This window comes from Tissierella praeacuta (assembly GCF_040396155.1).
In the GTDB taxonomy this organism is placed as follows: domain Bacteria; phylum Bacillota; class Clostridia; order Tissierellales; family Tissierellaceae; genus Tissierella; species Tissierella praeacuta_A.
Window position 1 is genome coordinate 1 of the sequence record NZ_JBEBOY010000016.1, and the last position, 57671, is coordinate 57671.

Annotated in this window: 56 protein-coding genes and 1 other annotated feature (1 of these 57 running past the window's edge); of the genes, 4 read left to right on the top strand and 52 right to left on the bottom strand. The window is 31.7% G+C overall.

Annotation, left to right across the window (positions count from 1 at the left end):
* Nucleotides 1-88 precede the first annotated feature (88 nt).
* The 20 genes from ABWP20_RS09365 to ABWP20_RS09460 all read right to left on the bottom strand — a co-directional run bounded on the left by ABWP20_RS09365 (nt 89) and on the right by ABWP20_RS09460 (nt 23302).
* The gene (locus ABWP20_RS09365) at nt 89-211 is read right to left on the bottom strand and encodes a hypothetical protein (protein ID WP_353095536.1); all 123 of its coding nucleotides are present in this window, start codon (nt 209-211) and stop codon (nt 89-91) included.
* A 28-nt stretch (nt 212-239) separates the two neighbouring features.
* Nucleotides 240-1862, bottom strand: coding sequence for a lysine 5,6-aminomutase reactivase ATPase KamC (gene kamC, locus ABWP20_RS09370; protein WP_353095537.1), 1623 nt, complete (start codon nt 1860-1862; stop codon nt 240-242).
* A 1-nt stretch (nt 1863) separates the two neighbouring features.
* Nucleotides 1864-2892, bottom strand: coding sequence for a lysine 5,6-aminomutase reactivase subunit KamB (gene kamB / locus ABWP20_RS09375; RefSeq protein WP_353095538.1), 1029 nt, complete (start codon nt 2890-2892; stop codon nt 1864-1866).
* 21 nt (nt 2893-2913) lie between these two features.
* Nucleotides 2914-4167 (bottom strand): lysine 2,3-aminomutase, encoded by a 1254-nt coding sequence (kamA, locus tag ABWP20_RS09380; RefSeq protein ID WP_353095539.1) that lies wholly within the window; start codon nt 4165-4167, stop codon nt 2914-2916.
* A gap of 92 nt (nt 4168-4259) precedes the next feature.
* On the bottom strand, nt 4260-5297 hold the full coding sequence (gene kdd / locus ABWP20_RS09385) for an L-erythro-3,5-diaminohexanoate dehydrogenase (RefSeq protein ID WP_353095540.1): 1038 nt from the start codon (nt 5295-5297) through the stop codon (nt 4260-4262).
* A gap of 279 nt (nt 5298-5576) precedes the next feature.
* On the bottom strand, nt 5577-6965 hold the full coding sequence (locus ABWP20_RS09390) for a sigma-54 interaction domain-containing protein (RefSeq protein ID WP_353095541.1): 1389 nt from the start codon (nt 6963-6965) through the stop codon (nt 5577-5579).
* A gap of 80 nt (nt 6966-7045) precedes the next feature.
* Nucleotides 7046-8227, bottom strand: a complete 1182-nt coding sequence (locus tag ABWP20_RS09395) for a hypothetical protein (protein WP_353095542.1) — start codon at nt 8225-8227, stop codon at nt 7046-7048.
* A 140-nt stretch (nt 8228-8367) separates the two neighbouring features.
* On the bottom strand, nt 8368-9735 hold the full coding sequence (ypeB, locus tag ABWP20_RS09400) for a germination protein YpeB (RefSeq protein ID WP_353095543.1): 1368 nt from the start codon (nt 9733-9735) through the stop codon (nt 8368-8370).
* 9 nt (nt 9736-9744) lie between these two features.
* Nucleotides 9745-10440, bottom strand: a complete 696-nt coding sequence (gene sleB / locus ABWP20_RS09405; RefSeq protein WP_353095544.1) for a spore cortex-lytic enzyme — start codon at nt 10438-10440, stop codon at nt 9745-9747.
* An 89-nt stretch (nt 10441-10529) separates the two neighbouring features.
* Nucleotides 10530-11249 carry a stage II sporulation protein R gene (spoIIR, locus tag ABWP20_RS09410; protein WP_353095545.1) on the bottom strand — a complete coding sequence of 240 codons (720 nt, stop codon included), beginning with the start codon at nt 11247-11249 and terminating at the stop codon, nt 10530-10532.
* Between the two features lie 113 nt (nt 11250-11362).
* Nucleotides 11363-11947 (bottom strand): TetR/AcrR family transcriptional regulator, encoded by a 585-nt coding sequence (locus tag ABWP20_RS09415; RefSeq protein WP_353095546.1) that lies wholly within the window; start codon nt 11945-11947, stop codon nt 11363-11365.
* A gap of 14 nt (nt 11948-11961) precedes the next feature.
* Nucleotides 11962-15075 carry an efflux RND transporter permease subunit gene (locus tag ABWP20_RS09420; RefSeq protein WP_353095547.1) on the bottom strand — a complete coding sequence of 1038 codons (3114 nt, stop codon included), beginning with the start codon at nt 15073-15075 and terminating at the stop codon, nt 11962-11964.
* A 2-nt stretch (nt 15076-15077) separates the two neighbouring features.
* Nucleotides 15078-16298, bottom strand: a complete 1221-nt coding sequence (locus ABWP20_RS09425) for an efflux RND transporter periplasmic adaptor subunit (RefSeq protein WP_353095548.1) — start codon at nt 16296-16298, stop codon at nt 15078-15080.
* A gap of 154 nt (nt 16299-16452) precedes the next feature.
* Complete coding sequence (locus ABWP20_RS09430) at nt 16453-17577, bottom strand: Ger(x)C family spore germination protein (protein WP_353095549.1); 1125 nt, start codon at nt 17575-17577, stop codon at nt 16453-16455.
* Complete coding sequence (locus ABWP20_RS09435; protein ID WP_353095550.1) at nt 17574-18668, bottom strand: GerAB/ArcD/ProY family transporter; 1095 nt, start codon at nt 18666-18668, stop codon at nt 17574-17576. Before ABWP20_RS09435 ends, ABWP20_RS09430 begins: the two co-directional genes overlap by 4 nt.
* On the bottom strand, nt 18655-20169 hold the full coding sequence (locus ABWP20_RS09440) for a spore germination protein (RefSeq protein WP_353095551.1): 1515 nt from the start codon (nt 20167-20169) through the stop codon (nt 18655-18657). Before ABWP20_RS09440 ends, ABWP20_RS09435 begins: the two co-directional genes overlap by 14 nt.
* A 10-nt stretch (nt 20170-20179) precedes the next feature.
* Entirely contained in the window at nt 20180-20389 is a 210-nt protein-coding gene (locus ABWP20_RS09445; RefSeq protein ID WP_353095552.1) for a CLC_0170 family protein, read from the bottom strand.
* A gap of 58 nt (nt 20390-20447) precedes the next feature.
* Entirely contained in the window at nt 20448-21302 is an 855-nt protein-coding gene (gene ispE / locus ABWP20_RS09450; RefSeq protein WP_353095553.1) for a 4-(cytidine 5'-diphospho)-2-C-methyl-D-erythritol kinase, read from the bottom strand.
* 71 nt (nt 21303-21373) lie between these two features.
* Complete coding sequence (locus ABWP20_RS09455) at nt 21374-22921, bottom strand: DUF3794 and LysM peptidoglycan-binding domain-containing protein (RefSeq protein WP_353095554.1); 1548 nt, start codon at nt 22919-22921, stop codon at nt 21374-21376.
* A gap of 114 nt (nt 22922-23035) precedes the next feature.
* A complete protein-coding gene (locus tag ABWP20_RS09460) occupies nt 23036-23302 on the bottom strand; it encodes a Veg family protein (RefSeq protein ID WP_353095555.1) in 267 nt (88 codons plus the stop codon).
* Nucleotides 23303-23570: 268 nt separating this feature from the next.
* Here ABWP20_RS09460 and ABWP20_RS09465 point away from each other — a divergent pair, with 268 nt between their 5' ends.
* Nucleotides 23571-25373, top strand: coding sequence for a heme NO-binding domain-containing protein (locus ABWP20_RS09465; protein ID WP_353095556.1), 1803 nt, complete (start codon nt 23571-23573; stop codon nt 25371-25373).
* Between the two features lie 70 nt (nt 25374-25443).
* On the opposite strand, the gene ABWP20_RS09470 is transcribed toward ABWP20_RS09465, so the two are convergent.
* The 5 genes from ABWP20_RS09470 to ABWP20_RS09490 form a co-directional block, all read right to left on the bottom strand.
* Entirely contained in the window at nt 25444-25986 is a 543-nt protein-coding gene (locus ABWP20_RS09470) for a spore maturation protein (protein ID WP_353095557.1), read from the bottom strand.
* A gap of 10 nt (nt 25987-25996) precedes the next feature.
* Nucleotides 25997-26599 carry a nucleoside recognition domain-containing protein gene (locus ABWP20_RS09475; RefSeq protein ID WP_353095558.1) on the bottom strand — a complete coding sequence of 201 codons (603 nt, stop codon included), beginning with the start codon at nt 26597-26599 and terminating at the stop codon, nt 25997-25999.
* A 200-nt stretch (nt 26600-26799) separates the two neighbouring features.
* Entirely contained in the window at nt 26800-28137 is a 1338-nt protein-coding gene (mgtE, locus tag ABWP20_RS09480) for a magnesium transporter (protein WP_353095559.1), read from the bottom strand.
* Nucleotides 28138-28463: 326 nt separating this feature from the next.
* On the bottom strand, nt 28464-28760 hold the full coding sequence (locus ABWP20_RS09485) for an iron-sulfur cluster biosynthesis family protein (RefSeq protein WP_353095560.1): 297 nt from the start codon (nt 28758-28760) through the stop codon (nt 28464-28466).
* A 280-nt stretch (nt 28761-29040) separates the two neighbouring features.
* Entirely contained in the window at nt 29041-29421 is a 381-nt protein-coding gene (locus ABWP20_RS09490) for a phage holin family protein (protein ID WP_353095561.1), read from the bottom strand.
* A gap of 157 nt (nt 29422-29578) precedes the next feature.
* Between ABWP20_RS09490 and ABWP20_RS09495 the strand changes: the two genes are divergently transcribed.
* Complete coding sequence (locus ABWP20_RS09495) at nt 29579-29764, top strand: DUF1858 domain-containing protein (protein WP_353095562.1); 186 nt, start codon at nt 29579-29581, stop codon at nt 29762-29764.
* A 50-nt stretch (nt 29765-29814) separates the two neighbouring features.
* Here ABWP20_RS09495 and ABWP20_RS09500 read toward each other — a convergent pair whose 3' ends face one another.
* Complete coding sequence (locus ABWP20_RS09500) at nt 29815-30045, bottom strand: glutaredoxin family protein (protein WP_353095563.1); 231 nt, start codon at nt 30043-30045, stop codon at nt 29815-29817.
* 221 nt (nt 30046-30266) lie between these two features.
* Between ABWP20_RS09500 and ABWP20_RS09505 the strand changes: the two genes are divergently transcribed.
* A complete protein-coding gene (locus ABWP20_RS09505) occupies nt 30267-30533 on the top strand; it encodes a late competence development ComFB family protein (RefSeq protein ID WP_353095564.1) in 267 nt (88 codons plus the stop codon).
* 22 nt (nt 30534-30555) lie between these two features.
* On the opposite strand, the gene ABWP20_RS09510 is transcribed toward ABWP20_RS09505, so the two are convergent.
* From ABWP20_RS09510 to metG, 7 genes are all read right to left on the bottom strand, one after another.
* Nucleotides 30556-30921, bottom strand: a complete 366-nt coding sequence (locus ABWP20_RS09510) for an ArsR/SmtB family transcription factor (protein ID WP_353095565.1) — start codon at nt 30919-30921, stop codon at nt 30556-30558.
* A 23-nt stretch (nt 30922-30944) separates the two neighbouring features.
* Nucleotides 30945-32441: a hypothetical protein gene (locus ABWP20_RS09515; RefSeq protein ID WP_353095566.1), complete on the bottom strand. Its 1497-nt coding sequence runs from the start codon at nt 32439-32441 to the stop codon at nt 30945-30947.
* Between the two features lie 30 nt (nt 32442-32471).
* Nucleotides 32472-33338, bottom strand: coding sequence for a 16S rRNA (adenine(1518)-N(6)/adenine(1519)-N(6))-dimethyltransferase RsmA (gene rsmA, locus ABWP20_RS09520; protein WP_353095567.1), 867 nt, complete (start codon nt 33336-33338; stop codon nt 32472-32474).
* On the bottom strand, nt 33328-33876 hold the full coding sequence (gene rnmV / locus ABWP20_RS09525) for a ribonuclease M5 (RefSeq protein ID WP_353095568.1): 549 nt from the start codon (nt 33874-33876) through the stop codon (nt 33328-33330). The genes rsmA and rnmV overlap by 11 nt, the downstream gene beginning before the upstream one ends.
* 120 nt (nt 33877-33996) lie before the next feature.
* Entirely contained in the window at nt 33997-34764 is a 768-nt protein-coding gene (locus ABWP20_RS09530) for a TatD family hydrolase (protein ID WP_353095569.1), read from the bottom strand.
* 20 nt (nt 34765-34784) lie between these two features.
* Complete coding sequence (locus tag ABWP20_RS09535; RefSeq protein WP_353095570.1) at nt 34785-36137, bottom strand: phenylacetate--CoA ligase family protein; 1353 nt, start codon at nt 36135-36137, stop codon at nt 34785-34787.
* A gap of 36 nt (nt 36138-36173) precedes the next feature.
* On the bottom strand, nt 36174-38135 hold the full coding sequence (gene metG, locus ABWP20_RS09540; protein ID WP_353095571.1) for a methionine--tRNA ligase: 1962 nt from the start codon (nt 38133-38135) through the stop codon (nt 36174-36176).
* A gap of 157 nt (nt 38136-38292) precedes the next feature.
* Nucleotides 38293-38528: a binding site (T-box leader), on the bottom strand.
* Between the two features lie 265 nt (nt 38529-38793).
* On the opposite strand from metG, the gene ABWP20_RS09545 reads away from it, so the two are divergent.
* Entirely contained in the window at nt 38794-39825 is a 1032-nt protein-coding gene (locus ABWP20_RS09545; RefSeq protein ID WP_353095572.1) for a resuscitation-promoting factor, read from the top strand.
* A 34-nt stretch (nt 39826-39859) separates the two neighbouring features.
* On the opposite strand, the gene ABWP20_RS09550 is transcribed toward ABWP20_RS09545, so the two are convergent.
* From ABWP20_RS09550 to ABWP20_RS09640, 19 genes are all read right to left on the bottom strand, one after another.
* Nucleotides 39860-41698 carry an ATP-binding protein gene (locus tag ABWP20_RS09550; protein WP_353095573.1) on the bottom strand — a complete coding sequence of 613 codons (1839 nt, stop codon included), beginning with the start codon at nt 41696-41698 and terminating at the stop codon, nt 39860-39862.
* Between the two features lie 107 nt (nt 41699-41805).
* The gene (locus tag ABWP20_RS09555; protein WP_353095574.1) at nt 41806-42804 is read right to left on the bottom strand and encodes a DNA double-strand break repair nuclease NurA; all 999 of its coding nucleotides are present in this window, start codon (nt 42802-42804) and stop codon (nt 41806-41808) included.
* Nucleotides 42805-42968: 164 nt separating this feature from the next.
* Nucleotides 42969-43796, bottom strand: coding sequence for a 16S rRNA (cytidine(1402)-2'-O)-methyltransferase (gene rsmI / locus ABWP20_RS09560; RefSeq protein WP_353095575.1), 828 nt, complete (start codon nt 43794-43796; stop codon nt 42969-42971).
* 1 nt (nt 43797) lies between these two features.
* The gene (locus ABWP20_RS09565) at nt 43798-44526 is read right to left on the bottom strand and encodes a tRNA1(Val) (adenine(37)-N6)-methyltransferase (protein WP_353095576.1); all 729 of its coding nucleotides are present in this window, start codon (nt 44524-44526) and stop codon (nt 43798-43800) included.
* Nucleotides 44527-44651: 125 nt separating this feature from the next.
* The gene (fdxA, locus tag ABWP20_RS09570) at nt 44652-44819 is read right to left on the bottom strand and encodes a 4Fe-4S ferredoxin (RefSeq protein ID WP_353095577.1); all 168 of its coding nucleotides are present in this window, start codon (nt 44817-44819) and stop codon (nt 44652-44654) included.
* A 97-nt stretch (nt 44820-44916) separates the two neighbouring features.
* Nucleotides 44917-45816: a PSP1 domain-containing protein gene (locus tag ABWP20_RS09575; RefSeq protein WP_353095578.1), complete on the bottom strand. Its 900-nt coding sequence runs from the start codon at nt 45814-45816 to the stop codon at nt 44917-44919.
* 13 nt (nt 45817-45829) lie between these two features.
* Nucleotides 45830-46798, bottom strand: a complete 969-nt coding sequence (holB, locus tag ABWP20_RS09580; RefSeq protein ID WP_353095579.1) for a DNA polymerase III subunit delta' — start codon at nt 46796-46798, stop codon at nt 45830-45832.
* 11 nt (nt 46799-46809) lie between these two features.
* Nucleotides 46810-47103 carry a cyclic-di-AMP receptor gene (locus ABWP20_RS09585; protein WP_503012525.1) on the bottom strand — a complete coding sequence of 98 codons (294 nt, stop codon included), beginning with the start codon at nt 47101-47103 and terminating at the stop codon, nt 46810-46812.
* A 3-nt stretch (nt 47104-47106) separates the two neighbouring features.
* Nucleotides 47107-47433, bottom strand: a complete 327-nt coding sequence (locus ABWP20_RS09590; RefSeq protein ID WP_353095581.1) for a cyclic-di-AMP receptor — start codon at nt 47431-47433, stop codon at nt 47107-47109.
* On the bottom strand, nt 47430-48068 hold the full coding sequence (tmk, locus tag ABWP20_RS09595; RefSeq protein WP_353095582.1) for a dTMP kinase: 639 nt from the start codon (nt 48066-48068) through the stop codon (nt 47430-47432). Before tmk ends, ABWP20_RS09590 begins: the two co-directional genes overlap by 4 nt.
* Nucleotides 48069-48096: 28 nt before the next feature.
* A complete protein-coding gene (locus ABWP20_RS09600) occupies nt 48097-49512 on the bottom strand; it encodes an aminotransferase class I/II-fold pyridoxal phosphate-dependent enzyme (RefSeq protein ID WP_353095607.1) in 1416 nt (471 codons plus the stop codon).
* Between the two features lie 95 nt (nt 49513-49607).
* Nucleotides 49608-49799 (bottom strand): sigma factor G inhibitor Gin, encoded by a 192-nt coding sequence (locus ABWP20_RS09605; RefSeq protein ID WP_353095583.1) that lies wholly within the window; start codon nt 49797-49799, stop codon nt 49608-49610.
* A gap of 289 nt (nt 49800-50088) precedes the next feature.
* Nucleotides 50089-52056 carry a sodium:solute symporter family protein gene (locus ABWP20_RS09610; protein ID WP_353095584.1) on the bottom strand — a complete coding sequence of 656 codons (1968 nt, stop codon included), beginning with the start codon at nt 52054-52056 and terminating at the stop codon, nt 50089-50091.
* A 61-nt stretch (nt 52057-52117) separates the two neighbouring features.
* Nucleotides 52118-52891 (bottom strand): cyclase family protein, encoded by a 774-nt coding sequence (locus tag ABWP20_RS09615; RefSeq protein ID WP_353095585.1) that lies wholly within the window; start codon nt 52889-52891, stop codon nt 52118-52120.
* 28 nt (nt 52892-52919) lie between these two features.
* Nucleotides 52920-53741 carry a beta-keto acid cleavage family enzyme gene (locus ABWP20_RS09620; protein WP_353095586.1) on the bottom strand — a complete coding sequence of 274 codons (822 nt, stop codon included), beginning with the start codon at nt 53739-53741 and terminating at the stop codon, nt 52920-52922.
* 21 nt (nt 53742-53762) lie between these two features.
* Nucleotides 53763-54935 (bottom strand): thiolase family protein, encoded by a 1173-nt coding sequence (locus ABWP20_RS09625; protein WP_353095587.1) that lies wholly within the window; start codon nt 54933-54935, stop codon nt 53763-53765.
* 226 nt (nt 54936-55161) lie between these two features.
* A complete protein-coding gene (locus tag ABWP20_RS09630) occupies nt 55162-56577 on the bottom strand; it encodes a sigma-54 interaction domain-containing protein (protein WP_353095588.1) in 1416 nt (471 codons plus the stop codon).
* A 164-nt stretch (nt 56578-56741) separates the two neighbouring features.
* Entirely contained in the window at nt 56742-57371 is a 630-nt protein-coding gene (locus tag ABWP20_RS09635) for a 50S ribosomal protein L25 (protein ID WP_353095589.1), read from the bottom strand.
* Between the two features lie 86 nt (nt 57372-57457).
* Nucleotides 57458-57671: the 3' portion of a pro-sigmaK processing inhibitor BofA family protein gene (locus ABWP20_RS09640; RefSeq protein ID WP_353095590.1), read on the bottom strand. The gene runs 47 nt beyond the window's last position; only the last 214 of its 261 coding nucleotides appear in the window; its start codon lies beyond the right edge, outside the window; it ends in the stop codon at nt 57458-57460.

The window sequence follows — 57671 nt, forward strand, 5'->3', positions numbered from 1 at the left end:
TGTACATTCTATTAAATAATTTAAAATCTTTTATTGACAATTCTTAGCTGGACTTTGTCATTTCAATTCACAATTAACAGATAACAATTTAAAAGGTTTTGTTTGGTTGTTTAGACATTATAAATTCATTATTTCCTGATAAATATTTATATATATTTACAGTATCAATTGCAAACTTAAATGTTTTATCATCAATTAGATTATTATTCACTAGACCACCTCTTTTAATTGTTCTTCTCTTAATTATCTAAATATTTTTCCGCCAATTTAAGTATTTCTTCATCTAATCCCATTATTCTAGCAATATTTAATGCATCTTTAGGGACTAATGTGTCCTTTTCCACTACCCTTAACCGATAGTCCATATATTTATTGATTATCTCCATTTTTTCCTCAGTATCTATTTTATCTGCTAATTCAAAAATATTTACCTTGGATAGTCCTACTACTTGCAGATGCACTACATTATCTAAATTTACTACATTGTCATAATGTGTAGTTAATAAAGTTATGGAATTTTTATCCTTTAGATAGGTAACTATTGCCTTGGATATAGCATATCCTTCTTCTGGGTTAGTACCCCTTGCTAATTCATCTATTAAGATTAGTCCTTCTTCATTGGCTTTTAACATGGCTTCACTAACTATTTTGATTTCTCCTCCAAAGGTAGATAGTCCTGAATCTGTTGACTGCATATCTCCAATTGAAGATTTTATAAATCTGTTTAAACCGATTCTCATATTTTTCGCTGGTACAAATAGACCATATTGCGCCATTGCTGACAATAATCCCACTAGTTTTAAACTAATGGTCTTTCCTCCCATATTTGCCCCTGTGATACAGGCAACTCCTTCTTTTAGTGATAAGGATATTGGAGTAAAATCTAATTTTTTATCTTTTAAAAAATCTGCTACTTTTGGATGTATTCCATCTTGGATTTCTACTATATGTTCTTTTATTATTTCTGGCTTTATTCCATTTATATCTAAAGCATATTTTGCTTTTCCTATTATTAAATCCAGTCTTCCTATATTTGCCATATTTCTAAATATTACTCTTCTTCTCTTTCCAACTTCCTTAGACAGCATTTCTCTTATTCTAATTTCTTCTCGTTCTTCTTTATCCTTTAAAATAAGAATCTCTCGTTCTAATTTATTCATATTTTCTGTTGGTCTTATGGCAAATTTTATATTCATATATGTTTCTGAAATATAGGTTAGATATGGATAGTTTTGGATTTTTTCTACTAGTTCCTTTTTGTCCTTTGACACCACTACAGACGAATCAGGTCTAAGGTCTAAATTCAGCTCTTCTTTTACCTTATCCTTGATAAATTTTTTCTCTAATTTTATTTTCTTATCTGCATTTCTTTTTCTTTCTCTAATATCCCTTAATTCTTCTGAATAAGCATCATATATATAAAATGTTGATATTCCTGTATTCTCAGGGTCTAGAGCTTTTTCTAAAGATTCTATAGGTTCTAGCTTTGTATCATTAAAAATTGGGATATTATTCTTCTTTATTAATTCATCTAAATCTCTGATTAAAAAAAGGAAGTTTTTTATTTCAAATAACTCTACTTCTGTAAGGATAAACCCCTCCATTGTACGTCTTACTGAGGTTCTTAAATCCTTTATATGAGCAAAGATATTGTTAAACTCCCTTCTGATTTCTTTATTTTTAACTGAAGGTAAGAAAGCTTCTATTTTATCTAGTTCTTTTATCAACTTTTCTTCTTCCCCTAATTCAAACGCTTTCATTCTTCCTTTATACATCATTCCATAGGGCGTAAGTGTGGAAATCTTATTTAATATATATTGAAAATCTAAAGACTCCTTGGTACTTTCATCCATGAATAACATACTATTCACCACCTAATATTAAATCCATTACTGGTATTTGACTTATATGGGATTTCATTTTTGATAAGAATTCTACCGGCTCAAAGTAATATCCTGCTGGTGCATATGGATTTAATGTTATTCCTACTAAATTTATCTTATCTAATACTTTGACTACTACACCTTGTCTCATGAATTTTAGCCAATCTTTTGGTCCTATAAATATTTTCGTACCATCTGTAATTACTATTTCTATGTTTTTATATTTTCTTGTGGATCTAGTTAAATCTTCTATTGTATTTTTTACTAAAGATCCTGGTATAACTAAGTATTTTGAATTATCCTTTAGATGGTCTCCTATTATTACTCCTCCGTTTAATGCTGTTTTCAGTGGTATAATGTCTACTTGATTATTTTCATCTATTACTGCTATTTGATTGTTATATATAAGTTTTCGTATAATTTCTCTTACTTCATTATCTTCAATAGCTGGAAGCCCCAAGGTTTTCGCTACATGTATTGTTTCCTCCATTACCTTATTCATATCTCTAGACAATACAGCACCTGTAGATAAAACAGTAGCCTCTGATATAGCTGGAGCTGCTTGGGATAGCCTGTCTAACGCTCCATCTATGATGACAAATTTAGCACCTAGATTTAACATAATATCAGAGACTGCTTTTATTTCAGAAAGGAGCTGGGGACCTGCTATTTGAACATAGCCCCCATCCCTTACTCTGCCTATGATTATTTCACCTAAGGGTGTTCTGTATTCTGTTACTTTTAATATTTCTATATTGGCGTCTCCTAATTCTAGCATTCCTGTTGCTGTAGCAATAAGAGCTCCTTCCTCTAGAAATATGCGTGGCTTTTCTGTTTCGGTCACAATATCTAATGATTCTCCATCACGACCTATGGAGGTTATACCAATGGGAATTCCCTCATCAATGGCTTCACCTATTAAATGGTTTAAAGCTACTGTCTTTCCACTATTTTTAGACATTCCTACTATGGATATTGTTTTGTACTTACCATTTATTAGTTCAAGCATAAAAAACCTCCAATAGTTTAACTATTTATCTCCTCTGTGTCTTCTTTCCAAATAACTTGGCTCTAAGGCTCTTACTTCTGGACCTTGAAGCAATTCTGCCACTCCTGTAATTCTTGCTTCTCTCTCACCTCTACATACTGGGCAATTACATGGTTCTTCTACCATTTGCGGCTCTGTATATGTTGTGATTATACCTTCATAGTTTCTTAGAACTACCTTAGTTGGAGATTGTGATATTACATATTGAGGCATTACTGGAGTTTTTCCTCCTCCACCAGGAGCGTCAACTACAAATGTTGGTACTGCATATCCTGATGTATGTCCTCTTAATGCTTCTATTATCTCAATGCCCTTAGATACTTTTGTTCTAAAATGCTCAATTCCCATGGATAGGTCACATTGATAGATGTAATAAGGTCTTACTCTCATCTTAACTAATCCATGTACTAAATCCTTCATTATATGTGGGCAATCGTTGATTCCTCTTAAAAGTACTGACTGATTTCCTAATGGAATACCAGCATCTGCTAATTTTGCACAAGCTGCTGCTGATTCTTTAGTTATTTCCTTTGGATGATTAAAGTGAGTATTTAACCAAATTGGATGATATTTCTTTAGCATATTTACTAAATCATCTGTAATTCTTTGTGGCAATACTACTGGTGTACGACTTCCAATTCTAACTATTTCTACATGTGGGATTTCACGAAGTTTCTTAATGATATATTCTAATACATCATCGCCTACTAATAGAGCGTCACCGCCTGAAAGCAATACGTCTCTTACTTGTGGTGTATTTCTAATATACTCTATACATGCGTCTATTCTATCCCTTGGTACACCCATATCATTTTGCCCTGCAAATCTTCTTCTGGTGCAATGTCTACAATACATTGAACATTGGTCTGTAATAAGGAATAATACTCTATCTGGGTATCTGTGAGTTAGTCCTGGTACTGGTGAATCCTCATCTTCATCTAATGGATCTTCTAAATCAGATGAACTAATATGTGTCTCCATTAATGTAGGTACTGCTTGCATTCTAACTGGACAATTTGGATCATCTGGATCCATTAAAGAAGCATAATATGGTGTAATACCTACTCTAAATTTTTCCATTACCTTACTGATATTGTTTTCTTCTTCTTCTGTTAGGTTTATTATCTGTCTTAGTGTCTCAACATCTGTAACTCTGTTTCTAACTTGCCACTTCCAGTCATTCCATTCTTCTTCACTAACATCTTTCCAAAGTTCAATTTCGCTGTAATGTCTCACTTATACTTCCTCCCTTTATTTAAATATTAATAATATTAAACAACAGAATTATTCTAATGTCTTAAGTGAATTCCCTATATTTGTTTCCTTAATTATGCATATAGTTTTTCGTAGATTTCTCTCATCTTTTTTGATTCTCTCATTATATCTAGAGTTATTTCTGCATGCCCTTTTGTATATCCATTTCCCATTACCATGGTTACATCTTTACCTACACCTTCAGCTCCTAGTGCTGCTTTTGTAAAGCTTGTAGCCATACTGAAGAAATAAACTATTCCTTCATCTTTTGTGATTAGTATAGATGACATTTCTGTATTTGGAACGTTTACTATGTTGATTACTATATCAGCCATTTTACCATCTGTAGCTTCACCAACTTTTTGCATCATTTCTACTGCATCTTGAGCATTTGCTTTTATTGTTATGTCGGTTAAACCAGCATCTTTTACTCTCTTTAATGCTTCGTCATTAATATCTACAGTAATAACCTTACCTGTTATTCCTGCTCTTTTCTTTGCTTCATATAGACAAAGCATACCTGCCTTACCAGTTCCACCTATCATTACTACTGTATCACCAGGTTTAACTAATTTAGCTGTCTGAGCTGGTGCTCCTGCTACGTCTAATAGTGATAATACTAAGTTTTCTGGCATATCTGATGGAATTACTGCATATAGACCTGATTCAAATAATATAGCCTTCCCTACTATATCCACTTGGTCTTTTTCTACTCTTACTTCTTTAATTTCGTCTATACGAAGTGGAGTTAATGATAAAGATACTAATGTAGCTATTTTATCTCCAACTTTAAGGTCAGTTTTTCCTTCTAATGCTGATCCGATCTTTTCTACTGTACCTATTAACATACCACCTGAACCTGTAACTGGATTTTGATGCTTACCTCTTTCTGCTACGATACCCTTCATTATCTTCTTGATTTCTTCTATGTCACCCTGAGCTTGCTCTTTAATTTGTGTAAAACTTGCTGAATCCACGTTTAAAGTTTTAACATCTATAAGTATTTCGTTGTCGTAAATTTCCATGTCGTTGTCAATTTTAAGTGCTGGTTGTGGTAAAACTCCTTTTGGTTCGATAACCCTATGTGTACCATATGGACATCCTTTTTTCATATAACATTCCTCCCCAGTATTTTAATTAATTTTTCATTAAACTTTCACTAAACTATTAATGCAAGTCTTATGCCAATCTAAATTTAATAATATAATTTGTGAATTAAAAGACGATGTTATGAGGTTTCTTATGATATTTTTATTTATTAATAGGATATTAGATTAGTAAAATAGGCTTCTTTATAGCCTTAACAGTGAGAATTATGCCGAAATTTAGGCGATAAGTTCAGAATTTGCGGACAAGTCTTAATTAATCTGTATATTAAATAAGTTGAAGATTTAAATCTTCAACTTATTTAATCGATATTGTAAGGTTTGCCTTGGTATTTTCAATAGCTCTGCTGTTCTTGTTATATTGTTATTTGTTTGTCTTAGTGCTTCCTCTATTATATTCCTTTCTGTTTCCTCTAATATTTCTGAAAGAGATACCTCATATATATCATAGTTCTTCTCAAGTTTCTTAAACTTATATGGTAGGTCATCTATATCTATTATCTCTTCGTCTGATATACTCATTATCCCTTCTATTAGATGTTCCAATTCCCTTACATTTCCGTCCCATTTATAGTCATTAAATATATCTAATACAGATTTTGAAATACCCTTTACCTTTTTTCCCAATTTATTATTGAATTTATTAATAAAATGATTCACAAGTACGGGGATATCATCTTTTCTATCTCTAAGTAATGGTACTTCAAAAGACACTACATTTAATCTATAGTATAAATCCCTTCTAATCTGTTTCTTTTCTACCGCTTCTTCCGGTGATGTATTTGTTGCAGCTATTATTCTAACATCTACCTTAATAGTATTGGTAGCACCTACTCTTCTTATAGTGCCATCCTGCAGAACCCTAAGGAGCTTAGATTGAAGTTCTAATGGCATGGAGTTGATTTCATCCAAGAATAATGTACCTTCATTGGCTAATTCAAATAATCCAGGTCTATCCTCTGCTCCAGTGAATCCTCCCTTTATTGTTCCAAATAGAATACCCTCTAATAGGTTTTCTGGTAAAGCTGCACAATTTTGTGTAATAAAAGGCTTATATCTTCTTGAACTTGCATTGTGAATGGAGTGGACAAATAATTCCTTTCCCGTTCCCGTATCTCCAGATATAAGTACAGAAACATCAGACTCTGCAGCCTTTAATACTAGAGATTTCAATCTTTTTATTTCCTTATTTTCACCTACAATATCTAATAAGGTGAAATAAGCAGATTCCTCATTTTTACCTGTAGAATTCTTTTCCATTTTGTTATTGTATAGCTTGTTTTGAAGATCTACTATTTTTTCGGACATTTCTCTTACATCCGTTATATCCTTTGAAATTTCCAACGCTCCTAAAATTTTTCCCTTTGATGTTATGGGAATGGAGCTATTTATAGTTGTAATCTTTTCACCTTTATAATTGAGAAATGTCTGCTCCTTTTTATGCATTGATTCTCCTGCACGAATTACTGTAAGGAGGGTGCTTGTTTCTTCTGTTAGTGATGGATATACCTCAAGTAAATGTCTACCTACGACTTTTTCCCTTTCTATACCATCTATACCTTGAGCAAATTTATTATAGTATACAATTATTCCATTTTTATCAATAATATGTATACCTTCTTCTAAATAATCAAGAATTTCCAGTACATTCTCCCTAAAGAATAAGTCCTTCACAGTATCTCCCCTTTAGCTGCTTAATTTTAGGCAGTTATAGCCAAAAATTAGGCACCTAAGTGCCTAATTTTAATTAATATTTAGTTTGTCTTCTCCATTTGCATTTTCATCATTTCCATATAATCCACTGAATTTTTTTCATCTACTTTAGGCATTTCTATCTTTATATCTTTACTATTTATATTACTATGATTTGTACTATAGTTAATACCTAATTTAATTATCCCTTTAACTTGTGGTATAGATTTTTCTTTATCATCATTAGATTTATTTGCAACTTCAGCAAATTTTTCTAAGTCAATTCTTAAATCAATGTTTCCAGACTCATGAACTATATATCCATCTTCATTGATTCCATATTCCATTACTATACCTTTATCTCCTAAAATCTTAACATCTTTATATTTTTCCATAAATTTACTGAATTCTGCTTTAAATTCTGGTGTTTTCTTTTCAATTTCTGCTAATTCATTTTTAACATCAGATTTTTCTGTTTCTGAAACCTTAGATACACTCATAACAGCCTTAATATATTCCTCAACAAAATCCATAGTTGCTTCATTATCTAAAGCATAGTTTACTGAATATTTTACAAGCTCTTTTAGAGTTGCATCATCCATTTTTATTTCGTATATATCTAATTTTTCGTTGCCTACTAATTTAGTACCTTTTCCATTAACTATTTCAATTCCTGGTTTAAAATCTTTTTGAATTTCTTTCATGAATTCTGCAAACTCTGGTTGAAAATCTCTGCTGAATTTCATTATTTCTTGAAGATTCACACCTTCATTTGATGATTTAGCTATTTTCTCAAAATCATATACTATGTATTTCTTTTGAGGATCATCTGGGAACATGGCATTCATCATTACTTGAGGCATTTCTATTATTTCTTTAACATTAGGTTTATCTATTGATATATCTGAATCAACCCAAACCTTCATATCCATGCCCATGCCGCCAAAGTTCATATTTACATTTGCTTCTGCTTTAGATGCTGTTTTCTCTTTATTTTGCACCTGTTTCATATTCATCTTAATAGTTGAATTATTTACTGCAGAAGCTACTTGCTGTAAAACTAATTGTTCATCTTCTGCAAATCCTTCTCCTTCAAGAGTAAATCCCATTTCCATATCTGATTCAAATGAAGTTATATCTTGCATTTTGTTTAAAGCGTTATATAATTTAGACTCTCCACCAACACAACCTGTAACTGATATAGCTAATGCTAGCAATAACGCCAATACTGACAATTTTTTCATGTAATCCCTCCTTAATTTATAAATACCTATGGTATAATTATAGCAGTCTATACTATTAATATGCAAGGAATTTAGAAAAAAATATAACTATAGTCACAAAATAAGAACCCATCTTATATGATGAGTTCCTATTTCATTAATTAGAATGTTAATGTACCATTTTCATCCTTTATTATTTGCAGTATTTGTTCCTCTCTTCCATCCAGGGCATTGATATAGATTATAAAATCTGAATCATTGTATTTACCTTTGAATTCATAGCATAAAATTTCTTCTTTTCCCTTTGGTATTAGGGCTAGTCGAATAGAATCTATGTTAAAATTCACTTTAACTTTAGATCTTGCTTCGCTTTCATCTATATGTGGAGTATCTATGTTTCTATCATGATGATTCATATAATATGCGGAAGCATCAAATCCTACTATTTCTCCAGTATCTAATGCTACCTTAACCTTAATTAAATCTGGATATACTGTTACATTATTATCTTTATATACAAAGTTAAATAATATTGTTCCATTATATTTTAATGAGTAATTAGGCTCCATATTTTCAAAGCCTTTATCTCTTAAATATTTTAATGCTTTTTCTTCTGCATTTTTTATTGACAGTTTTGCATTAGAAACTGGTCTTGGATTTGCCATCCAAACTACCTTACCACCTTGTCTAGATACACCAATATATACCGCTAAATCTTTTTGCTGATTTTTAGGATATACATGGAATGTATATGCCGGTATTTTTACTTCATTAATATTTTTTCCTTCCTCAAATGCCTTTATATTATTAACATTATCTCGACCAAAGAAATCCTGTGCTATATTCTTTGCTTGATCCACTGATACCTTCTCATTTGGAAGTCCTACAGGTTTTCTATTTATAATTTGATCTGAAAAAGGTCCATCATATATTAACTCAGGGGTTTTAGCCATTTGTTTATCCATAGTTACTAAAGATGTTTGGAATACGTTTTCATTACCTTTTTGTACCTTTTTATTTTGTGTGTTACTTAGTGATCCTATGGAAAAGTCTGATCCCATTAGACTCTCATGGATTTTTGATAGCTCAGCATTAAATTTAGCAGAGTTAGCTTGAAGACCATTTAGAGCTTCCCTTTGTTCTTTTGTCACATCTTCTCCTTGTAAATGCCTTTGTATTAAATACGAAGAGTAATCTGCTGCCTGTGTAAGAAATTTTTCTGTCTTTGCAGACTCTGCGTGAGTTATTGGCATCTGAGCCAATTTATCCTTTGCCAAATATGCTTCATTCATGATTTGAGAAAACAATACTATATTATGCTCTTTTGAACTTGCCAGCAATGACTTAGATAAATTTACTTGAACATTTTCCACATGCTTTTTTACATCAAAAAATAATCTTTGATAAGTATTTTCCAATGCTATTTCTTGCTGTTTTCTTACTTGATATTGATTATATCCCCAAACTAAAGCCGCAATAAGTAAAAGACTAAGCAGAGTTGGGGCAATAAAACTTCTTCTATTTTTCATATTTACCTCCTATAGTCCAAACCAGTGCTTACCAATTTTTAATATTACTTTTCTTGACCATATCCATTTGGATGTTGCTGTAACTGGGTTCCAATAATATAAACATCCATAGGTAGGGTCCCACCCATTTAATGCATCTCTTGCTGCATTTATGGAGTCTTTATTTGGAGTTAAATTTATTTGCCCATCGGCTACTGCCGTAAATGCTAGGGGCTGATATATTACTCCTGCTACAGTATTTGGGAAAGATGAACTTCTAGTTCTATTGAGGACGACAGCTCCTACAGCTACTTTCCCAACATAAGGTTCCCCCCTAGCCTCGCCATGTATGGCCCTTGCCAATAGATATTCATCAGTCTTTCTATTTACTCCTTGAGCTGATGTTGTTACAGTCGCTGTAGCCATACCTAATGCATTGGCTGTAGATGGTCCTACTACACCATCTACTTTCAAACCATTTTTAGCTTGAAACTTTCTAACTGCTCTATAGGTCCTTGCACCATAAATTCCATCTACAGCTCCATCATAGTATCTCCATCTAAGAAGTTTATCTTGTACTGTCCTTACATCTTGACCTTGTGCTCCCCAATACAAAGTTCTAGGACTGAAGAATGAACTATATCTTTCTGCTGTTGGTTCATAAAATAGAAATACTGAAAGAAACAGAATACTTAAAGTAGTTGTAATTATAATAAATTTTTTCAAGGTTATTTACTCCTTTCATCATTTTTCTTATTTTTAGTAATTTTCCTTATTTTATACATAAACAAATAATAAACCTGCAATAAATATTATTATTGTAGGTTTATTATTTGTTTATATTTATTAATCTTGACTAATCCTTTCCCTTTATCTTTAGTAATTGCAGATTTATCTTTGGTAATTTCCAGCTGTCCACCTTTCTTATTATCCTTTTTAAATTTTTTTATGATTTCTGCAGTCTTCCATTTTAATTTTAATTTTGGCTGTTCTTCTTCTATTTCTTGCTCTAGCTCTGGCTCTAATTCCTTTTCTAAATTATAGGCAACTGAATGGGTAATATCAACGAAACATAATGGAGGAAACATTACACACCACCAATTTTGTCCCTTTCCTTCTCCTAATGTAATAAGAAGTGTTTCATATTCTCCTGAAGGCAATACTAGATTTCCATATTTCCTTGTAGGAAAATTATCTTGACCTAAACTTATGGCAACATCATAATCTTTACCTTCTTCTTCAATAACTCTTTCTGTTATATATTTCATTTCTTTCATATTTTCCTTTATTACTTTTCGACTTTCTTCTAGTGATTTAGTATCTTTAAATTTCTCATTCATCTCCTTTAATATTTCATCTCTGATTTTAAGTTTTAAAGCTTGATCTTCTTCCATATCACTATTGGCTCTTATATGAAACCTAATGATTTTATCTTCAAAACTATTTCTCATCTTTCTCTCTATGGTTGGATGAATTATATAACTGAAACTAATAATAAATATGTATAATACCAGTACTAATCTTTTATATTTCACTTCTTTTCCCCCTAACTTATATACTTGTCCTACTAGTAAATATTCTTGCCTCAATTATTAATTTATATACATAAAAAAATACTACAGTTAAAAACTGTAGTATTCTTTGTTGATTATTTACCTATTCCTTTAAGTACCATATCCACAATATTATCATTTCTTATATTATCTAAGGATCCATCATGGGGAATAGCTGCTTTTAAATGTCCACTATTTATAATGCCTAAAAATATAATAGTAGCTATATCTTTATCTATACTTGGATCCAATTCTCCTCCATCAATTCCCTCTGAAATTATCTGCAAGGTAAAATCAAATACTTTTTTATCTGTTTCTTGAATATACTCTTTGACTTCTTTTAAAATATTTTCAAATTGGTAAAAGGATCTCTCTATTAAATGAGCATGTATATCAATAAATTTAGAATGATAGTTAAGTACGCCTATCATCTTGTTTCTTATACTTTTCTCCATTAGAACAGTTTCTTTTAATCCTTCAAAATACGTATCAATAATATACATTACCATTTGTTGAAATATCTCTTTTTTGCTGCCAAAATATTCATAAATCGTGCCTTTTCCGATTCCTGCTTCTTTTGCAATATCTTCGACCTTTCCACGATAAAATCCATATTCCCCAAATACCTTCATTGCCGCCTCTATAATTTCAGTTTGTCTTTTCTCCCTTAACAGACTCAATTTCTCACCTCTTTTTATACATTAGAATTGCTCTTCTTTAGTCCTTTTAACCTTGATTTAATCCTAATAGAAAAATCATCAAATACTGTATATAACACTGGAACAAATACTAATGTTAAAACCGTTGATAAAGTCAAACCACTTATAACTACTATTGCCATTGGTGCTTGCATTTCTGCCCCTTCACCTATTCCAAGGGCTAATGGCACAAGACCTAGAATTGTAGTCAAAGTTGTCATTAGAATAGGTCTTAATCTAACTGGACCTGCAATAGTAATCGCTTCAAATCTTTCCTTACCTTCCTTACGTAAGATATCTATATAATCTATCAATACAATACCATTGTTAACTACAATACCAGCTAACATGATAATTCCTATAAATGCTGTTACACCTAAAGCTTTTCTTGTAATGAAAAGACCTAAGAAACCTCCGCCAAATGCTAATGGTATTGTAAACATGATGATAAATGGATTGATCAAAGACTCAAACTGAGCCGCCATTACCATGTAAATCAAAATAATAGCAAGAACAAGTGCCAATAAAAGTTGCTTAAAGGCATCAATCATTTGTTCATTTTCCCCACCTATTTTATAGTGATATCCTGATGGAAATTCATAATTCTCCAATTTTTTATCTATATCCAAGCTGATACTTCGCAAATCTCTCCCAGATATTTGACTTGTAACTGTAACTACTCTTTCTTGATCTTCACGACTTATTTGAATAGGCCCCTTTATTATGGATATATCGGCTACTTGACTTAAAGGTATATTCATACCAGTTGGAGTGGTAATATCCAATTGTCCAAGATTAGATAAGCTTTCTGTGATATCTTCTGTTGCTCTTATTACTACATCCAGTTCATCTCCTTGGTCCTTATATTTAGCAACTACAGTTCCTGATGCTCCTCCTCTAATTGCAGAAGCTATTTGTGAAGTAGTCAATCCATATATTGCAGCATTTTCCTTATTCACTTTAATTTCCACTTCAGGTACTGCTTCGCTTATACTAGTTTTAACATCTCTAGTTCCATCTACGGATTCAACCATCTCCTTAAAATCATTGGATATATTTTCAAGGACTTCTAATTCGTCACCTTTAATACTTATACTAATAGGTGCACCAGAACCGCTCATACTGCTACTTGAGAATTCAGTTACTGTGATTTCCGCTCCAGGAATATCTTTTACAAGTCCTCTTATTTCTTCCGCAACTTCTTTTGTACTTCTTTTTCTGTCCTTTAATTTGACTAAATTAATAGAAATAGAGCCACTAGTTTTCGTATTAATGCTACTGCTTCCCATACCTCCTGAAGTTACATTAGCAAATACTACATCTATTTCAGGTATATCTACAAGTTTTCCTTCTACGATTTTTGTCATTTCATCTATTTGATGAATATTAGAACCTAAAGGCATATCTACATTAATAGTCATACTTCCCTCATCAGTTGAAGGAAAGAACTCCATTCCTACCCCTGCTAAACTGACTATACTTACAGCGAAAATAATTACTGAAATAGCTATGGTAGTTTTTCTTCTCCTAAGACCTAGCTCCAATAATGATTTATATTTATTTTCTAGCTTTTCAAATATATTATCAAAGACTTTATAAATAAAATCTAATTTTTTCTTTTTGCCTCCGCCCTCTTCACCATCAATTGTCAAGATCTTAGATGACAGCATAGGAATGAAGGTTAAAGCTACTACTAAGGATGCCGTAAGTGATAAAGTAACTGTCATGGCGAAATCCTTAAATAAAATTCCAACCATTCCATCAACAAACACTATAGGTAAAAATACTGCTATAGTTGTAAGAGTTGAAGCTGTAATTGACAATCCAACTTCCTTAGCTCCTTTTATGGCAGCTTCTTCTTTAGAATATCCTTCAGATCTAAACCTATAAATATTCTCAAGTACTACAATTGCACTATCCACAAGCATACCTACTGCTAAAGCTAAACCTCCTAAAGTCATCATATTTAATGTAATTCCATTAAAATATAACAAAATAAATGAAGCAATTAAAGATATAGGTATTGAAGTTCCTACAATGAAAGTAGACCTTATATTTTTCAAGAAAATATACAAAACCAAAATAGCAAATACAGAACCCATAATAACATTATCTATTACATTATTAATCGAATCTTTTATAATAGTAGAACTATCTACTACTATTTCCATCTTAATATCTGGATAATCTTTTTTAAGCTTTTCCACTTCTTTATTAACTAAATCTGCTACTTGCACTGTATTTTTACCAGATTGTTTTTTTATAGAGATATTAATACTATCTTCTCCATTGGTTCGAGAAATTGCAGTAATATCCTTGTTTTTCAACTCTACTTGTGCTATATCCTTTAAGGTAATTACCATACCTGTATTAAGTGTAATAGGCATGTCCCGGATTTCATCTATGGAATTAAATTCTCCCATTACCCTTATGGTAAGGTCCTGTTCTCCATTATTTACAGTTCCTCCGGGAAGATTTATATTAGCTGCACCCAGTAGCTGATTTAATTGATTTATATTTAAACCATATCTTGATAATTTGCCGATGTCAACAGCTATTTCAATTTCATCTATAAGTCCACCACCAATATCAATGGAGGCTACACCATCTAATCTTTCAAATCTCTGTTTGAAAGTATCCTCTGCCAATGACTGCAAACTTGATAGGCTTCCACTAGTAGATAAAGCTATCTGTACAATTGGCATAGAATTTGGGTCTAATTTAATTACCATTGGCTGTGTAGCATCATCTGGTAAAGTCCCCTTAATTAGATCTACTTTCTCTCTCATTTCCAATGTGGCAAAATCCATACTTGTTCCTGTATTAAATTGAGCAATTACTATGGAACTCCCCTGTAAAGATATTGAATTTATCGTATCAATATTTCCTACTGTAGCAATTGCACCTTCAATTCTCTTAGTAATTAAATTCTCTATTTCCTGAGGTCCAGCACCTGAATAAGATGTAGAAACAATGGCTACAGGTATTTCTATTTCCGGATAAAGGTCAATTGGTAACCCTTTCAATGAAATTGCTCCAAAAATAATAACTACCAAAACTATCATTGTTATGGTAACGGGTTTTTTAACAGCAAAACTTGATAAACTCACTATTATTCCCCCTCTACTACTTTCACTTTTCGTCCATTTTCTACATAATGTTGTCCCTTTACAATAACCTGTTCATCTGTTTTTAATCCTTCTTTAATCTCGGCGTATTCTCCTGTATCCAATCCTAAAATAACTGTTTTTTCAACTGCATGATCATCTTCTACTACAAATACTATTTTCTCATCATCTTTATCTAAAACAGCATCACTTTTAATTGCTATAACTGACTGGATTTCATCTAAATTTAATTTTACCTTTCCGTTCATTCCAGGTTTAATTTTTTTATCTGGATTATCTACGTATAGCTTTATAGAGTAAAGATTACTTCCAATATCAGCCGTCGGACTAATATAGCTAATAGTACTAGTTATATCTTCATCAAAAGCTGCTGGAATGATTACATCTGCTTTCTGCCCTATGCTTAATCTGTTAACTACATCTTCAACAACATTTATTTCCATATAAACCTTGTCCATATCAACAATTGTAGCTGCCATTTGTCCACTGCCAACAATTTGACCTTCCTTCACATTTAATGCAGATACAACTCCGTCCATTGGTGCTTTAACAACTGTATTATTTAGATTATCTTCCATTTGATCATAGGATATCTGTGCTTGTTTTAGCTGGCTTACAGCTTGTTGATACATGGTTTCTGCTTGTTCCAATTGACCAGCTGCGGCTTCTAGATTCATATCACTAGCAGCTAATTCTGCCTGTTCCAATTGGCTTTTAGATATAATTCCTTCCTCATAAAGTTCTCTATTTCTTTCTAGATTTAACTTAGCATTTTCTATTCTTTCCTTATTTAGTTCATAATTAGCTTTTGCTACCTTTAAACTGCTTTCAGATTGCACAACACCATTATTTGCTATTTCAATGGCATTAGCCGCTTGCTCAACATTCTTTAAAATAGTATCCTGCTCTACTACAAATAGTATACTGCCTTCTTTTACTACATCGCCTAACTTAACATTTACACTAGAAACTGTTCCTGATACTTTTGGTAAAACTGCTATCTCCTCATTTGCTAATACTTTTCCATTAAATTTAATATTATTTGCGATAGTTTGAATACTTGCTTTTTCTACCTCAACTGGTATGTAAGTTTCTTCTTCAACTTCTGCATTAGACTTTGTCACCTTGTTACATCCAGATAGCATCCCTATTATAACTACTAGAGTAAAAATTAATACGACATTTGTTTTGAATCTTTTATACATTTTTATGTCCCCCCAAATCAATCATAAATTCTTTCAGAACCGGACGGTCGGTCAGTGTTTTCCATTATATTATAGTCACCTTATCATGTCAATATCTTTTCTTCCAATAAGTATCATTTTTGGTGCCAGGCACCAAAAATGATACTTATTATAATTATTGGACTAATCCTCTTCTTCTTATTTTAGCATCTACTACTACTTCTATATCCATTTCTGAGAAAATTTCATCCCAATCCTTTTCTACTTCCTTCCATACCTTAGGATGGTATTTATATAAGTATTTTCCTATTTGTAAGATATCAGCTTTATATTCTTTTTGTAGTCTCTCCAATGTTTCATTCATTTCTTCTTCTAAAACATTTTCTATTGCGATTTCCATTTCATCTATTATATTTACATTATCTAATAATGGTTTCTCTTCTAGTATATATTCCTGTAAACTTCCTTCAATTTCTATGCTTATTCTAACTTTCATATCTCCATCTTTTCTTATTAATTTTTTTCTTACCTTGGAACCATCAATTGAATATGAAATAGTAACACCTTTATAGTCTGCATCTATTAGATCTCTTTTCAATTTTCCTGTCATCAATGCTACGGCCCTATTTTGTATTTCATTTATATCTCCTATATCTTCATATCTTTTAAATATAGCTCCTCCAAATATCTTTATATCATCTTCATGGGTTGATACCCTAGGCATAATTCCAACCCCACCTACATCTGTGTCCATTATAAACTGGGTTAAGCTTTGTGGTGTAAATCTAGCTGCACTTTTGTCATCTCTAAGCATACTAATCAATGTTCCCTCTATTACCTCCTGCCTCTTAGCCTTAGGTACAAACAAAAGTAAATCCCTTGCCATCCCTTCAGCAACTAGCATCCTAATTTTTTTATTTATGACAAAGTCTCTACTTAATCCATCTACTATTTCTTCAACAGATTTTTTATCTTTTGCCAGTTCCTGTCCAAATACTACTACTTTTAAATGTTTAAAATAAATTTCATATGGTAATCTAGTAGACAGTTGTTCAATTCCTTCAAAAAGAGATGATGAAACAGTTGATACGACATGTATCCTATCTTCTTGTGTTGCATTTTTTCCTATTGAATTTATATTTGGATAAGATATAGTTATGATATATTTATCTCCTGGACCATCGTTTAAATCTACTCCTACTGAATATGGAAATATTCTCTGATTTATTTCTATCATACCCCAGCATCCTGTATTGAATATAAGAAATACTATCATAATTATTAATAAAATCTTTTTCATTTGCTTGACCTCCTAGACTTAAATAAGCCTACAGAGTAGATTATAATAGGCATTAAAACTATGGATATAAATCCCAAGTAATTTACTATATTTATTGTTTGCTGTCCCATTTGAAATATATTTTTTGGAATCAAAGCTATGATATAAATTAATGGTGCAAGTGGTAGTATGAAAAGACTATGGTCCTTTGTGCAAAATAAATTTGATAATATTTTCCCAGCAGAATAATAAAATGGAGCCATAGTTCCAAAAATAACAAGCATCCATATTGATACAAAAAGTCCATCAAGATTTTCAATAAAATATCCAGGCAAATCAATTTCCTTTATAAGAGATAATATTGGAAAACTTTGCCTTCTTAAACTATGTAATCCATATTGGGAAAGGGAAAGTACAAATGCAATTACATATATAATTGTTACGATTACAACGCCTTGGAGACTAGCTGACATAGTCTTTTTTTTGTCATCTGTAAATGGTATTGAAAACAGCAATATTTCAAACCCTAAGAAACTAAAAAATCCAATACTTATTCCATTAGGTATTTCCTTTAAATTTGATTGAAATACTGGAAGCATATTTGTAAAATCTACACTTGTTAATGATACAACTATTAAAAATATTACTAATCCTATTACTATTGGATATATATGATATGCTGCCCTTCCAATTATTTGAATCTCATATCTACAAATATAAGTGGTTACAAGTATGAATGAAATTATCATTACTTCAGTAGGGGTGTTTTCTAAAAGAAATGCCTTTAGAATCTCCCCTACATTTCTAGAAATAGCCGCCATACTCATTATTAAATAAATTAGAAAACAAACTAGAAAAACATTAAAAAGCCACTTTCCCAAAACTATCTTTCCTATTTCAAAAAAATCTTTATCTGGATATAGATGAAATATCTTATTTATAATTATTGTAATTATTCCCACTAGTAGACCTGCAACAATTATTCCTATCCAGCTATCATTACCCAGTACTAAAGAAATTTTATTTGGAAGAGATAAAATTCCAGTGCCTACAGTTGTGGAAACTACTAATGCCCTTATTTGTTTATTTGATATCTTATTATTTCTTTGCATCTTTCCAACTTCTCCCCATTCTTTTTTTGTTTCTAGGATGTGTAAATGTAGGTCTTTCTCTTAGAAATTGAATTGGTGCTTTGAATAAAGTATCCTTTAATTCTCCAGATCCTATACCAAAACCTGAATATGGAGATGTAAATGGAACTCCAAAGCTATCTAATTTAATTAAATGGCTCCCTAACAGTATAACGCCTAACATTACCCCATATAATCCAAATATTGCAGCCAAAATGATAAAGATAAATCTCCAGACCCGTAGACCTGCTGCAAATTCATAGCTAGGTATAGCAAATGAAGCTATTGTAGTGCTTGCCACTATAATTATCAGAATGGCACTTACTATTCCTGCCTCTACTGCTGCTTGCCCAATAATAAGCCCTCCAACTATACCTACAGTAGTTCCTATAGGTCCAGAAATTCTTGTACCAGATTCTCTTATAAGTTCTATGGTAACTTCCATTAAAAAGGTCTCTACTACTGCTGGAAAAGGGACATTAATCCTACTAGCTGCCAAATAGTATGTTAATTTTGTAGGCAATAATCCTGGATGATAAGAAATTATAGATATATAAAGTGCAGGGGACATCACACATAAAAATACTGCTAATAACCTTAAAAATCTCACTCCTTGAGCTTCTTGCCATCTAGTATAGTAATCTTCTGTTGACTGTAAAAGTGTTCCAATTGTAGCAGGTACTATTAGGACAAATGGTGAATTATCTACTATAATGGCTACACGTCCCTCATATAGTGCAGCTGCTACCGAATCTGGTCTTTCTGTATTCTCTATTTGTGGAAATGCAGATAAATAATTATCTTCTATTAAATTTTCCAGTATAGAGCTATCTAGTATGGCATCTATATCCACCGACTTTAATCTTTCGTTAACTTCTTTTATTAAATCCTCATTGACAATATCAGCTATATACATTACTGCAATAGCTGTTTGAGATCTTCTCCCTACTTTATGCATCTTAATCTTTAGATTAGGGTCTTTTATTCTTCTCCTTACTAAACTCATATTTGCCTTTACAGACTCTACAAATCCATCCCTCGGTCCCCTAACTACTGTTTCTGTCTGTGGCTCTTGAACACTTCTTGAAGGCCAACCCTTCGAATCAAATATAATACATCTATCTACCTTATCAATCAGAACTACAGTATCACCAGAGAGTACAGCATTTATTACATTGTCCATGTGAAACTCTTCTTTAATATCTATAGTTGATAGTGCTTCCTTCGATATTACATCTATTAAGGAAGATTTAAATCCCTGAAGGGAAAATTTTTTTATTTCTTCTTCTCTGAATAAAGAATAAATAGCATGCTCTGCAATATATTCCTTACTTACTAATCCGTCTATATATATTAAAACAAGTTTTATCCTATAGACATCCCCTACTTCTATTTTTCTAAATACTACATCTTCACAATCAGTAAATATAGTTTTTAGAGCTTCTTCATTTTTATCTATATCTTTAAGTAATATACTTTGCATAATTAACCCCCTACATTAGTAATAACAATACATATAGTAATGCTCCTATGGTTATATATGAATATGATATAGCCTTTACTATTCTCAACTCTTTTATATATCCCTTTTGTTTATATCTTTTACTGTCAATTAATAAAGTAAATATTGCTACAAAAATTATTATTAAAATAGTATAATCATCCATAATTTCTCTTAATACTCTAAGGAATCTTGAAAACAAAAATCCCACCTCCTGTAACTAATATAGTTTACAAAAGATGGGTAATATATACATTCCATTAAATTGTCTTTGTTAAAATAACAACACCATTATTATATTTTTTTTCTAAGGTATTTTTGCAATAATTAAGTTTATCTAAATCATCAAAAAGTCCAAATACTGTTGGCCCGCTGCCGCTCATTAAAGAACCTAGCGCTCCATATGTCATCATATCTTTTTTAATTTCAAATATAATAGGTAGTTTTTCAATAACTACTTCTTCCATTATATTGGTCATACTATTTGCCAAAGATTTTATATCATCATTTTCTATAGAAGATATTATCTTTTCAACATTCATTCTTGACCGGCTATTTAGCTTAAGATTTTTATATACATCCGCAGTTGAAACACCTACCCCTGGATTAACAAGTAGTATGTTCTTTTCCTTAAAAGCCTTGACTTCTGTCAATTTTTCTCCTATTCCCTCAGCCAATGCAGTACCTCCCATAATACAATAAGGTATATCTGCACCAATTTCTACACCTATATCCATTAATTCCTCTTTACTTAATCCCAATCTCCAAATCTCATTTAATCCCTTTAAAACAGCAGCTGCATTTGTACTTCCTCCTGCTAATCCAGCTGCTATGGGAATTTTCTTGTGTATTTTTACTTTAATTCCTTTATTTACACCAGTTCTCTCCTGTAACTTTTTCCATGCAAGATATACTAAATTTGTAGAATCCAATGGAACTTCTTTATTATCACAATCCAGTTTTATGCCTTCTTTGATTTCACTTATAACTAATGTATCACTAAGACCTATTTGCTGCATTATAGTGGTAATCTCATGATATCCATCTTCCCTCTTATATAATACATCTAGTCCTAGATTAATTTTGCCATAGGATTCCATTATAATTTCTTTCATTTAAACTTCTCCCTTGTGAAAATTTACCGTTTCTATTATACCATAGTTCCTAGAAGATTATAAAGTTTAATTTAAAAAGATATATCCACTGTCTTTTCAATGATTATTTTCTCTCCTGGCATTATATTATTTGGACTTAAGTTTTCATTTGCCTGTAGTATTTCTTCCATGGTTGTATTATATCTTTTAGCTATATCCCATAATATATCATTTCTCTGAACTATATAGATAATTATACTAGGACGATTTCTTTTATCTATTATTTCTCCCGTTTCTTCTATTGAATTTATCACTGATAATATTCTGTTTCTATTGATTTTAACCTTATGTTTAATAACTGCTTCTACAATAAATGTATCCTTAGCTGTATTTGCTTTTATTGATTCTAAATTTAGACTTATATCTACTAATGAATCTATGACTTTTTCTTCTAAAGGCAGATAGTACTTATATGGGATTTCTTCCCTTAATGTATCGATTTCTTCTGTCTCATCGTCTAAATAAATTCCATTTAATGAAAGTATACCTTCTATTATTAATTCCTCATCTTGGATTCTAGCATCTAAAATGCTTGGATATCCAGATATATTATACATCTCTCTTATTTTATATTGGGATAGGTCCTTAACTATATTTTCTTTATGAATTATACTATTTATATTTTCTACTAAATTAATTTCTTCCGTTTCTATTTTTACTTCTTCCTTTGTTGAGTAGGCATCTACTATTAAAGCTTTCTGATTTTCTGAGAAAGCAACACCTGATATTCTAAGTTTTACTTCTACATCTAATACCTTTAATTCACCTTCAGCATTTTCTAATAGCTCATAGCTGCCTTCTACTACTTCAATAATGACTTCTTCCTGTGATTCGGCTATAGCTCCTGGTATCTCCAAAAAATGGTTAAAAGGTATTTCCGCTTCCACTGTTGAAATTTTATCTTCTCCATAGTATACAATTCTTGCATCTACTATACCGGATACTATTATTCTATCATCTACTACTGTTGCTTCATTTTCATAGGCTTGAATTGACATTTTAAGTATTTCCTCTACAACTGGTTTTTCTTCACCTATTTCAAAAGCTTCTTTAACTATGGCATAGGATGTCTCTCTACCATAAATCTCCTTATATTTAATAGTTTCTTTCAATGTTTGAAGGTTTTGTTTTTCATTAATATCTTTAATTACTTCTATATTATTTACTTCTTCTACTTTTCCTTCTAAACTGACTAATGCTTTTAGAGACAATTTTCTTTCATCTAATATTTCTTCCTCTATATATTCAATATTGGAACCTATAGTTGCTGACATATTTTCTGTAATTCCTGCTATCTCTATTTCTTCCCTGAAATCCGCATTGGAATCTATTGTATAAATATTATTCGCTTCTTCCTCTGATTTATAGACTACTTTAAACTTTACTACTCCTGATACAACTATTCTATCCTTTATTACCTTGGTGCTAAGTATTTCTACTGTACCATCTGTCCAGAGCACCTTATTTACATTTGGTTTAGATGGATTCAAATAAATTTCAGTTTCTACCAAGGCTTGGATATTTTCTTTTCCTCTTAATTCTTCAATCCGTAAGGCATCTTTTATTAACTCAACAGACATAATATCCCCCCTAATTATTTCCTATTAACATCCTATGAAGATATATATGCGTAAATGTCCTAAATAATGAATAAAGACATAAAAATAACTGTACAATAATTGTACAGTTATTTTTTAAGATATTTTTACCTGCGGTTGAGTTTGTGAGCAAACTGTTACTTCAACGGTCCCTGTCAATACATCTGTGTAGGTATAGGATACTTTTCTACTACTGTCATATTCGTTGTTAATTTTTACTACAAATAAATTAGGGTACGCCGCTTCCAATATTCCTTCTCTAACTATCGTCTTCTTTCTACCTTTATTTGCTCGAAGTATTACATTTTTGCCAATACATTTCTCGATGTCTTTACGAATCCTTATTAATATATCTTTTTCCAATATAGCAAACCACCTTCCATTGATTGCTCCCCACAGTCGAGGGCAGAAGAAGTGTCACTCATGTAGAAATTATATCATAAAATTCATGTATTGTCAAATAAATAAATTATTATACTATTAATAAGTAGTTTTGTCAATTATAATTGGAAAACTTTTCATTAAATCTTTATTTTTTAGGTAATTACATTAACTGCATCTGCAAAATATTGGGATTTTTGATAATTCTTGTGATATAATATATTTAATTGTAACTCAAGGGGGAATAATTGTGAAAGGTACTATTGTTTCTGCATGGATACAAACTTGCAGGGAACTATATGGGGAAAGCGTGACAAATGAAGCATTGAAAAACTTCAACATTAATCCAAATAGAATATTTACACCAACTGAAGACATTGAAGATAAAATAGCCCTAGGGCTTTTAGATTATATTGCCCAAAAATTGAATAAAACTTCCGATGAGATATGGAGAACTATGGGTAATCACAATGTAATGACCTATACCAAGGTTTATCCTGCATTCTTTAGATATAAAAATCTGTATTCTTTTCTTCAAGCAATGTATGATATTCATATGGTGGTCACCAAAAGAATTCCCGGGGCAAATCCACCTATCTTAGGAATAAAGCCAATAGACAAATATACTGCACATATGACATACAGTTCATCTAGAGGTATGTTTTCTTATTTTCATGGAATGTTAGAAGGTGCTGCCAAATATTTTAAAGAGGATATTAAAGTTGAAACATTAGAAAAGACAAATGACTTTACTAAGATATCCATTACATTTCCTGAGGAAATTTATTATCAAAGAAAATTCAGATTTAGCAAGGCATTGTCTTTTGGATTCATAAAAAACATGGAGGGAAAAATTGCATTATCGTCTCTTCTGTTGATAGGTATTCCTGGAGTTTTGTTATCTAAGTTTGCAGCCCCATCTATAGCCTTCCCTGGAATTTTAATTCTTTCATCCATTGTTCCATTTTTAGTTAGTAAGGGATTATTTAGACCTCTTAAATACATTTATAATTCCTTAGATGAAATTGTAAATAAGGATTTATCCATGGTAGTAGATATTTCTACTAATGATTTCTTTGAAGATATTAACAGTAAAATAAAGAATCTAAAGGAATCAATAAAAGCAGATTTTGTAGGATATAAAGGAACTACAGATGAGTTAAATGTTTTTGCCGATAAATTCGCTGAGATTTCCAGTAATATGAGTTTTACTTCAAATGAAATATCAAATGTAGTAGAGCAAGTTGCTGGAGGGGCTATAAATCAAGCTGATGAAACTGAACAGGCAGCATATAAGTTAAATAGCTCTATTGTTTCTCTAAATGAAGTAGTTGAAAAAGAAAATCTAGGGAAAGATGATTTAGAAGCAGCAGTTACTCAGATAAACCAAGGATTTGAAGACTTGAAATCTACATCTGAGAGCTTAAATCATGTGCTATTGCAATTCTCTCAAGTAAAATCTAAGGGTCAAAATTTACAAAATAGAGCAACTGAAGTTCGTAATATTGTTGAAACCGTAGAGAAGATTGCTGAGCAGACAAACTTATTAGCCCTAAATGCAAGTATAGAAGCTTCACGAGCTGGAGAATATGGCAGAGGCTTTACAGTGGTTGCAATGGAAATTAGGAAACTTGCAGAAGGATCTAAGGAAGCAGTCCAAACCATTAATGATAATTTGAAATCCTTTATTAATGATATAGATGGATTTGTATTTGATATATCAGACCAATTCAATATTCTTGAAAGAGAAAATGTAAAATTAAATTCTGTAGCAGAAGAAAATCATACTTCTATAAGTTCTATAGCAAAGGTATCGGAATTAATTATTGAATTGACAAATGAACTTACAAAGGAAACTAATAATATAAATACAATATCCCAAGGTATAGAATCCTTAGCAGCTATTGCAGAGGAAAACTCGGCTTCATCTCAAGAGGTTTCTGCTAATGTACAATCCTATACTGAAGAAATTAAAAAGATGACGGAAAGTATATATGAATTCAAAAAAGTCAGTATGGAATTTAGTAAGGAATTGGAAAAATATATAGTCTAGAAAAGGTGTAGAGCATGCTCTACACCTTTTCTAGACTATTATTTTATTAAAATTAAAGAATCTAAAACTGCTATCCTCTAAAAAATAACCGTGTTATATACACTGCAGAAATCAATCCAGCAAAATCAGCCATTAAACCTGCTGATAATGCGTGTCTTTGTTTCTTTATGGATACTGAACCAAAATATACTGCTAATACGTAGAATGTAGTTTCACTGGAACCCATCATTACTGCTGCTGTTCTAGCTATTAAAGACTCTGGACCATAGTTCGTAGCTAATTCACTTACTATACCTTGAGCTCCTGAACCTGATAAAGGTCTCATAAATATCATTGGTACTACCTCTCCTGGTATATGAAAAATTTCCATAATCGGAGTCAATCCTTTAATTAAAAGATCCATGGCTCCTGATTCCCTAAAAACTCCAATGGCTACAAACATAGCCACAAATGAAGGTATTATTTTTATTGCTGTAGTAAATCCATTGGCCGCTCCTTCTACAAAGGATTCATAGACCTTAATATTTTTACTCATTCCATAAGATATAATCCCAACTATCATAAAAGGAATTGCAAGTTTAGATAAAATTTGCATTATTTCAAGGAACATCATCTATTCCTCCTTATCTTCTATTATTTCTTATTTCATATCTAGGTAATCTTTGTAAAGCTCTCGATGCAATTATGGCTACAGTTGTAGATATGATTGTAGCAATTATAGTTGGTCCTATTATTTCTGTAGGGTTAGCTGCACCTGCTGCTGATAATATGGCAATAGTTGAGGCCGGTATCAATGTTACCGATGAAGTGTTTATTGCAAGAAAAGTAACCATAGCATTAGTCGCCGTATCCTTATACCTATTTAAGCTTTGTAATTCTTCCATAGCCTTTAAGCCAAATGGCGTCGCAGCATTACCTAATCCTAATATATTGGCCGAAATATTCATTATCATTGCCCCCATGGCAGGGTGTTCTGCTGGTACGTCTGGAAATAGAATTACCATAACTGGTTTCAATAATCGTGAAAGCCCTCTTATAAGCCCAGAATCCTCTGCTATTTTCATTATCCCAAGCCACAATGCCATAACTCCTATAAGTCCAATAGCAAGCTCTACTGCTGATTTAGCATTGTTTATGGCTGCACTAGTAACCCCATCTAGATTTCCTGTAAACATTCCAACTCCAAATCCAATAATGATTAGAGCTGCCCATATAATATTGAGCATTCTATCACCCCCAAGATAGTGAATAACCAATAACTAATAGTGAATTATTAATAGTTAAAAGATCAAAACCTTTAGTTTCTACTTTTTAAAACTATTCACTATAAACATCCTATTCTCCACAGCTCGTCTATATTCAAAAAATAATAGGAGTCTGGTTTTCCAGACTCCTATTATTTTTTGAATATTTTAATTGTCAATTTCTATATTCCTAACAATACTTTCGCTATGCCAAAGTATACTATTAAACTCAAAGCATCTACTATGGTTGTAATCAATGGGCCCGCCATAATAGCTGGATCCATTTTAAACTTTTTAGCCACTAAAGGTAAAAGTCCACCGACAATCTTGGAAATCATTACAGTTACTATTAAAGTTAGAGAAACAGTAATTGCTATGTTTAAATCAATTCGCTCTATAACTATAAGTCTTATAAAATTTACAATTGACAAAATTATACCTACTATAATACTAATTCTCAATTCCTTCCATAGAACCTTCCACCAATCATGTGTAGTTATCTCACCAGTTGCCAAACCTCTTATTATTAAAGTTGAAGATTGACTTCCTGAATTTCCTCCTGTATCCATAAGCATAGGAATAAATATATTGAGTATAACTACAGAAGCTAATACATCTTCAAATTTACTCATTATTCTACCAGTAAAAGTAGCAGAAATCATAAGTATTAATAGCCAAAGCAACCTATGTTTTGCTAAAGTAAATACTCCCGTTTCTAAATATGCATCCTCTGATGGAGACATGGCAGCCATTATCTGGAAGTCTTCTGTTGCTTCCTGCTCCATAATATCCATAATGTCATCTACTGTAATGATTCCAGTAAGCCTATTCTCATTATCTACTACAGGCAATGCTAAAAATCCATATTTTTTAAACACATTTGCAACACTTTCTTGGTCATCATGAGTATTTACACGAATTACTTCATCTTCCATTATATCATCTATAAGTAAATCTTCATCAGATGTAACCAAGGTTCTTAGGGAAACAAATCCTTCCAAGGTTCTTTTCCCATCTGTTACGTAACAAGTATATACGGTTTCTTTATTTAATCCAGTTTCTTTTATATGGGCTAATGCCTTTTTTACTGTAATACCCTTTCTTAAATCTACATATTCAATTGTCATTATACTACCAGCAGAATCTGCAGGGTATTTTAAAAATTGATTTATTAATTTTCTTTCATCTTCTTTAGTAGCCTTAAGAACTTTTTTTACAATATTTGCTGGCATTTCTTCTATTAAGTCAATCATATCATCAAAAAACAATTCATCCATAATATACTCTAATTCTTTATCTGTTACAGAATTTATAATACCTAGTTGCTGCTCAGTAGAAAAATGCGAAAATACATCTACTGCTAAATCCTTAGGCAACATTCTAAATATTAACAATGTCATATGCGCATCTAATGGGTCTAAGAGTTCTGCCACGTCTACCTCATTCATTTCAGATAACTCTCTTTTAATTTCTAAATATTTTTTTTGTTCAATTAATTCTAAAAGTCTTCTTTCATCCATGCTCTCCCTCCAATTTAGAGAACCATGTTTAGTGATAAAAATGGTTCTCTTATTATTATTTTAAAAATTTTGTTTTTAATACTACTGGGCACAGGACCCGAATCCATTTTCATCACCGACCTTCCTTTCTAGAATCAATAATATTTAACAAATCACAATTAACCATTAAAAATCATTAAACAGACTACTCAATTAATCTTTTATTTCTTAGTTAATCCTTATTTTTTGTTAATTGGTTTTGTCAATTATCTTTTACAACTGTTATTATATCATACTTTCCCCATTTCCTAAAATAAAAAAAGATAGGTCACCCTATCTTTTTTATTTTAACATCCGCCAATAGCTCTATCTGGAATTACTGTGAATCCTCTCCTTAGCCAATTATCACTATAGTCTACTGTAAATTTATTAAAGCTTTCTTCTAATCCTTCTTCTAATACAAATGTAAATTTATCAACTGTAGCTTCTATGTCCCCATCTTTACGCTCATCCAGAGCTAAGCCAAATGATGGACCACCTCATCCATAGCTAGCAATATAAATTCTTAAAGGTTTTTCAGTCTTTTTATCTTCAACAACTTTTGACAATTCTTCTGAAGCTTTTGTAGTTAAATCTATAATCATTTTACTACCTCCTAATTCTCTTTCTTTGTATATATTTTATACCCTTATGGGGTATTTGTAAACAATTATTTATTAATTTTATCTATAAATATTGCTTTACTTATAGATTACCATAATTTCACCTTTTTTATCAAAAATAAAACTGGAATTCTATCTACCTTTGTAATGATTGTACTTACATTTTAAAGGTAGAAAAGAATTCCAGTTTTATTCATTTTAATTTTTTATCATTTGTTATTATCTTTTTTATTGTGCATCTTACATGTAAATCCTACATTAATTACATCGCTCTTCCTGGTATTATAGCATCTACTATGCCTATTACTAGAGCTCCTATTATAGCTCCCCATACAGATATATTGAATCCAGGAACTATAAATTTGGTAACATAAAGAATGATTGCAGCAACTAGAAACCCTGTTAGTCCTTTTCCAAATGGCGAGGCACTAATTCCAGTAAACCTCTGTACAAGGTGGTCTAGTACTCCTATTACTACAGATGCTAACAATAGACTCCATATTCCATCTATTGTAAATCCTGGAGTAAAGTATGCTGCTATAGCTACTACTATTGCTGTAACCAAAATCCTTATTAACATTTCACCAATGTTAAAATCATCTCTGTCCCTATTTTGGTCTCTATTTCTATCATCGTTATCCATAATTTCACCTCCTCATATAGTAATCTCCACTAATATTTTTTTTATACTATAAATTATTAAATAATTTTTATATTTTGTGAAATCATAAATTATGGTAGAAAGGAAATAAAAGATATGCTACTATAGTAGTAAGAATTAAAGAAGGAGGTTAGAAAATATGGAAATTACTAAAGACATGTTAATTGGTGAACTAATTAGAAAAAAACCAGAAGCAGTAGAAATTCTTATGAGATTTGGTATGGGTTGTGTAGGTTGTCCATCAAGCCAAATGGAAAGTTTAGAAGAAGCTGCCATGGTACATGGATTAGATTTAGATAAATTAATGACTGCATTAAATGCATAACTAAAAAAGGAAGAGTCGTATGACTCTTCCTTTTTTAAATTTTTTTAAAATTATTTTTTTAATAAACTATCTATTTTTTCTTTGTCAAAGCCAACTATTTCTTCACCATCAATGATTAATACTGGAACTCCCATATGTCCCATAGCCATTAATTCTTTTCTAGCTGATTTATCTGTTTGAACATTTTTCTCAGTATATGATACACCTTTTTCTTTTAAATAGTCTTTAGCAGAAACACAATATGGGCAGGTATTACTTGTATAAACAGTTACATCAAACATTTATATTCCTCCTTTAATATATTTCTAATTTAATTATACCCCTCGCGGGTATATATGTCAATAACTTCTACGCTAATATTTTACCCATAGTTTTCCTTAATAATCATAATATAAAATTTAAACTAAGAAATTTTAGCCTGAGAAATTACAATCAATTTGACAATAATATTTATAAATAATATAATAATTCTTATGTAGATTAATTTATAAGGATGATAATGTTGATAAAAAATTATATGGAGTTTCTAGTTGATGAAATTTTTCGTGAGATGAAACATAGTTATAAAATCTGTGATAACGAAAAATGTGAACATAATATTAAGTCTATTGCTTTAAATAATCTTCCGCCTGCTTATTTTAAATATGACGAGACAGAAGCGATTAAAAAAGCTTTTTTACTAGAAAGGCAAAGGAGAATATCAGTACTAGCAAAGGTTGCTGAAGCCTCTGATATTATATGTTCTGAATGCTCTAAAAAACAAAAATAACCCCACAGTCCCCCTGTGGGATTTATTTATGCCTTACATGGTCTAATCCCTGTTTAAATAATCCAAGTACATGTTCATCATCTAATGAATATATAACTCGTTTTCCTTCTTTTCTGAACTTGACCAATTTTAAATCCCTTAAAATTCTAAGTTGATGCGATATAGCTGATTGAGTCATTTCAAGTACATTAGCTATATCGCATACACATAAAGACGACTTCGATAATGCATATATTATTTTAAGTCTAGTAGAGTCTGACAATGCCTTAAATATATTGGACAAAAGATAAATCTCTTCTTCAAAATTTAAACATTTCTTTAAATCTTCAATAGATATTTCATCTGGTAAATGTCCCGTACACACTAGCTTATCTTCTGTTTTCTTCATTAACTTATCTCCTCCTATATTTATTAAATCGTGGGAGTCATTGGAATAGCAGGTTTTACAGCTTTTCCAGTCATTGGGTCTATATATATAATCCAGTATCCTTCTGTATTCTTACCTTTATACCAAGTATTAAATCCATTACTGCCACTATATGGATGTTCTTCTACACTAAATTCGCCTGGTATTCCGTATACAAAATATTTTACTGCTTCTCCCTCATTATATAAGCCAAATAGATAATGTCCATATTTATTCATTAGTTGATTGCAAGTAGCAATATTACTATTATATGGTTCCTTATTATTTCCTCCAACAATATATGAAAAATATGGGAGGAATGCTCTATATTCATTTTCCTTATCCAGCTCCACAAGCCACCAATTATATCCCTTTAGATCATAGCTAAAAGGTTCAATATATGGAAAATATCTTAAAATGCTCAATACATAATTAGTCGTTTGATTTTTTTGATTTAATTTTCTTATATGGTCTAAGGTTTTATAATCTGGCTCCATAGATTCTTCAACTAACTCTTCAAGCTCAAGGTCAATATCTGGATTTACTTCTTCTTCAATGATTTCTTCTATTATTTCTTCTTGAAGTTCTTCTTCATATTCTGTTACTTCAATATCTTCTTCCTCTAGCATATTTTGTTCTATAGGTTCAATAGCTGGTATATCATATTTTGGATCATATACTAATACATCATAGTTAGGTTCTCTTGCGGGTATATTATACATTGGATTTACTGCCTCTATATTTACCAATCCTTCTATTACTTTCATTTCTAAAGCTTCTAGAGTTTTTGGAGAATCTTGAATCTTTGGAGTCTCTGGAATTTCTAGATCTCCCTGAGTTTCTGGAATCTCCTGAATTTCTGCAATTTCCTGAGGCTCTAATGTCTCTTGTGTTTCTAATGTCCCTTGAGTCTCTGAGGTCTCCTGAGCTTTTAGGATCTCCTTAGTTTCTTCTATTTCTGCCATTTCTTCAACTTCTTCAAACTGTTCTACTTCTACTATCTCATTTATTTCTGCAACTTCTTGTACTACTTCTTCTACTTTATTTAATTCTACTACTTCTTCAATTGCCTTAGGAACAGATTCCAATTGAGATTTAAAAGGTATAGATTCTATGTATCTTTCTATACTTCCATCTTCCTTCCCGAGATACCCTCCTAGAAAAACTTGTTTATCTCTCATTATTAGGATACCAGATATCCTATCAATTGGAAAGTTTTTGGATTCTAGTTCTTTCTGAGTGAAGGAATATTCACCTCTGCCTCTTCCTAAATCATCTGTAAATATTTTTCCCAATTCACAAGTAGGACGTAGTTTATCACTGGATACAAACACAAGATTATAAAAAGTATCTACTTCTGCATTTTCAATATTTACGCTGATCATTCCCCTAAGGCCCTTTATCTCTAGTTTGCAATGCCCTTTTGGGTTTCTTCCTGCCATGGTAGAAAATTCTTTCTTTAGTATTATAAACTTCCTTGTATATGCTAATGATGATGGCATAATTTTACCCCCTTTTTACACTTTATTTAATTATATGTCTAATGGGGGCAATGTTTTACTAATCTTTATAAAATCTTCTACAGATAAATTTTCTGCTCTTATATTAGCACTTATATTTAGACTTTCTAATACATCTTTTATAGTTTCTTTTTCAATATTAAAACCATAAGTAGACAACGAATTTAATATGGTTTTTCTTCTTTTAGAAAATGCAGCCTTTACAATCTTAAAAAACTTTTCCCTATCTACATCTGGTAATTCCTTATTTATCATAAGCTTTATTACAGCTGAATCTATTTTAGGTTGAGGCATAAAAACTGTCTTAGGTACCTTTAATACTATTTCAGGTTTACTGTAAAAATTAACAAAGACAGATAAAGAACCATATTCTTTACCGCCAGGACCAGCTTCCATTCTTTCTGCTACCTCTTTTTGAACCATAACTATAATAGATTCTAAGTTTAAATTATCTTCTATTAATTTAGCGATTATTGGTGTAGTCACATAATAAGGTAAATTTGCTACTACTTTAACTGGACCACCATTTAGTTTTTCTTCTATTAATTTCTGTAAATCAATTTCTAATACATCTCCATGTACTACTTCAACATTATTGTATTTTCCAATAGTCTCATCCAATATAGGAAGCAATGTATCGTCTATTTCTATAGCTACAACTTTCTTAGCTCTTAATGCCAGTTCTTCAGTTAAAGTACCCATTCCAGGTCCTATCTCTATTACATAATCATTAGATGTAATATCTCCCTTGTCTACTATCTTTCGCACAATATTGCCATCTATTAGAAAGTTTTGGCCTAAACTTTTTGAGAACTTAAATCCATATCTTTCTAGAATTTCTCTTATATATTTAGGAGAATAAAGTCTTTTATCTTCCATTATTTCTTCCAATCCTTTCTAAAGCTTCCTCAAATTCTTTCCTAGTTATGCCAAAATTATTTAGCCTATTGAGGAACTGCTTAGAATTTGCATACCCTATTCCTAGTATATATCCTAATTCTTCTCTTTTCTCCCTTGACTTTTCTCCGCCAGCTAAGCCAAGTGCTATTATTTCTTCCTTTGTAAACTCTTCTGTTCTTTCTATACTGTTTGGTCTAGCTTTTTTTATAGCCTCTATTATATCTTCTTTATTGGCATTTTCAACTCCAATATCTCCTTTTTTTAGGGCCTTCCCTTGAGGCAAAAAGGCATGTTTGCAATTTTTAATATGTTTTACTAAATCTCTTCTGATTTGCTCGCCTGCATAATCTGGGTCTGTCAATATAATAATTCCCCTTTTTTCTGCTATATTTTTAAGAGTTCTAATGAAATTTTTATTATATCCAAACCCACCAGTGGCAATGACTTCTGCGTCTAATGCTGCTTTTACAACAGTTATATCATCTTTTCCTTCTACTACTATTACTTCTTTTATCAATATAACAACCCCTTTAATCAATTCACAATTAACAGTTTATGATTAACAATTAAAAGTCTTAAAATCATTCATATAATTAGTTTTTTATCCTTTTTATTGTCAATTAGACTTATTTAAGATTCAGCGAATCTTAAATAAGTCCTTAGTGTTTCTATTAGTTGCTTTTGACAACTCTTCAAAGGATATCCCTCTAATTTCTGCTATGGCACCTGCTGCATATTTTACGAAGATTGGTTCATTTCTTTTACCCCTATATGGTTCAGGAGTTAAATATGGACTGTCTGTCTCTACTAAAAGTTTATCTAAAGGAACAGCTTTAGCTACTTCTTTGCTTACTTTAGAGTTTTTAAATGTAACAGGTCCTCCTAAGGATATATAAAATCCCATTTTTATATATTCCTTTGCCATCTCTACACTTCCAGAATAGCAGTGAAGCACTCCTCTTAGTCTTCCGTCCTGTGCTTCCTTTATTATATCAAAAGTCTCTTGTGCTGCATCTCTAGTATGAATAATCACTGGTAGTTCTACTTCCTTTGCCAGTTCAAGCTGCTCTTTAAACCACTTTTTTTGTATATCTCTAGGAGAATTATCATAAAAGAAATCTAATCCTATCTCTCCTATTGCCACTACTTTATCTCTTTTAGCAAAGGATTTTAATATTTCCATAGTAGAACCATCCATTTCCTTAGCAGAATGTGGATGTACTCCAACAGCCGCATATATATTATCATATTTTTCTGCTAAGGATACAGATGCAATACTTGACCTTAAATCCGCACCAATATTCATAACCATTTCTATTCCATTATCCTGTAGACTCTTGATTAACATGTCTCTATCATAATCAAATCTCGAATCATCAAGATGCGCATGACTATCTATAAGCATATTCATTTCCCCTTATTTCATTATATTTCAAACTTTCTAATAGCATATCTATATTTTCCTGAAGCTGTAACTGGTATATCGTCAACAAATTCTACATCTATTGTTGCTTTTGGTAACAGCTCTTTAACTCCAGAAATAAATTTATCTATTTCTTTTCCGTCATATCCTTCTCTTTTAATTATCTTTAGCTCTGCATGTAAAGGACTATATTGGATAATTTGAAACTTTTGAATTGCATCTATGGAACGAGAAATATGGTTGAAAATATGTCCATGAATCAATCCACCATCTGCAGTTACAAACATATCATCTTCTCTGCCATCTATTTTCTCTAATATTGGCAAACCTATTCCACATTCACAGTTTTTATCACTTACGATTGCTCTATCTCCTATTTGATATCTTAATCTAGGCATTGAAAAATTGTTTAAATCCGTAACTAACAAGATACCACTTTCGCCAGATGGTAAAGGTTTAAATGTTTTAGGTTCAACAACTTCAAGAATAGCATTCTCTGCACTAATATGCATATTTCCACAGGGACATTGATAAGCTAAAATTCCCCCATCTCTAGCACCATATTCATTTACAACTGGACATTTAAAGGCTTTCTCAATAACTTCCCTTTGAAAATCATGTAAAGTTTCAGATGTAGAAATAACAGCCTTTAATTTTAATGGCAATTCCAATTTCTGCTGAATCATCAATGATGCAAATGCATATAAAGCTGAAGCATAGCCATATAGATACTCTGGTTTAAATTTAACCATAATATCCATATATTCTCCCATATACTCCGGCTTTAAAGAGTAAGCAGGTATTATTATCCTATTTTTTAGCCATCTTTCCTTCATTCGATATTTTCTCTGCTGAGTTTGATTTAACTCTAATGGATTTCCCCATAGCATTATACTTCTGCTTCCAGGAGTAATTCCCCACCATGAAAGTCCTCGCCATCTTGCTGCCTCATAATATTCTACAGTGTGCCTATCCATAAAAAACTTAACTGGTTCACTAGTTGAACCACCAGTAATATTAGGTATCAACTTAGATCTTGGTATTGTACTATTTAAAAAGTCCTCAGAATTATTTCTAAAATCAACTTTATTCAATACAGGAAACTTTAAAAAAGCAGATTTTACGTCGGATTTAATCTCATCTAATAAATAATCATATTTCTTATAAGCTGGAATATTTTCTATACATTCCATTAAAAGTTTTCTTAGTTTATCTTCTTGTAACTTTTTCAGTCGAGTACTATCTAATTTTTCGGATTTAAGGAGTTCTTCTATGTTTTCTCTTATCCTATTACCATTTTTCTTCTCCATGACAGGATATAATATCTTTTCGATAAAAGGTTTAACCATATCCATACTAACACCCCCGTAGGAATTTAATTTACCATTCTATTATGATATTATAGCCCCTGACTCTAAATCTTCTAAGGTTGATAATAAACTAAGTTTACCATTTTTATCTTCTGCAGCTAATATCATTCCTTTGGATTCTATTCCTCTTAATTTTACAGGCTTTAAATTTGTAACTACTACTACCTTTTTACCCACTAAATCTTCTGGTGAATAATACTCTTTTATACCAGACACTACTTGGCGTTCTTCTTCACCTAATTTTAATTGTAATACATATAGTTTATCTGCTTTAGGATGTTTCTCACAAGATATAACTTCTGCTACTTTTAATTTTATTTTATCAAACTCATCTATTGTGATTTCTTCTACCTTTTCTTCTACTTTTTCTTTTGATTCTTCCACTTTATTAACCTTCTTTCCTTTACTTCTTAAATCTATAAGTTTTTGATTCGCATCATTTAATTTAACTAATTCTTTTTCTATATCAAGTCTTGGAAATATAATATTTCCCTTTTCTACTTTTGTACCCGTTTGTAGTTTTCCCCAAATCTTAGCATCATCCCATAGTATTTCATCTTTTAATCCAAGTTGTTTTCTTATTTCCAATGAAGTCTTTTCCATAAATGGTTTAATCAATATAGATGTAATTCTTAAACTTTCAGCTAAATTATATAATACAGTATCTAATCTCTCTTTATCTTCTTCCTTAGCTAAAATCCATGGTTGAGTCTCGTCTACATATTTATTTGTTCTTCTAATTAGCTTCCATATTTCCTCTAATGCATTTGAAAAATTTAATTTTTCCATATATTCCTCTACCTTGATAGCTACATTTTTTCCTAAATCTTTTAGAGAATTATCAAATTCCCCTTCCTTAACAGGACTAGGAATTATACCATCATTATATTTTTCAATCATTGTAATCGTTCTACTAACTAGGTTTCCTAAGTCATTAGCTAAATCTGAATTAAGCCTTTGTAAGAATTTCTCCCTGTGGAAAGAACCATCTTGACCAAATGAAAATTCTCGAAGAAGAAAATATTTAAATGCATCTATACCATATAATTCGATTATTGGCTCTGGGTATATTACATTACCCTTTGATTTAGACATTTTATCATCTTCAAATAATATCCAACCGTGACCAAATACTTTCTTTGGTAATTCTAAATCCATTGCCATTAAAAGTGCTGGCCAGATTATAGTATGGAATCTTACTATTTCTTTACCTACTAAATGAACATTTGCAGGCCAGAAATCTCTAAAGTTTTTATCATCATCAGTACCATAGCCTAAAGCTGTAAGATAGCAGGATAATGCATCTATCCATACATATACTACATGGGATGAATCAAAAGGAACTTTAATTCCCCAGTCAAAGCTTGTTCTAGATACACATAAATCTTCTAGGCCATCCTTTAAAAAGTTATTTACCATCTCATTTTTCCTTGATTCAGGTTGAATGAATTCAGGATTTTCTTCATAAAGAGCTAATAATTTATCTCTATATTTTGAAAGCTTAAAGAAATATGCTTCCTCTTCTGCAAGATGAACTTCTCTGCCACAATCTGGACATTTTCCGTCTACTAGTTGAGATTCTGCCCAGAATGATTCACATGGAGTACAATAATGTCCCTCATATTTTGATTTATATATTTCACCTTTTTCATATAGTTTTGTAAATATTTCTTGAACTGCTTTTTCATGATGAGAGTCTGTAGTTCTTATGAAAGTATCATAGTCTATCTCCAAAGTCTTCCACAATGCTTTTATATCTGCTACTATCTTATCAACATAAGCCTTTGGTGTAACTCCATTTTCTTTAGCTTTCTCTTGAATCTTTTGGCCATGTTCATCTGAACCTGTTACAAAATATACATCATAACCTTGCATTTTTTTAAACTTCTTTATAGCATCTGCTGCAACTGTTGTATAGGTATGGCCTATATGTAAGTTATCAGATGGATAATAAATTGGTGTCGTTAAATAATATTTTTTCATCCTAAATACCTCCTATTATTCAATTGCTAATAAATAACTAAAAAACCAGACCTACATCAGCCTCACAATCTCTCTCTACCCCGTAGGGTATAATTCAGTAGTGTCCGTTAGGACCTGTCGTTCGCTGTATTAGGTCATAAAAAAGCCTTCATCTCTGTATAGAGACGAAGGCTATATTGTCTTCGTGGTACCACTCTAATTTATCTAAATCTTACGATCTAGACCTCACTAGGTTAAAAACCTTGCAGTATAACGTCTGCTTCCGTTACAGCCTAAAATCTTCGACTGTAAGGTTCTGGGGCCATCTTCGGAATAATATTAATCACTGGCTTTCACCTGACCCAGTTCTCTATAGAATAATCTTAATCCTACTCTTCCCTTCCACACCTTATATTTATCTACAATTATATTAAAATTACAATTATTATATCTTTTCTTATTTGATACATTATTATACTCTAACTACAAGTTCTAGTCAACTAAATAATTAATTTTTCTACTTTTATGAATAGTTTTCCAGTTATTGTATATGATATTCATATATAAATAAAGAAACATAATGTTGTTGTCTGAATATTATGTGTACTGTACCAAAAATTTGACAAAAAATAAGTTTTTGATTACAATACTAGAATAGTTAAATTATAGGAGGTATATTATGGAAAATTTTACAGTCAACAAGACTTTAAAGTCTATAATCTTGACTGCCCTCGCTATAGCTGTAACTGTATCTTTAGGGTTTTATTTGTACCAAAGTAGTAAAGTTAATATTACTTTACAACTGGAAGATGAAGTTAAGGAAATTGCTTCACACTCCAGAACTGTGGGAGAGTTACTTAAAAAAGAATCCATCCCATTTGATGAAGGGGCTTACATTAATGTAGATTTAGACACAGAACTTGAAGACAATATGAATATAGTTATAAAAAATCCAAAGTCATATACTATTGCATCAGTAGATTCAGAGATTGATGTAAAATCAGTTTATAGTACAGTAGCTGAAGTACTAGACGATAAAGGAATTGTATTGGGAGAAAATGATTTTACTACTCCTAAATTAGATGATACAATTGTAAATGGCACAAAGATTGAGATTTTTAAGGTTGAGGAGGTGGTTGAAGCCGTTGAGGATATTATTCCTTTTGAAAAAGTTGTAAGTAAAAATAATAAAATGGATATAGGAACATCAAAAGTTGTCCAAGATGGTAAAAATGGACTTAGAAAATCCTATTATAAAAAGGAATTTATCAATGGTGAACTCCATTCAACTGAATTCGTAAAAGAAGAAATAGTTAACCAACCAGTTTCTGAAATTATAGAAAAGGGCACTAAGGATTTAATTGTCACGTCCAGAGGTAATACTAGCTATAGGAATGCTATGACTATGACAGCCACTGCTTATGATTTGTCATATGAAAGCTGTGGAAAATCACCTGGTGACAAATATTATGGTCTTACAGCCTCAGGTACAAAGGCTAGACCAGGTGTGGCTGCTGTTGACCCTAGGGTAATACCATTAGGCACGAAACTCTATGTTCAAAGCCTTGATGGAACTAAAGATTATGGTTTTGCTGTAGCAGAAGATACAGGAGGGGCAATCAAAGGAAATAAAATTGATTTATTCTTTGAAAATTCTAGTGCAGTTAATAGATTTGGAAGAAGAAAAGTTAAAGTATATATATTAAAGTAGAAAGATTAGGTTCCTTAAAAGGAACCTAATCTTTTTATATCTCTTTATATCTATATCCAAAAATAGTTTCTTCTTTCTTCAAATATCCCTTATCTACCATTTGCTTTAGCCTATCTTCTAAAGAATCTACGGTCATAGTAATATTTGCTTCCTTCTCTATTTCCATTATAATATGAACCAAATCTGTATCATTTATGGGAAATTTTCCAGCTATAGTCTTCATAAATTTTTCATCATCTTCTTTTCCCTTATTTTTCAATTCATCAAATGGATTCTCAGTATGAGGACTTGAGCTAATAGCAGCCCTAATCCTAGCAAATATAGTTCTTCCCATTGAAGCAGAGGAAATAAACACATCTCCTGTTCTTAAATATGGAAGTCTCCTTGTTTCTTCCATTGTAAGGTCTGTTTCTTCCTTTATGGTCTGTATATCCGATGCTCTAACAGTTCTAAATATAAACTTAGTATTTAGCTGTGCTGTAATGGTTTCGTCTAATAATGTAGGTCTTTGAGTTGCTAAAATTAGAAATGCTCCATATTTTCTACCTTCCTGAGATATTTCCTTTAATATTGATTTAGATGGAGAATCATATCCCTTCGGTGCAAAATTGTGAGCTTCATCTGTAACTACTATGAAAGGAGGAAAATATTCTGCCGTTGTCTTTTTATATAATGCATCTTTATAGTCTCTTCTTTTATGATAAAGATTGTTTAATAAATAGGTACTAAAGACTTGTAATATTCTAGTGTTACCCTGAATTACCATTAGTTTACTCATTTGAAGTCCTTCTTCTATCTCACGTATATCCTTAGAAAATACTCCCTCGTTATCCAATCTTTTTAATCTCCACATTATCCCTTTTACGGAGTTATATGGACATGTCTTATCATATTTTAGATAAACTTCCTTTCTTCTCTCCCATGCTTTCTTTTCCTCATCTGAATCAGCATAATTAATCCTATTATCAATTCTATCAACAGAACCTTCTTCTTGGGCATCAGTAAGCATTTGTAATCTAGTATAAAAACTATGCATGGAATCTTTCCTCTTAAACAATATATCCACTACATTGCTCATAGCATCAGTAAGATTTGAAGCGGCATCTAGTAAATTCTTTAAATCTTGAGCACTTAAGTCTTCAAATTTTACTCCTACATGATATCCTACTTGGAGACATTTAAATTTGTCTTCAAAATCCATTGTATCTCCCTCTAAATATGGAGCTACTTGACTAAAATCCATCTCAAAATGAGGGTCTAATACTATTGTGGGAATATTTTGCTTCATCAATTCTTCTAACAGTACTCTAAGTCCAAAGGATTTACCTGAGCCTGAACCTCCAAATACACCTATATGAGGATAGTGATGCATAGATCTTATATCTAAGATATATGGAATCTCTCTTTGGGGGCATAATCCTTTTTCTTCAAATGTATATAGAAGATTTTTATATTCTTCATCCATACCTATTGCCATGTCATCTGTATTTCTAATAACTCCAAGAACTAATCCATCTTCTTTTTTAGTCTTCAGCATTAAATCTTTGACTTCATGAAACTCTGGCAACCTAATATCTGATCCTGTTTGTACTGGATATAGGGCTTCATTCAAAAGCCTTACCTTTGCTATATAAATAGTCTCTTCATCAATATTATATCCTAAGGTCTTTAGAGATTCTAAAACAGAAGCATCTACAAAATCCCCTGCTATATTTAAGGGAATATATCTATTAAAGGTCTTAGCCTCCACAACTTCTCCCATTAAATCATTTTGATATGGGTCTTCTATTATTAAAAACTCATTTATCCTAAAATTCCTAGTCTTAGAACCTACAAAAACTTCCTGTTGTGTTGTAATACCTACTACTTGCATATAATCACCCCTTCTATTCAATTAACGATTAATAGTTAACAATTTTTGAATTCTAGCTTTGGGGTCTTTTTGCAACCACAAGTCGCTTCTTCAATTGTTAATTGTCTTTAGTTCCTTTTAGCTCTCTCTGATATAAAAAATCTTTCATATAAATCTCTATCCATATATCTCTCCATGAGACCTCTCATTATGGCATCTGATATTTTGACTTCCTTATCCACTATATCTAACCATAGGGGCACACCTCTGCTATTTTCCGGTGTCAATGTAAAGACCAATCTCCCCATTTCTTTTATATGCTCATTTTGACTATCTATAATATCCATTCCTATAACTGTAGGTGCCAAAGAGGATCTCATAAATAAAGAAGAATATCCCCCCTCTTTATTTTTCTTATTGACTTCATCTTTTATAATTATCATTTCACCATAATTAAGCTGACCAAATAGCAATTCCCTATCATAAGCATCTATACTTAAGTTAGAATACATATCTCCTAGTTTATCACCTATAATAGAAGTCTTTATATCCTTAATAACTCCGACTAAAAGTATGCCTTCTTTCTCACATTCTTCCCGTAAGTTCATCCATAAATCATAAGAGTATATATAATATCTAATTAAAGAACCATCCATAAGAATTGCATAAGGTTTATATTTCTTAGCGGCTTCAAGTGCAACTTCTACTTCTATACTAGCTAACATTCTATTTCTCTTATCTGCTATTACTTTTTCATCTTCCTCCAATATATTTTCTTCTGTATCCGAAAATAAAGGACTATATATATCTGCTTTGAATATAGGTTTATTTTCAATTATTGTTGATTTCGCCAATCCTTGAAATATATCTACAAAATGAGGATATGCACCACCTATTCTATTGGTAGAACCATCTACCCCTACAATTCCACCTTTTGCTTCATATAGAGCCAAATGATTGTTCTCCAGCTTCTTCATAGGCTCAATGAAACCTATATTTTCCTTTATAAATCCTCTTAAGGTCTCTTTATCTAGGGAAAATACTTCCTTATATTTATCTCGTATTGAATTATTTAAGCTAGCTACTTTTTCCTTTAATTCATTATGTAGATTATAAATAATAATCACCGACCTTTCAATTAACAGTCAACAATTAACAATGTTTAAACAATGAACACAATTGAAAACCTTTCTTATTATCTTTTAATTGTTCTTTGTTCTCTAGATAAACAAACTAAGAGAAGAACACAAAATCGAAAAACATGATTTTGGTTTCCTGCTTATGCTAATTGTTAATTGAGTTTTAGGCTTTCCTTATATACTAAGTTTTTTGGTATATTATATTCTTCTGATATTTTTTTTACTGCTTCTTTCTTTGTACATCCTTCACTTATATATTCTTCTAATAATAAAGCTATATCTATTTCCTCAGCCTGTTTTTCCTCATGATTTCCATCAACTATTATAACAAATTCACCCTTTACTCCAGAACCTTGGAATTTTTCCAAAGCTTCAACTACGGTTCCTCGAAAGGTCTCTTCGTATTTTTTAGTCAACTCCCTTGAAATAGAAATTTGTCTATCTTCTAATATATCTGCCATGTCTTCTAATAAGCTTATTAATCTATGGGGTGCTTCGTAAATAATAGTTGTTTGTCTATATTCTTTAATTTTCTCAAGTTCCTTTTTCCTCTCTCCCTTTTTAGAAGATAAAAACCCCTCAAATATAAACTTGTCCGTTGACAATCCTGATATAACTAAAGCAGTAATAGAAGCTGTGGCTCCTGGCAGGGCAATTACTTCTATACCTTCATCAATGGCTTGTTTTATAAGTTCTCTTCCGGGATCTGATATACCTGGCATCCCGGCATCGGACACCAAAGCAATGCTTTGTCCCCCATTTAATATTTCTATTAATTCAATACCCTTTTCTTTTATATTATACTTATGATAAGATGTCAGGGTTTTTTTAATATCATAGTGATTTAAAAGCTTAATAGTATGTCTAGTATCTTCAGCAGCTATTAAATTAACTTCCCCTAATATTCTTATGGTCCTAAGTGTAATATCTTCAAGATTCCCAATGGGAGTAGGACATATATATAAAATTCCTCTTTCCATCTTATTTCTCCATTCCATATATTTTGTATATCTCATCATTATATGTTCCATCCTCATTATATACAATAAGTGGATCATAAAATTTCAAATCTGGTTTTCCATCTTTCACAGCTTCAATTAAAATTAAATTTGGTTTCTTAAGGATTTTTCCTTGAACAAACTTTATGTATTTTGGCTCTATTTTATATTTTCTAAGTAGATAAATTATATCTACTAATCTATCTGGTCTATGTACCATATAAAATTTCCCCAATGGTTTTAATAAATAGTTGGCAGCCTTAATTATATCCTCAAGGGTACAAGCTATTTCATGGCGGGATATGGCAAGGTTTTCTTCTGGATTTACTAATGCCCCTCCAGCCTTCATATATGGCGGATTTGTTACTATGGTATCTACACTATTCTTGTCAAACCTAGTTGATAAATCCTTTAAATCCATATGTAAAATAACAATCTTTTGATCTAATTCATTTAATTTAATAGACCTTTTTGCCATTTCAGCTACTTCTTTCTGAACCTCCACACCATAGATTATATCCACTTTATCCTTTGCATATAGCCTCAAAGGTATTATTCCCGTTCCAGTACCTAAATCTATGACTGTTCCCTTTGCTTTAGCAAAATCAGATAAAAATATGGCATCTGTACCATAGGAAAACTTCTCTTTATTTTGTATTATTTTAAGCTCAGTTCCTGGAACAATATCAATTCGTTCCTTTTCTCTTATCATAGTTTTCTCCTTTAGTTTTCAGAATATTGAATAAGTATCATTTTTGGTGCCTGGCACGAAAAATGATACTTATTTCATATCTTGTCCTGTACCAAAAAAGACCCTATAGGGTCTTTTTTTAAGTATTATTCTGCTTTAGGTGCATCTACTGGACAAACGTTAGCACATGCGCCACAGTCAATACATTTTTCAGGGTCTATAACATAGATATCTCCTGCAGATATAGCGTCAACTGGACATTCTGCTTGGCAAGCGCCGCACGCAATACAGTCATCATGAATTTTATGTGCCAATTGTTTCACCCCCTTATTATGCTTGTTTAATATTACGATTTAATTTTAACAGATTTCAATGAATATTAAAAGGGGTTTTAAATTTATTTAATTTTTATTAATCTTCCAAAGATTTAATATCAATTTCTACTTCTTCTATTGTTTCATTAGTTGACTCTGTTATTTTTTCATACGCTGAATCTACTTCTCCAGTATTTTCAATATCCCTTATATGGAAATATAATAAATCATCAGTATTATCCTTTAGTCTTACCTTTACTTTTACCTTCTCAAGCAATGTAAAAGTCTCTACGACTGTTCCTCTGCCTTCTGGCGTAATGACTATGGCTCCAATCTGAGGCATATTCACTAATAACTCTTCATATACATCATGCTCATATTTTAAGCAGCACATAAGTCTTCCGCAAAGTCCAGATATTTTAGTGGGATTTAAAGATAGAGATTGTTCCTTAGCCATTTTGATAGATACAGGTTCAAATTCACCTAGGAATTGTCCACAACATGCTACCTTACCACAAGGTCCTATACCACCTACCATTTTTGCTTCGTCTCTTACTCCTATTTGTCTAAGTTCAATTCTAGTTTTAAATATAGCAGCTAAATCTTTTACTAATTCTCTAAAATCCACTCGGCCATCAGCAGTAAAATAAAATATTACTTTATTATTATCAAAGGTATATTCTACATCTACTAATTTCATGGATAACCCATGTTCTTCGACTTTTTGCTGACATATAACTAAAGCCTCTTTTGCTTTTCTTCTATTTTCCCTATGAATATCAAAGTCTTCGTCTAAGGCTACTCTAATAACCTTTTTTAATGGAGCTACTATTTCGCTTTCTTCGATTTCTTTTGCTCCTACTACTACATGTCCAAATTCTATTCCTCTAGCTGTTTCTACTACTACAAAATCATTAAACTTAACATCTATATCATCAGGGTCAAAATAATAGATTTTTCCCGCCTTTTTAAACCTCACTCCTACTACTGTTACCATTAATTAATTCCTCCTATATACTTAGAAGCATAGTTTCTATAGATAGACTAAAATTAACATTTCTCTTAATATTTATTTTTGTATCTTCTACCTTATATATTATATCATTAATTCTATTTAAATCCATAAAGGATTCTTCAGATAACATATGGAGTTTATCCTTATTTATCAATAAAGATGTATCCCCGATTTCTTTATAAATAAGTAAATCTCTAAACCAATATAAAATAATATCTAATATTTCCCCAATATTTTCCTTATTTTCACTAAAGAAAGCTATGGAAGAAATAGCCTTTGTCTTATCACCTTTTATTAAACTATCTATTATTTTTATAATCTCTTCTCTTTTATCAAAAAAACTATCTGTTTCAGCTAATTCTATGGATTTTTCCACAGACCCCTTGGTGAAACTTGCAATAAAATTAGCCTTATTTTCATCAATTCCATAATCCCTTATCAATAAATCTACTATTTTAGAAATAGCCAATGGATAAAATTTAATTATTTGGCATCTAGATAATATAGTTGGTAATAATTTGCTGCTACTAGAAGTTACTAAAATAATATTTACATACTTAGGAGGCTCCTCTAATGTCTTTAATAATGCATTGTGACTTTCTGTTCTCATCATATCACAATCATCGATAACAAATACTTTTCTTTCTCCTTCAAAAGGTGCAGTCACCATTGAATTAATCAATTTTTCAATCTCATCTTTTTTAATAATACCATTTTCAGGGGAAAGAAGTTTAAAATCTGGATGATTTCCACTGTCAAACTTTATACATGAACTACATCTATTACATGGTTCATCTTGTTTTTCTTTACATAAAAGGGTTTTAGAAAAGGCTAGGCCCAAATTCCTTTTCCCTAAGCCTTTTTCTCCTTCAAATAAATAACAATGGCTGATGTTTCCATTTTTTATGGAATTTTTTAAAGCCTCTATTTGCTTTTCATGTCCGATTATTTGATTAAAATCCATATTACTCAGTCCTATATCTTCATATATTTGTCTATATCCATTACGAATAGGTTAGCCCCTCCGACAGTTATTTCATCATTTCCCGATTTTACTTTCTTACTAGCACATTCTTTTCTTATTAATTCTACTACATTATCTACTGCATTATCTTCTACTCCTATGAAAAGTGTAGTATTTCCTGATTTTAGAAAGCCACCTGTCGAGGACAGTTTTGTCGTCCTTATTTTATTTTCCATTAAAGTTCTTATAACTTTTGTAATATATTCATCTTGAATTATGGCAATAATAAGTTTCAAAGAACTCACTCCTTATATTTTAATATGTTTCTCTACGTCAAGTATAAATACTGTTGCTCCACCAACCTTTACTTCTAATGGAAATGGTATATAAGTATCTCCTGGCATTGTAACTGTAAGGAGAGATGTAGTGATTTCCCTAGTCTTACAATTTTCCTCTATTATGTCTATTGCAGAAGGTAATTCTTCTTCCTCTACTCCTATTAAAAGTGTAGTATTCCCTGATTTTAAAAATCCTCCTGTTGATGATAGTTTTGTAACTCTAAAATTTTTTTCTGTTAAATCATCAATTAAGGCTCCTGCATCTTGATCTTGGACTATACATATTACGAGTTTCATACAATCATCTCCCCTTTCTTAGTCAGTAAATCTTCAACTTCTCTAATACTTTCCCTAAGAACCTCTTCTATTGATTTAGTAGCATCTATAATTTTTATATTTTTAGGGTACATTTTCAAAAGCTCCATATATCCTTCATAAACAGTTCTATGAAAACCATTGCCTTCTTTTTCTAATCTGTCCCCACCATTTTCAATCTTTCTCTCTAAAGTAACTTCTGGGTCAACATGAAAGAAAAGGATTAAATCAGGCTCTACTCCCTTAATTGCAAAGTCATTTATAGCCTTTACCTTTTCTATTCCCAGGTCTCTACCTACTCCTTGATAAGCTAAACTTGACAGAACAAATCTATCACATAGCACAATCTTTCCAGCTTCTAAAGAAGGTAATATTTTCTCATGAATATGCTGTCCCCTAGATGCTGCATAGAGCAAAGCCTCTGTTTCGGCTCCCATATTAATGTTTTTCTCATCTAAGATAATATGGCGGATTTCTTCACCTATTAAAGTACCTCCTGGTTCCCTAGTCATTACAAATTCTATGCCCTTATCTTTTAAATAATTCCCTATTAGTTTTATTATAGTTGATTTACCAGAACCATCTGGCCCTTCTAAGGTTATAAAAGTTCCTCTCACCAAATATCTTCCTTTCTTATTCCACTACTTATTCTACTACAACTAATCTATCTTTATTATAGCCCATTAGCCCTACTATTTCTATACCGTTTTCCATTAAGAAAGTGATTTGCTCATATAATTCCTGAGTTATTTCCTCACCTGGAACTACTAATGGTACTCCCGGTGGATATGGAATAATTGATGTAGCAGATATTTTTCCTATGCTGTATTTTAATTCTACTTGTTTCTTGCTGCTATGGTACGCCTCATATATAGGCATTACAATATTTGGTGTTGGCATTTTGATACTAACAGGAGTTATGTCATCATAAGGTGCAGTCTTAGCCAAATCTTCAACAGCTGCTATTAGTCTTTCATAATCTTCTTCTTCATTCATAAAAGATGTAAGAGCTAATGCATAATAATAATCTGTCATTTCTAACCTTATATTATATTTAGCATATAATTGTTTCTTTACTTGAGAGCCTCTCATACCATCTATTCTAAATAATATCTTTGTATTATCTTTAGCAAATATTGTTTTATCATTTTCATCTCCAGTAAATACAAATACTCTATCTATGGCATTGAGTCTTTTTATTGTTTCTTCACATTTAGATATATTCCAATCTAATTTTTTTCTTGCATCATCTGTATCCATATAAACTGTAGCAACTTCATTTGATGCAGTAAATAAATATGAAGGAGAAGTAGTTGTATATAGTTGAAACCTATCTCTAAGCTTGTTCAAATCCACTCTATCTGTTCCTACATGAATCATTGATGTTTGGGTAAAGCTTGCCATAGTTTTATGTGTACTATGAATTACTATATCCACCCCACATTCTAATGCCGGCTTAGGAAGTCTATCTGAAAAGGTCATATGAGGTCCATGGGCCTCGTCCACCATTAGTATCCTATTATGCTTGTGAACTATCTTTGCTATTGTTTCTAAATCAGAACATACTCCATAATAATTTGGATATGTTATAACTACTGCTTTAATCTCTTCATCCTCAGTTAAAATATCATCTATTTCCTTTGAATCTAAACCTGTCATTACATGATGCTCTTCATTATAATTTGGATACATATAAATCGGATTTAATCTATTTAATATCATAGCATTATATACTGCTTTATGACAATTTCTTTGAACTAATATCTTGTCCCCTGGCTTCGTTATTGTAGCTAAGGCTATATATATGCTCCCTGTTGAACCATTTACTGCATATTGAGTATATTTTGCACCGAAGACCTTAGCTGCTAACTTTTGGCTCTCTTCTATGATGCCTCTTGGGTCTAGCAAATTATCCATGCCTTCTGTTTCTGTTGTGTCTATATAAGGTATATAGTCACCCCAATTAATTGATGTATTCTTGCCTTTATGCCCAGGCATATGAAAAAATACACTATCTTCTTCCATTAAATTCTTTAACGCATCAAATACGGGAGTTTTCATTCCCAAACATCATCCTCCTAATCAAAAATAAATTTTCTTACTTATTATATATCACTTTTATCAATATATAAACCATAAATTTAAAAAACCCTGTATTAATTTACAGGGTTTAGTTGGTGCTTCTCCGATATGTAATATCCTAATAAAATTCTAATAATGTTTTTATACCAATCATAGGTTTCATCAAATACAGATGTCCCTGCAATTTCATCCATACATTCTTTGCAAATGCCTTGGCTTAGTAGATTTGTAACTACCTTATCACTACCACATATCCTACAACACATAAATCTCACCTCTCAAATTAATTTCTCATTACGATTATTGACCTAATAGTATATTTTATTCCAATTAATTTTTTTCGTGCTTGGCAAGAGGTAAGTATTCATATTAAAAATTTTAGTGTGTACTGGCATTTTTTGTATTCTATGTTTTTTGGTCAGTTATCTTTCTATTTAGATGTCTGTCCCCAATTTATTATGGAATTTAGACAATAGCTATTGTTATCTATATCTTATCATAAAAATAAAATAAAGAAATCTATATAGAGCTTTCTTTATAGATTTCTTTATTTTATTAACTATATTTCTTAACTGCTTCTATACCTTTTTGTGTTACATGAATTTTTCTCTTAAACAAGCCTTTTTCTAAAATATATCCTTGTCTTGTTAAATGACTGGTTACGCTTGATACTTTTAATGATTTCCATTGTTGATCCTTTACGTATTTATTTACGCTTTCAGGAGCTTCCTTTGCAACCTTTAGTAGTCCAACATAAATTGAATTTAACCCTGCCTGATTCATTTCCGCTTCTTTTCCCACTAAAGTTGATAATACTTGGTCTGCTTTTTCCGTTGCATAGAATTCATAGAACTTACTTCCTGTTAAACCTGCTCTCTCAATATAACCTCCACGGTCCAATTTTTCAATTGATATATTTGATGTTTTAGAGTCTACGCCTAATGCATCTGTTATATCTGCCATATATATATGTCCATTTCTTATTAATTCTAACACTTGTATGTCAATTTTATCTAATGTCACTTTTTCTCTTTTTCCTTCACTTGCCTTAACCTTCCAATCTGATTGAGCATAATATTTAGACGATTTAGATCCATTAGTTAAAAGTCCTACTACAACTGTTACAATAAATCCTACAATCGCCAAATGAGTCCATTTCCCAACACTAAATATTCCTAATAGTTCAGTCAATGTTAAAACCGCCATTGATATCATTCCTGCTAAAACTCCCCACAATGCTCCTTTTGAATTGAATTTAGGCCAAATAGCTCCGAAGCAAAGCAATACTGCAGGTGGTACTAACCAAGCATTGGCAAAAGCAAATAAATAAGTTGGTCCTCCAGGGAAGTAGCATAATACCCATGTTAATATTCCTACTAATAACATTATTATCTTACTTGCCTTTAATGTTGTTTTAGTATCCGCTTTAGGATTAATCATTCTTTGGTAAATATCTCTAGTAGCAGTTGACGATGCTCCTATTGCAGCTGTAGATGCTGTAGAGATAGATGCAGCTACAGAACCTATAATAAAGAAAGATGATACGATTGGTGGAAATAAGCTTGCAAATACTCCATATGCTGCTGTAGGAAGGTTTGCTCCTCCGCCAAGGGTAAATGATTCAGGTGTTACTGTTCCTGCATATGCACCTATAAATGCCAAAGGGATCATAAATACTGTTATTAATAATATTCCTGCTATAGTAAATGATTTCTTTGCTACCTTTTCACTTCTACAGGAAGCAATTTTCATCCAATAATAATTATTCCCCCAAACTAAGGCAGCTCCGAAAAGTAAAACAAAGGTTAATGCACTTGGATATTTAAATGACGCAATTCCCATACTTCCGCCAGCAATTCCTTCTGTAAATACATTTACTCCTCCCCAGTTTGACTGTAGAAAATCAATTCCTCCATATCTTTGAACAGTCATAGTTAAAAATAAAGGAATTGCTATAATACCTACAGATACTTGGAAGAAGTCTGTTATTGTAGCTGCCCACAAACCACTGATATAGGTAAATACTAAAATTATAGCAAAAACTATTGCAAGAACAATGCCTTGTGACCAACCTACAAACCCAGAAACTATTCCAACTACAGACATTATATTATTAGCCAATATACCGCATAATCCTATAATAGTACCTGCAGCAACTACATTTCTTACCTTTCCACTATATCTCATTTCCAAATATTCTGGAAGGGTTTGAGCTCCATTTATCCTAATGAATTTTGAAAATACTAGTCCATAAAACATAAGACCTAAAGCTGAATATATAATTCCCCATATAAGAGATCCTTTGATTCCATATAAAATAGAATATCCAGGTGCTAAGGATACTGTTGTACCAGCAAAACCTATGGCTGCTACTCCCATAATATTTATTAATAAACTTACTTCTCTTCCTGCCAGTATATAGTCAGAAGTGTCAGATACCCACTTCTTACTATATACTCCAGCACCGACCATTATTGCTGCAAATACAATAAAGAAAATACTGAAGATAATTTGCACATTCATTTTTTTACCACCTTTATATTTTTATTTGTAGTTTATATACCTAAGGTTTAATTATCAGTTTTTATTCCTCTATTACTCCAACAGCTCTAATCCATCCTGCACTTGCATCCTTAATTTTAATTGGAAGACAGATTATTTCAGATCCGATTATAGGCAGTTGTTCAAGATTCGTAAGTTTCTCTATATGAAGATACGCTTCTTCCATACCTGCTCTATGCCCTTCCCAAATAATAGAACTATCCCCTGTACGATTAAATTCCTCTCCTGTTAATGGCAGTGGTATATCCCAGCTCCATCCATCTGTACCCATAACTCTTACTCCCTGATCTATTAACCATAATGTAGCTTCCTTACCCATCCCACATCCAGCAGTTAAAAATCTTTCTGTTCCCCAATATTTAGGTGCACCAGTCATTATTAAAACAATATCACCTTTTTTTAGTTTATAATCAAGCTTCTCAAAATACTCAATAAAATCTTTACTTGTAACTTTATATCCATCAGGCTTATCTCTAAAATCTACTACTACTCCATGACCGAAAAACCAGTCTAGAGGTACTTCATCAATAGTCCAAGCTCTTTCTCCTCTATTCATAGTCGGATAAAAATGATATGGAGCATCAATATGAGTTCCTGTATGGGTTGATAATGTTACATACTCTATTGCCCATCCATTTCCACCCGGTAAATCATCTACTGTTGCATTCCCAAAAAACTTTGCCATTTCCTCTGCTGTGTCCTTATGGTTGTTATATACTATCTGCGGAATTTGTTTTGGTGGATCACTAGGTAAACTATTTTCAACTGAGATACTTAAGTCAATAATCTTCTTCATCTTTTATTCTCCTCTTTTCTTTACTATTTTACTTTTTTAGTCCTAGAATTTCTCTTGCTTCGTCTGGTGTAGCTACTTCATTACCGCTTTGTACTATTATATTAGCTGCTCTTTCCACAAATTGTTTATTTGATTCTGCTAGCTGTCCCTTAGCAAACATTACATTATCCTCCATACCTACTCTTATATGACCGCCCATAGCTATGGCAGCTAACATAATTGGTATATGCCCTCTGCCAATGCCTAAAGCAGACCAAGTAGAACCCTCAGGTATCAAACTCTTCAAATAAACTAAATTTTCTACAGTTGCAGCTGTTCCTCCTGCCGCTCCCAAAACAAATTGATAGTGTAAAGGTGCCTTTAATATACCTTTTTTTAGATAATATCCTGCATTGTAAATCATACCAGCATCAAAAATTTCAATTTCTGGTTTAACTCCATATTCTTGCATTGTTTTTCCTAACTCCTCCAAGAAGGAAGGTGTATTTAAGAAAACAGAATTATGCTGCCAGTTCATAGAACCACAATCATATGATGCCATTTCAGGTCTGATGGATTTTAGATGAGCTTGTCTTGTCTCATCTGTAGCATTTAAATCTCCAGAAGTTGTGCAGTTAATTACAATATCACATTTTTCTTGAATAAGTCTTACTGTTTCTTCAAATTTCGATTTATCCATAGTTCCTAAACCTTCCTCATCTCTCATATGGAGATGAGCTATTGCAGCTCCTGCTTTATAACATTCAAAAACATCTTCTGCAATCTCTTTAGGTGTCAAAGGTACATTTGGATTGTCCTTTTTTGTTGGCCATGCACCTGTAGGTGCTACTGTAATAATTGTCTTTCCCATTTTTATCCTCCTCTTTATTATTTAATCTCTTTCAAGTAGCATAGCTACTCCTTGTCCACCACCACAGCAAAATGTTACTAACCCTAATTTTGCATCTCTATCTTTCATCTCGTAAACCATTTTAGTTACTAATATAGCTCCTGTTCCTGCTAGGGGATGACCTAAAGCAATAGCCCCTCCATTAACATTAAGCTTTTCTTCGTCAATACCTAATTCCTTTATACAAGCTAAGGTCTGTGCAGCAAAGGCTTCATTTAATTCAATTAAATCAATATCCTCTAACTTAAGATTGGTTTTCTCAAGAACCTTTTTAGTCGCAGGTACTGGTCCAATGCCCATAATATTTGGATCACAACCTACAGATGCAAAACTCTTATATCTTGCTAAAATCTCTAATCCAAGGGATTTTGCCAGTTCCTCCTCCATAATAACTACAGCCCCTGCACCATCACTCATGGGAGAACTATTTCCTGCAGTAACTATTCCGTCTTTTTTAAAGACTGGCTTTAATTTAGACATAGATTCTAAATTAGCATCTTTTCTAATAGGTTCATCCTCAGAGACCATAATGGTTTTTCCCTTACCTAAATCAACTTCAATAGATAATATCTGCTCCTTAAATTTCCCTGATTTCAATGCTTCTGCAGCCTTTCTATGACTATTTACTGAATATAAGTCCAGTTCTTCTCTTTGTAGATTATATTTTTCTGCAAGATTTTCTGCTGTAATACCCATATTTGGATTCCCAATATGATCCGGAGCAAGTCTTAGTTCTTCAGAAAATCTTGGCGGAGTTACAGAATATGCTGTTTCAGGTTTTAACATCACATAAGGTCTGCGTGAATCACTTTCAACCCCACCTGCTACAATCACCTTAGCCTCTCCCAGTTGAATCATCATAGCTCCAAGTGCAATTGCATTAAGTGAAGTCCCACATTGTCTGTCAACTGTAAGTGCAGGTTTTTCCACTGGTATGCCAGCCTCAAGCGCTACCATTCTTGCAATATTATTTACATCATGTCCCATCAGATTTCCAAAAATTACTTCATCTATTAAGTCCACACTAATACCTGCTCTGTTCACTGATTCCTTCACAACTGCTGCCCCCATTTTATATGGCTCTACTGACGATAGTATGCCTCTGCATTTTCCTACTGGAGTTCGTACAGCAGAAACTATAACTGCATTTTTCATATTCTCCTCCTTTATATAATTATTTTTCAAATACAAATATTGCAAATACCATGCCAAGTTTAAAACAAAAAAGAAGCTTGAAATTACAGGCTTTCAGCCATATAGTTTCAAACTTCTTTTTATTTATATGTAAACAATTGTTTACATATATTAAATTTAATCTTGTAATTTATTACTATAGAACAATACTTGTAAACTAAAGTTTACGTAAACCTTAGTTTACACCTTAGTTTTTATCTATTGAATACTTTTCTATCTTTTTATATAGCAGTGTTCTAGATATTCCAAGGATATTTGCTGCCTGTGTCTTATTATTGTTACATTTGGATAAGGCTTGTATTATAGTTTCTTTTTCTAATCTATCTTTCATATCTTTAATTAAAAGTTCATTGTCATGAATTGATAGTTCATTATTTATTCCATGATTCTTTCTAAGCTTCTTATTCTCAAAATAAGGACTAAAATGTTTCCATTCTAAAACTTCTCCCCAAGACATATTCATAGCTCTTTCTACTACATTTTGCAGCTCTCTTATATTTCCCGGCCAATCATATTCTTGAAGCTTTTTCTTAACCTCATCAGATATACTAGGCACACTCATTCCTAACTGAAAGTTTAATTTATCTAACAAATTATCAGCTATAAGTGGAATATCTTCTTTTCGTTTTCTTAATGGTGGAATAACTACTTTTATTACATTGAGCCTATAGAATAAATCACTTCTAAATTTGTTTTCTTTCACCATCTTCTCTAATGAAACATTAGATGCTACAATAATCCTAACATCAATGGGAATACTCTCTTTTCCCCCTACCCTTTCAATTTCTTTTTCTTGCAAGGCTCTCAAAAGCTTCGGCTGTAATACCAATGGCATTTGATTGATTTCATCAAAAAATAAGCTTCCTCCATTGGCCATTTCAAATCTGCCTTCTTTACCGCCTTTCTTAGCACCTGTAAAGGCTCCCTCTTCATACCCAAAGAATTCAGATTCCAATAAATTACTTGGTATTGCAGCACAGTTTACCTTTATAAATGGAGATGAGGATCTCATACTTAAATCATGTATGGAATGGGCTACTAACTCCTTCCCTGTTCCAGTTTCTCCTTCTATTAATACAGTGGAGTTTGATCTAGCCGCATTGATTATGGTATCTTTCGTCTTTCTAATCTCCGGACTATTTCCAATGATATTATCTATAGAGTATTTTGCTCCTCTGATTTTTCTAAGTTCCTCTTGATAATATTCGATTTGATTAAGCATACTGTTTACTTTCGTTGAAAAATCTACAGCACCTTTCATGCCCCTAATAATTACATGTATGAATCCTGCTACCAATTCACCATCTTTTAGAATAGGGATATATGTTGAAAATGCCTCTGTCTTAGAAGGACCCTTAGAAATAATAACATGGCCTGTAATTGCTTTCTTAGATTTAAGAACAAAATCAATCTTTGTATCTGGTATGATATCGCGAACAAATTTGTCCTTTATATCTTCAAGCCTAATTCCACCCATCATCTCAGACCATGCTTCATTTACATATACATATCGTCCCTGTGGGTCAGTTATAACAACACCATCTAAATGATCTATAATTAATTTTGTGATTTCTGGACTTAAATCCATAATATTATCTATCATCGTAGTTACACCTCCAATATATTTGTTGTTAGGTGTATTTTTATATTTATAAATTCATTAATATTATATAATATTTAACAAAAGAAAACAAAATAATCCTTTATTTAGCAAATAAAAAAACCCATAAAGAATGTTAATATACTCTCTATGGGTCATAAATTATGTTATTCTCCTGATTCGATTACATCTGGTGCTGCTTCTGTAGCTTCTGGTATAACTTCATCTTCGTCATCTTCTTTTTCTATAGATGGTTGACTTAATGTACAAACTACGTCATCAGGATTTCTAAGTATTGCAATATTATCATCCTTAGATAAATTTAAATCCTTTACCATAATTGGAGTTGTAAAGTCCATATTTGCTACATCGACTTCTGCACCATTTGGAATATTAGAAGGTAAACATTCAATTTCAATTTGGTCTAATATTTGTGTTAAAATTGAAGGCTGAAGCCTTATACTATCCCTGTTAAGCAATGTAATTGGTACTGTCATTTTTACCTTCTCGTCCATGTTTAATTTTTGAAAATCAACATGAAGTATTTTGTTTTTTACAGGATCTCTTTGTATTTCCTTTATAATAGCTGGTATCTTTGTACCTTCTAAATCAAGCTCTAATAAGGATGAGCTTCCTGCTGATTTATATACTTTCAAAAATTCGGATGAGTCTACTGAAACATTCACAGTTTCTCCACCCCTGCTATATACAACTGCAGGTATAATATTATTTTTTCTCATTTTCTTTACTGAGTTTTTTCCATAATCTATCCTCTTCTGCATCTTTATAGCTGTCATGTAATATACCCCCTATTCTTTTATAGTATACTCTAATAGCATATCACATTTTGACTCTTGGAGCAAACATTAGAACATATCTATTGCTATATTATCACTTGGAGTATTAATAATAATATTACTCCTGGAACTCCTAAAAATCCCACTATAATAGCATTTAATGGATTAATAACTATACCTAATCCAAAATACTTTCCTATAAAGTTAAAAACTAATAATGTTAAACCTCCTAAGACTCCATTCCATATTAATTTCATTATCTTCTTAATTGGCCATACGAGTATAATTCCTACAATATAT

What these genes read in the sequence shown, in the direction of transcription:
- ABWP20_RS09545 (WP_353095572.1), top strand. Translation starts at nt 38,794, where the DNA reads ATGGAAAATTTTACAGTCAACAAGACTTTAAAGTCTATAATCTTGACT.
- ABWP20_RS09530 (WP_353095569.1), bottom strand. Translation starts at nt 34,764, where the DNA reads ATGCTTATAGATAGTCATGCGCATCTTGATGATTCGAGATTTGATTAT.
- ABWP20_RS09575 (WP_353095578.1), bottom strand. Translation starts at nt 45,816, where the DNA reads ATGGTAACAGTAGTAGGAGTGAGGTTTAAAAAGGCGGGAAAAATCTAT.
- ABWP20_RS09440 (WP_353095551.1), bottom strand. Translation starts at nt 20,169, where the DNA reads ATGCAAAGTATATTACTTAAAGATATAGATAAAAATGAAGAAGCTCTA.
- ABWP20_RS09515 (WP_353095566.1), bottom strand. Translation starts at nt 32,441, where the DNA reads ATGCCATCATCATTAGCATATACAAGGAAGTTTATAATACTAAAGAAA.
- ABWP20_RS09605 (WP_353095583.1), bottom strand. Translation starts at nt 49,799, where the DNA reads ATGTGTTGTAGGATATGTGGTAGTGATAAGGTAGTTACAAATCTACTA.
- kamC (WP_353095537.1), bottom strand. Translation starts at nt 1,862, where the DNA reads ATGTTATTCATGGATGAAAGTACCAAGGAGTCTTTAGATTTTCAATAT.
- kamB (WP_353095538.1), bottom strand. Translation starts at nt 2,892, where the DNA reads ATGCTTGAACTAATAAATGGTAAGTACAAAACAATATCCATAGTAGGA.
- ABWP20_RS09550 (WP_353095573.1), bottom strand. Translation starts at nt 41,698, where the DNA reads ATGCAAGTAGTAGGTATTACAACACAACAGGAAGTTTTTGTAGGTTCT.
- ABWP20_RS09425 (WP_353095548.1), bottom strand. Translation starts at nt 16,298, where the DNA reads ATGTATAAAAGATTCAAAACAAATGTCGTATTAATTTTTACTCTAGTA.
- ABWP20_RS09475 (WP_353095558.1), bottom strand. Translation starts at nt 26,599, where the DNA reads ATGCTCAATATTATATGGGCAGCTCTAATCATTATTGGATTTGGAGTT.
- ypeB (WP_353095543.1), bottom strand. Translation starts at nt 9,735, where the DNA reads ATGAAAAATAGAAGAAGTTTTATTGCCCCAACTCTGCTTAGTCTTTTA.
- ABWP20_RS09625 (WP_353095587.1), bottom strand. Translation starts at nt 54,935, where the DNA reads ATGAAAAATGCAGTTATAGTTTCTGCTGTACGAACTCCAGTAGGAAAA.
- ABWP20_RS09535 (WP_353095570.1), bottom strand. Translation starts at nt 36,137, where the DNA reads ATGGATATGGTTAAACCTTTTATCGAAAAGATATTATATCCTGTCATG.
- mgtE (WP_353095559.1), bottom strand. Translation starts at nt 28,137, where the DNA reads ATGGATGAAAGAAGACTTTTAGAATTAATTGAACAAAAAAAATATTTA.
- ABWP20_RS09565 (WP_353095576.1), bottom strand. Translation starts at nt 44,526, where the DNA reads ATGATAAGAGAAAAGGAACGAATTGATATTGTTCCAGGAACTGAGCTT.
- rsmA (WP_353095567.1), bottom strand. Translation starts at nt 33,338, where the DNA reads ATGGAAGATAAAAGACTTTATTCTCCTAAATATATAAGAGAAATTCTA.
- ABWP20_RS09430 (WP_353095549.1), bottom strand. Translation starts at nt 17,577, where the DNA reads ATGAAAAAGATTTTATTAATAATTATGATAGTATTTCTTATATTCAAT.
- ABWP20_RS09435 (WP_353095550.1), bottom strand. Translation starts at nt 18,668, where the DNA reads ATGCAAAGAAATAATAAGATATCAAATAAACAAATAAGGGCATTAGTA.
- holB (WP_353095579.1), bottom strand. Translation starts at nt 46,798, where the DNA reads ATGGATTTTAATCAAATAATCGGACATGAAAAGCAAATAGAGGCTTTA.
- ABWP20_RS09590 (WP_353095581.1), bottom strand. Translation starts at nt 47,433, where the DNA reads ATGAAACTCGTAATATGTATAGTCCAAGATCAAGATGCAGGAGCCTTA.
- ABWP20_RS09500 (WP_353095563.1), bottom strand. Translation starts at nt 30,045, where the DNA reads ATGTTTGATGTAACTGTTTATACAAGTAATACCTGCCCATATTGTGTT.
- ispE (WP_353095553.1), bottom strand. Translation starts at nt 21,302, where the DNA reads ATGAAAGAAATTATAATGGAATCCTATGGCAAAATTAATCTAGGACTA.
- ABWP20_RS09455 (WP_353095554.1), bottom strand. Translation starts at nt 22,921, where the DNA reads ATGTCTGTTGAGTTAATAAAAGATGCCTTACGGATTGAAGAATTAAGA.
- ABWP20_RS09510 (WP_353095565.1), bottom strand. Translation starts at nt 30,921, where the DNA reads ATGAAGAAAACAGAAGATAAGCTAGTGTGTACGGGACATTTACCAGAT.
- ABWP20_RS09635 (WP_353095589.1), bottom strand. Translation starts at nt 57,371, where the DNA reads ATGACAGCTATAAAGATGCAGAAGAGGATAGATTATGGAAAAAACTCA.
- ABWP20_RS09615 (WP_353095585.1), bottom strand. Translation starts at nt 52,891, where the DNA reads ATGAAGAAGATTATTGACTTAAGTATCTCAGTTGAAAATAGTTTACCT.
- ABWP20_RS09630 (WP_353095588.1), bottom strand. Translation starts at nt 56,577, where the DNA reads ATGATAGATAATATTATGGATTTAAGTCCAGAAATCACAAAATTAATT.
- ABWP20_RS09600 (WP_353095607.1), bottom strand. Translation starts at nt 49,512, where the DNA reads ATGAAAACTCCCGTATTTGATGCGTTAAAGAATTTAATGGAAGAAGAT.
- ABWP20_RS09490 (WP_353095561.1), bottom strand. Translation starts at nt 29,421, where the DNA reads ATGGATAACGATGATAGAAATAGAGACCAAAATAGGGACAGAGATGAT.
- ABWP20_RS09395 (WP_353095542.1), bottom strand. Translation starts at nt 8,227, where the DNA reads ATGAAAAAATTGTCAGTATTGGCGTTATTGCTAGCATTAGCTATATCA.
- ABWP20_RS09470 (WP_353095557.1), bottom strand. Translation starts at nt 25,986, where the DNA reads ATGATGTTCCTTGAAATAATGCAAATTTTATCTAAACTTGCAATTCCT.
- kdd (WP_353095540.1), bottom strand. Translation starts at nt 5,297, where the DNA reads ATGAAAAAAGGATGTCCATATGGTACACATAGGGTTATCGAACCAAAA.
- ABWP20_RS09495 (WP_353095562.1), top strand. Translation starts at nt 29,579, where the DNA reads ATGGAAATTACTAAAGACATGTTAATTGGTGAACTAATTAGAAAAAAA.
- metG (WP_353095571.1), bottom strand. Translation starts at nt 38,135, where the DNA reads ATGAAAAAATATTATTTAACGACACCAATTTATTATCCATCTGATAAC.
- rsmI (WP_353095575.1), bottom strand. Translation starts at nt 43,796, where the DNA reads ATGGAAAGAGGAATTTTATATATATGTCCTACTCCCATTGGGAATCTT.
- ABWP20_RS09620 (WP_353095586.1), bottom strand. Translation starts at nt 53,741, where the DNA reads ATGGGAAAGACAATTATTACAGTAGCACCTACAGGTGCATGGCCAACA.
- ABWP20_RS09610 (WP_353095584.1), bottom strand. Translation starts at nt 52,056, where the DNA reads ATGAATGTGCAAATTATCTTCAGTATTTTCTTTATTGTATTTGCAGCA.